We start from the raw sequence: 56,233 nt of genomic DNA, 5'->3' as shown, positions 1-56,233 counted from the left end.
GCCGCCGACGACGCCCGCGCCGAGCTATCGTCCCCGCCCCCGCGGGGGTTGTCCCCCTGGTCTCCCTGGCTGGCATCTCCGTTGAGGGGTCGTCCCGCGCCCGGCGGGTAGCACGTCCTGAAGGCCACGACCGTGACGCTGAGGCTGTCATGAGCTCCGCGTACGTTCTACGCATGGTTGATCAGAGAGCCCCTTTGTCATCGGTATGCGATTTCGCGACCTGGGAGCCCGTACTGCGGTTCATGCTGGCCAGCGACACCGAGTGGCCTGCCGGTCGGCTAGCGCGTGTGGCGGGACGCATCAGCCAGTACGGCTGGAGCCTCGCCCATCGTGGATCGATGTCGCCGTCAGCGCGAATCGCGGTGGAGGACATTCAGCGGGCGCTCGCGCGGGGTGGAGTCAAGAAGGAGGTCGCGTTTCGGGCGGAGGTCCAGCCGGCCGGAAAGGTCACGCTCGGCCTTGTCTGGCCAAGTCCGGTCGTGGAACCGGCTGTCGGCTGCCCGGACCTGGGAGTGCTCATTCTGGTTGATGAAGCCCTTCCGGAGCCTTGGCTCCGCAGTCCCGCTGCGGTGCCTGGGGCGATACCGGCACCTTCGGCGGATCTGAGGTTGCTGGAGCGGACGCTCCGCGAACGGCTGCCCGACGCCGTGGGCGCGGCTGAAGAGGAGATCGCTGCCGCCGAAGCACGCCTCGGTGTCACGTTGTCCGACGAACTCAAGGTGCTTTACCGGGTGACACGGGTGGACTACGAAGACGACTTCGAGGAGGCCGATCGCGCCGGTGAAGCGGTCGGCTGCGAGCTCTCCGGTCTGGACTACCTCTATGCCATCAACGGACCGCTCCGTCACCACGGATGGGATATGGACGCGAAGCGCGCGGTCAGTACGGCACCCGACGCCGCGGTGCAGGGCCTGGCCGGCTCAACGGGCTGGATCGGCTTCGGCAGCAACGGAGGTGACGAGTTCGCCGTCGACCTGACTCCTGGCCCGGGCGGACACTTCGGGCAGATCATCCCCTGGTCGATCACGAGAAGAGCCTCGGTGCCATCCTTGTGGCCGACTCCCTCACCGACTTCGTTCTCGGCCGACTGCGCGAGGAACGCCGTGACCTCCGCGAAGATCAGCTCTCTGCCGTAGCCAGGGTTGGCACCGGTCATCTTGAGACCATCCAGGACGCCGCTCACCCCGCCCTGGAAGTCCTGTCCCTCGACGCCTGGGACGGCCCACCGTTCAGCCTCGCGCCAGTCGCCGAACTCCCCCGCCTGCGCACTCTCACCGCCTCGCCCGGCACCCTGGCCAACCCCATGGAGATCGCCGGTCTCACCGGACTGGAATCCCTGGAACTCGGCGCCCACGAATGGCGCGTCCTCCTCGACGCCGGAGCCGTCCCGCGCACCCTGAAGGCCGCAGCCGTCACGGTTCGGGAACAGGACCACCTGCCCGTCGTTGCCATCGCCAACGAGATCCTGTCCCTCTGGGACCGGCATCAAATCGTACAAACGCGCATCGAGGGAAACCTCGACGCTCCGACACAACCGGCGTGACGCCGCCGTAGCGGTGACAATGCCACCGACTTGCCGCTGCGACCGCCCGACCCTGCCGAATGAAAGATGGCCGCACCGCCAGCATCAGTGCAGGCCAAGAGGCGTTGTCCCCGCGCCCGCGGGGGTAGTCCAAACCGGGGTCGGCCTTGGCTTTGTTCACGAGTTTCGGACAGCGGATGTACGCGGCTTTGAGCAGCACGCCGACTTGGCGGTGTTCGATGTTCACGAGTACCGACAGCACACTCCCGGGGCTGGAGGCGCGCTGAGGATCCCCTTGGCCGGCGACGTGGCCGGGCGCCATCCGCCGAGGAGAATCGCTGCATGCGGATTCTGATCATCACTGCCGGTTCACGTGGGGATGTCGCGCCTTTCACGGGCCTGGGGCGGCGCTTGCGGGACGCCGGCCATCAGGTCGCCGTGGCCGCTCACGCGTCCTTCACCGCACTCATCGACGGGTGTGGTCTCGACTACCGGCCTGTGCCGGGAGACCCGCAGGGGCTGATCCGGGACTGGTCCCTGGCGGCGTCGCGGGAGGAGGCCCAGGCGCTGACGAGGGCGTACGCGGACGGGCTCGCCGACGGGGTAGCGGAAGCCGTGGCGGGCGGGGCCGACCTGCTGCTCACGGCCTCCGGCCCGGCGCCGCTCGGCAGGACGGCCGGCGAAGCGCTCGGCATCCCTGTCATCGGCACGTACCTCGTACCGACTTTCGCCACCGGAGCATTCGCGCTGCCCAACGCACGCAGCACCGTCGGCGGCCCGGGGCCGGAGGGCAACCTCGCCGCAGGTCGGGACGTGGTGAGGCGCGCTGAAGGGGTCTTCGCGGGCGCCGTGACCCGGCTGCGCGCCCACCTCGGGCTGCCCGGCGCCGGCGCGTCATCGTCATCGTCATCGGGGGACATCCGGCCGGTCTTCCACGGCTTCAGCCCGCTGGTGGTGCCGCGCCCCGGGGACTGGCCGTCGTGGGCGGAAGTATCGGGCTACTGGTGGCCCGCGCGGCCGGACGGGTGGCAACCCCCGGCCGAACTGGTCGACTTCCTCGAGGCCGGTCCGCCGCCGGTGTTCATCGGGTTCGGCAGCATGGCGCCAGGGCAGGGGGAACGGCTCAGTGAGCTGGTGGCTGCGGCTGTACGGCGGGCGGGGGTGCGTGCGGTGGTGCAGGCGGGGTGGGCCGAACTGAGTGGCTGGGGCGACGACGTCCTGGCCATCGGCGACGTCCCGCACGACTGGCTGTTCCCTCGTACCGCCGCTGTCGTCCATCACGCCGGGGCGGGTACGACCGGAGCCGGACTGCGGGCCGGAGTGCCCGCTGTGGCCGTTCCCGTCATGGCCGACCAGCCGTTCTGGGCGTCTCGGTTGTACGAGCTGGGGGTCGCCCCCCGGCCTGTGCCGTTCCAGGACCTGTCCGCCGAAGCTCTCAGGGACGCGATCACGGTCTGCCTGTCCGAGCCGGCCCACCGACGCCGCGCGACCGAACTCGCCCACCGCATCGCAGCAGAGGACGGCGCCGCCGCGGTGCTCAGCCACATCGGCGCAGAGGGCGCCGGGTGAATCCGAGGAATGCTCCACCCCCATGCTGCGGTGCCAGACCGTCCGATGCACTCCGCCGTATCCGGTGCTGCCGAAACTCGCGAACAACTCGAACGCCACCGTCCCCCCAACGCCTCCCAAAGTCGTGAACAAACGCTGCCCGAAGTCATGAACAAAGCCACGGTCTCGAAGAACTCCTCCAAGGGTCGTCCCCGCACGCGAGGCGCGGTGGTCCCCGTGCCCACGGGGAAACGCCGCCCCACGCGTGGTCTTGGCCGACCGCCAGGCGGTGCGCCCGCAGCAGCCCCCGAAGAGGGACCACGCCAGTGAGCCGTTTCCACTGGAAACGGCACAGCGCCACGTTGACCCGGCGGCGCAGTGGCGGGTACCTCAGCCCCACAGTTTGCGGGTGAACTCCTGCGCCCACTCCACCCGCTCGTAGTGCGGATCGTGGGGCGTGCAGCCGCCATCTTCCGTACGTCCCGTGCATGGAGGCGGAGGGCCTCGGAGAGCGGCTCGTCTACCCGGCCCGCACCACCGCACCACCCCCACCCGCCCCGATGTCACACATCGCACCGCCCACCCGTCATCCCTGAGGAACGGCCACACACCCACCCTCCGGGAGAGACACCATGCCCACCCCCATCACCATCGTCGGCGGCGGCTTCGCCGGGCTCACCGCCGCCATCACCGCCGCCGAAGCCGGCGCCCGGGTCACCCTGTACGAGGCGCACCGCACCCTCGGTGGACGGGCCCGCACCGCCGAGGGCCCGTACCGCACGAACGAAGGCCCCCACGCGCTCTACCACCGCGGCCCGCACTGGTCCTGGCTGGCGCAGCGCGGCCTGCTCGGGCCCATGGCCGCCGTGCCGCCGCGCGAAAGCGCCCGGTTCCGCTTCCACCTGGACGGCGAGCTGCGCCGCACGCCGCCCCTCGGCATGCTCCGCCTGGCGCGCCGCAGGCCCGAACAGGCCCCGGTCGACGTGGACTTCGCCACCTGGTCGCAGCGCCTGGCCGGCGGCCCCGCCGGCCGCGCCGCCGCGCACTTCGCGGCCGTCGCGCTGTTCCACCACGACCCCGGCTCGCTCTCCGCCCGCTTCGTGCAGGAGCGGCTGCGCCGGGCCACCGCGCTGCCGCCCGAGGCGCACTACCCGCGAGGCGGCTGGGGTGGGGTCATCGACCGGATGGCCGCCCGCGCCCGGGACCTCGGCGTACGCGTCGAGACCTCCGCCCGTGTGGATGCGCTGCCCGACCGTGACGGCCCGGTCGTCGTCGCCACGTCCCTGGACGCCGCCCGCCGCCTCCTCGGGGACCCGGCGCTCACCTGGCCCAGCGGGCGCACCGTCCTGCTCGACCTGGCGCTCCGGTCGCACCGCGGCGACCCGTTCGTGATCTCCGACCTGGACGCACCCGGCTGGCTGGAACGGTTCACCGCCCAGGGCCCCTCCCTCGCCCCGGCCGGGCAGACCCTCCTCCAGGGCCAGTTCCCGATCGCGCCACAGCAGTCCAAGGCGGACGGTGTCGCCCACGCGGAACGGCTGCTCGACAAGGGCTTCCCCGGCTGGCGCGAGCGCACCCTCTGGCGCCGCGAGGCCGTCGCCAACGGCCGTACGGGAGCGGTCGACCTCCCGGGCACCACGTGGCGCGACCGCCCGGCGATCGACCGGGGCGACGGGGTCCTCCTCGCGGGCGACCAGGTCTCGGCGCCCGGCGTGCTGACCGAGGTGTCGTTCACCAGCGCGATCGGTGCGGCCTCCCTCGCCCTGCGGGCCGCCCGCGTCACCCCGTCCCGTACGCCCGCGCCTTGACCTCACGCGGACTTGAGACTGAAGGCTCTTTCCGTACGGCGCGGAGCCGCGACACCGCGACGCCGCCGCACGCGCCCCACTCAGCAAGGGAGAGCCACCAGGCGCGCCATCCGCCTGCACGCCTTCGGTCCCGCCGAGAACCTCGCCTACGAGGAGGTGCCGGGTACGACCGACGCCGGCGCGCGTAGCGGGCGGCGCTCTCCGGGCCCCAGCCGGTGTCCCACAGCGGTCGGCGTGCCCTGATGCCGTCGCCGCGCCGGATGTCCTGGCCCTCGTCCCGCAGCCCCTGGTTGATTCCGGGAAGCGAGGGCACCAGGCGAAGGGACGCCGGTGCACGATGCGAGCCGTCAGCGAGCGACTCGCGGGGAAACCCCGTCCGAGGGGTGTCGCGCCCGGTTGCCCAGTACCTGAGCCTGACGGAACAGACCGGCCGCGCCCGCCAAGAGCCAAGGGGTGGCCAAGGTCCGTGCGGAACGTGCGGGACGGCGCCGCGCCCCGCCCGCAGACGAGCCGGGCGCGGTCCCGGACGCAGGACGCGGTGCCCTCCAGGCCAGCGGCCAGGCACCGGTTGGTCTCCTCGAGGACCAGCTCGGCGAGCGCCCGGGCTTTGTGGTCCTCGGGGAACTGGGCGGCCGCGCGGCGTACGTCGCCGGCCACCGCCCGGGCGGCTCCGGCCAGCAGCAGGGCGAGCTGCTGATGGTCCGCCGTCTACAGGCCGGGCTCGCCTGTCCACGCGACACGGCCTTGACCAGGCGCTGGCTCTTAGGCAGCGAGCAGCGTCTCCACCGTCGAGTTCGGATTCCACTCGGGGTCCAGGCCGGTCAGCCGCTCAGCGACCCGGCGCCAGGCCGTCGGGTCCGTGCCGAGTTGGGCGCGCACGAGGTCCGCGAGGAGAGTCCGGCCCTCGGCGGCCTGGGGCGGGGCGTCCGTGCGGCGGGCGGCGGCGCCCAGGTAGGCGAGCAGGCGCGCGGCCGGGGCGGCAAGGCGCACCAGGTCTCCGCCGTCGAGCAGCCCCGCCGTGAGCTGCCCATGCAGCTGGGTGGTCGGCGCGCCGTGGAACTGGCCGCCGAGACCGTGCCGGGCCCGCTCCCGGGTGAGCTGCGCGCTGCCGGGCAGGCCGTCGGGGCCCGGTTCGGGCAGCAACGGCGCATGCCGCAGTTTCAGGTCCTCGGGGACGCCGTCCAGGTGGACGATGTCCTGCCAGTACGGGAGCGGTTCTTGGGCGTGGGCGGCTTCGAGAGCGGCCCATTCCACAGGCTCGCCCGGCGCGCGGGACTCGACAAGGTCGCGTACGTGCGCGGCGTGCCGGGCGCGCCGCAGCTTCCCAACGAGCTTCTCCGGTGCCAGTTCGCGTCCAGCCGGGCGCGCAGGACGGCGGCGGGGTCGGCGGACGCCAGGGCCTTCACGCATACGGTGGTGGCGGAGCGTCCCAGTGCGTTGCTCCCCGCGAGCCGCGCCAGCCGGTCGGCGCCGCCATGCTCGAGCAGGCGCAGGCAGCCGAGTAGTTGTTGCCCGAGGCCGAGCCGCGAGCCCTCCCTTTCGAGCAGCTCCTGCACGAGGTCGGGTTCCGCGGAGCACAGCCACATCAGACCGCCGGCCGGCCGCGCGGAATGTCCGGCACGCCAGTCGGCGAGCACTCGGGCGCCCAGGGACGGCCCTCCGGCGTCGGGCCGTGACCGGGTCACGATCCGGTGGACGACGGGCCAGGGGTTCCCGTGCCGCAGCAGGGCGAGGTCGACCTCGGGGTCGTCGAGCTCGACGAGCCGCTCCACCGCGCCGCTGCGCTCCATCCAACGCGACTGGGCGGCGAGGACGCGCAGCGCGTCGTGGTCGCGGTCGGTGAGCAGTCGGTCCAGGACGGTGCGGGGTGTGCGGTCGTGGCGCAGCAGGTACGCGGCGAGCAGCCAGGGTCCGTCGGGGCCGAGTCGGGGCAGTACGGCGTCGACCACCTCGGAGTCGGCGAGGCAGAGCAGGGTGCCCTCCGGCCAGGCCCAAAGATGGTCGCCGTGCTCCAGCAGCTTGATGGCCTCGTCGTGCGTGGCCGGCCTGGTCCTGCCGATGGATGTTCCCGGGCGGACTGCAGGGCTCGCCCCCGATTGCGCGCGCTGCAGCAACTGCGCCCAGGTCAGGTCCTCCGAGGCGGCTTCGGACGCCGTGACGGTCGCGGCCAAGCGGAGCCAAGCGTCGGGGTCGGTGCCGATTTCGGCGCGCAGCCGACGGGCGAGTGCGGCCCGCCACGCTTCGGCGAACGCGAGCCGCCGCCAGTCGTGCGGCAGCAGGAGCAGGCGCCGGGCGGGCAGCAGGGCGAGCAGCTCGTCGGCGGGCAGGACGCCCTGGACGTAGGCGCGCTCGATGTGCTGCGCGCCCGATCCGTACGTCGCGGGCAGTCGTGCACGCAGTTGCGCGAGGCTGGGCGCCTCATACGCGACGCCGTCCCGGGAGGCGGGGATGCCGCGGGCGGCGCAGGCGAGGGCGAACCAGCGAGGGGTTGCAAGGCCGGGCGCGGTCGCCGGCTCGTACAGGGTCAGTGCGCGCAGCACCTCGGGATCCTTGGGTCGGGGCGCACCGTCCGGGGCGAGGGAGTAGAGCAGGTCGAGCGCGGCCAGAGCGTCCATGCGCTCGAGCCGGTGCAGAGGCCGTCGGGATGGGGGCTCCGAGGCCGGTGGTACGGGCTCGGCCGCCGGCCGGGGCCCGGCGGCGCCCTCGGCCGTTGGTTCGTCCCGGGCCGGCGTATCAGGCTCGATCGGTGATTCGGGCGCGGCAGCCTCGTCCGCGACCTTCCCTGCCGCGGCGATCAGCTCCGCGACCGTTCCCCTGTGGTGGGGCAGCAGGACGTCGAGCCCGGCCCAGGCTCGCTGCCGCTCCGCCAGATGCGTCTGCGTCAATGCCCTCAACTGGGCGACCGCCGCCGTGCTCAGCACGTCCCGTTCCGCGAGGCGGGCAACGCGGCCAGGGCGTAGGCGGAAGGGCGCGCGGTGCCGATCAGCTCGATCGAATCGAGGTACCGCGCCACCGCCATGCCCTCCGCCCAGACGGCGGCGCTGTCGTCGAGTTCCTCCTCGGCGAGGCGCCGCTCGGGCGGGGTGGTGTTCCCGGCGCGACGGCCCGCGGCCCTCCACGGCTCGTTGAGGACGCTCAGCCGGAACGCTTCGCGCTGTGCATCGCTCGCCGCCTCGTGCCGGGCCAGCTCCTCGCAGGCCTTGGGCATGAACGGAGTCGCGGCATGCGCCTCGGCGAGGGCGTCGAGATCGTGGGCGTACGGCTCGGACAGGAGGTGACGCAGGGTGCTGGTGCCCCGGGCGGTGGCGAGCAGCGCGGGCAGTCGGGCAGGGTCCTCGTACGGCTCGCACCGCGCGCGCAGCCGGCGCGACCCGTCGCCGTCCGGGGCGGCAAGGGCCTGGGTGACCGTGTCCACGGTCGCCCGGCTGAGCCAGGCGGCTGCGGCGTGGTCGTCGAGCAGGGCGCGTACGGTGTCCGGGCCGGTGCGCTCCCAGATGGTCAGCAGGGCATACTGCTGGGCCACTGGGCGCACGCCGCACCGCAGCGCCGACACCACGAGCTGCGGGTCGCCCGAGCCGAGCAGCGGGGCGAGCCAGGTGCGCGGGACCTGGCCGTGCGGCGCCGTCAGCTCGGCGCGCAGAGCGTTGTCGAGCGAAACAGTGTCGAGCCGGTCCACGATGGCGCGGCGCAGGGACTGCGTGGTGCGCGGGTTGCGGTAGACCGCTGCGGCGACCTGGGTGTCGCCGACCGCGACCAGCCGAGCCAGGACCCGGGTGTCGAGCCGGGGATGGCGGGCCAGGGCCGCCCGGGTGCGCGTGTCGCCGTGCTCGACGACGGCGGCGACGAGGGTGGGCGCCGGGTGAGTGCCGCCGGCCAGTAGCTCCATCGTCACCGGTTCGGGCAGGGCAGCGAACGCGGACGCGGCGTGACGCGGCTCCGCGTGCTCGAGGAGCAGGCCGAGCGTGCGGTGGACACTGCGGGGCGCGGGCGGCCGGAGCGTGTCGTCGGACTTCGGCGGCACCGGCGGCGCGGCGAGCAGTTCAGGCAGGCTGCCGCGGTACGCGACGAGTGCGTCGTGCAGCCCCCGCCAGCGGCCCCCGTCCACACCGAGGTGACGCTCCGCCAACTGCTTGAGGTAGGCGGACGCCTCGTTGTCGACTCCACCCGCCAGGGCGACCCTGGCAGCCACCGAGCGTGCGGGCCGCGCCCGCTCCACCACGGGCAGCGCCGCACCCCTCCACGGACCCGCGTCCTCCGCGTCCTGACCGGCCCCGGCCATCTCGCGCAGCAGCCGCCCAGCCGCCCCCACCTGCGTCATGGTCGCCATGCTAGACACGGCCACCGAGGTGCGGACCAGGCGGGCCCCGGCGGCCCTCACCGTCGTGGCGAGCGCTGCGGTGGAGGTCCGTACCGCCAGGGCGGAGGTCCCCGCGACACGCCCTCCGTCCCGCCGAGACCAACCACACCGCTGACGGCAACGGCGCGCCGGCCGGCCAGTAGGACCGGTCAGCGACGGGCCCCGCGCTCCCCACGATCACGCCGTCGTACGCAGTGCAGCAGGCGGCTGCCCGCTGCTGGCGGCGAGCGCCTCGGCGTACTCGGTGCCGACGAGGCGGACATCGGCGCCGTAGTCGCGGAGGCGGGCCGCCTTCACGGGCGGGACGGTGGTGGGGAGGAACACGGTGGCGCGCACGCCCTGCTGCCGGGCTGCCCACGCGCAGGCCAGGCCGGCGTTGCGGCCCGAGGCGATGGTGATCCCGGCATCGGGCAGGGTGCCCGCGTCGCGGTGGGCCTGGATGAAGTTCTGGGCGCCGCGGGCCTTGAAGCTACCGGTGTGCTGCATGAACTCCAGGGCCAACCACACCTCGCAGGGTTCCTGAGGGCGGTCGTCCAAGGGGTCGCGGTGGCCGGTGCGGATCGCATCGCGGTCGAGGGGGGGCGAGGGTGACGGGGCGGATGCGCCCGGAGATCCGGTCGGCGGCGGTCGCCGTAGGTGAGCTGGTGCACGAGGTTGCTCCCGCGGTGAGGGGTTACGACCAGGCGATGAGCTGGCCGGTGGTGGTCAGGCCCAGGAAGAACGCGAATGCGACGCGGCGCCCGGTCGGGTTGGGCTCGACCGCGTGGAAGTTCGCCGGGTTGAACAGCAGCCCGTCACCGAGCTCGGGGGCGAGGCTGATGTGCTGGCTGTGCTCGACCGTCTCGGGCCGGTACCCGTACGCCTCCCGGTGCCGCTCGTCGGCCGGCTCCCAGCGGTGGCGCCACACCGTGGTCGCCCCGCCGGTGGCCGGGACGGTCACCCAGACGTTGAACGCCAGCTGCGCCACGATCTCCTGGTCGAACAGGCCGGCGGGGAATTCCCGGTTGATGTCGTCGTAGTGGACCAGGGCCCCGGCGTTGATCTCGCGGAGCGTTCCGCCGAAGACGGCCCGGCCGCCGATGGTGGCCGTGGTGACGGCGGCACCCCAGGCGGAGCCGATCCGGGCCAGGGAGACGGTGATGGGGTCCGGGCGCATTCCGGCGCGCTGCCAGGCGGCCGGGCGGCCTCGACGTCGCGCCAGTACCGCGCGGCATCCAGTCGGCCGTCGTCCTGGCGGTAGTCGTTGAGGGCCGGGCCGAAACGGACGATCGGGGTCACGCTCGGCCTGCTCCTGGGCGGCCTCGCGGCGGGCCTGCTCGCGCCGCCGCACGACATCCTCCACCTCGATGGCGGCGCCTGCTCACGCAGCCGCTCCTCGAGGACCTGGCGCCGCTCGCCGTCACTCAGGCCGGGCAGCTCCCGGTCGGCCTCGGCCGCGATCTTCGCGCGCCGGGACCGGCGGACGTGGATCACATTGCCGCAGTTCTCGCACTCAGCCCCCATGTCCAGCCGGATCCCGGCGTCGCAGCGCCGGTCCGAGCACGCCTGACGCTGCACCAGACCCCGCCGGATCAGCCACGGGTACGGCTTGTCGACCAGGGCCTCGCCGCCGGTCTCCTTCAGCCGGTCGGTGAGCCGGTCGGCCAGCAGCCGCGGCGCGCCACCCGGCAGCGCCAGCAGCCCCTCCAGGCGGGCCGGCTCCTCCTTCACGGCCGCCCAGACAGTCAAGGCCGGTCGGGTGTTCGATTATCCTCCGGGGGTTTTGGAACTATTCCTTCAGTCAGTCAGGGACGGAAGGTGCGGCGGTAGGTGTCGGGTGGAACGCCGACGCTGCGGTGGAAGTGGCGGCGCAAGGTGGTGGCGGTGCCCATGCCGGTGGCTGCGGCGATGGCGTCCACGGTGGCGTCGGTGGTCTCCAGCAGTTCCTGGGCATGACGAATGCGCTGGGTGTGGAGCCATTGCAGTGGCGTGGTGCCGGTGAGGTGCTTGAAGTGGCGGCCGAGGTGGCGTGAGCTCATGCGGGCCTGGCGGGCCAGGTCCTCCACGGTCAGCGGCTGGTCCAGCCGCTCCAGCGCCCAGGGCAAGAGCTCGCCCAGGGGGTGGCTGCCTGGGGCGGGCAGGGGGGTGGCGATGAACTGGGCCTGGCCGCCGTCACGGTGGGGTGGGATGACCAGGCGTCGGGCGATCTTGTTGGCGTTGGCCGAGCCGTGGTCGAGGCGGACCAGGTGCAGGCACAGGTCCATGGCGGCGGCCTTGCCCGCGGAGGTGAGGACGTCGCCGTCGTCGACGTAGAGGACGTCCGGATCGACGGTGGCCGCCGGGTGACGCCGGGCCAGTTCCCGCGTGTGGGCCCAGTGTGTGGTGGCGCGCCTGCCGTCGAGCAGTCCTGCCGCGCCTAGGACGAAGGCGCCCGTGCACAGTGAGGCCACGCGGGCACCGGCCGCGTGGGCCGCACGCACCGCCTCGACCAGCTCGGCGGGCGGGTCGCGGTCGGGGTCGGCCCAGCCAGGGACGATCACTGTGTCCGCGTCCGCGAGGTGGTCGAGTCCATGGTCGGGTTCCAGACTGAAGCGGTCGACGTGCACCCGACGGCTCCCACAGAGGGAGAAGTCGTACCAAGGGTCCACGATGTGGGTGAGGTCGGATCCGAAGACCTCGACGGCCACGGACAGTTCGTAGTGGAGCATGCCGTCGGTGACAGCCAGTGCAACAGCGGGCATGTCTGAAACTGTACGCCGCATGTCGTTTCCGACGCTCGCGCGGGGTGCTGCCGGACGGACAGGATGTGGGTGTCAGGCCGCAGCGGATGGACCTCGCAGCGGGCGTTCGAGTGCAGGGAGCAGTCTCATGGGGTCACGTCAGCTGGTGACGGTGTTCGGCGCATACGGTCACACCGGGCGGTTCGTGGTCGCGGAACTGGCCGCGCGTGGGTTCGTCCCGGTGCTGTCCGGGCGCAATGCGCAGGCCTTGGAGGAGCTGGCCCACGAGCACGGGCTGGAGGCCCGGGTGGCGTCGGTCGACGACCCGGCCTCGCTGGACTGGGCCCTGGCGGGAACGGCGGCGGTCATCAACTGCGCCGGCCCTTTCGCATCGACCATCGGCCCCGTGATCGAGGCCGCGCTCCGCGCGAAGATCCCCTACCTGGACGTGGCCGCCGAGCTTGAGGCCAACCTCGACACCTTCGCCCACTACCGCGAGCGGGCCCGGGACGCGGGAGCGGTGATCGTCCCGGCCATGGCCTTCTTCGGCGGCCTCGGCGACCTACTGACCACCGCGGCGATGGGCGACTGGACCGAGGCCGACGAGGCACACATCGCCTATGCGCTCAGCAACTGGCACCCCACCGCCGGTACCCGGCTCTCGGGCGCGGTCTCCCGCGAGCGACGCGGCGACCGCCGTCTGCGCTACAGCGGCGGGCAGTGGGAGCACCGCACCGACGCCGCGCCCACCCTGGAGTGGACCTTCCCGGAACCGATGGGACCCCGGCCGGTGATCGGAGAGTTCACGATGGCGGACGTCGTCACCGTCCCCCAGCACCTCTTCATCCCCAACGTGACCACCTACATGACCGTCGAGGCGGCCCGAGACGTCGCCGCACCCCACACGCCGGCCCCGACCGCCACCGACGAGGGCGGGCGCTCGAACCAGACCTTCCTCGTTGACGTCGTCGTCCGCTCCGGCGGAGCCGAACGCCGGGCTACGGCCAGCGGCCAGGACATCTACGCCGTCACCGCGCCCCTCGTCACCGAGGCCCTCGAGCGCGTCCTGACCGGCCGCACCAAGACCGTCGGCGTCGTCTCCGCCGGCGAGATCTTCGACGCCCCCGACTTCCTGCACGCGCTCGACCCGCACATCACACTCGACCTGCATCCGCAGAAGCAGAACGCCTGACCCAATCCATCCGCCCGGCCGTCGGGGCGCGCGCCCTCAGCGAGCCGTGACGACATGGGCATCGGCGTCCTCGTTCGATTCCCTCGCCTTCACGGGTGGTACCCGAAGTCCTGAACAAACGCTGCCCGAACTCGTGAACAAAGCCGGTGCCACCTTCCTGGTGCGTGGCGAGGGCGCGGCGGTAGCCGTCCGACGGATCGGGGCGCGGTGCCCGTACCGCGGGCGTAGTCGGCTGCGGGTTCGAGACCGCGGCCGCCATGGAGGGACCGGTCTTCCCGGCGGCGGGCGGCAGGACGTGCAGCGTGCACACGCTCACATCGGGCACCTCGGCGTTGGCCGCTTCGATCAGCTTGGACGCGATCCAGCACAGCTTCGTTCCGTACGCCGGGGCGTCGGGGGCGACGTCCAGGCGGCCGGTGTCTCCAGGTTGACCCGCCGGAAGGCCGGATCCAGCCGCCGGCAGACACGCTCGACCGCTTCACCAAGCTGGTCCATGTCGGACAGGAACGACAGCCGCTTCACCCTCGGCAGGTCCGACATCCGCTGTACATCCGGCTCGTCCACGAGCAGAACCGAGTAGCCAGGCAGGAACTGAACGTCCCCGATCACCGCAAACCCCGATGTCAACCGCGCGTCGTCCCCGCACACGCAGGGTAACCCTTCCCTCCCCAACGGCTTGGGCCTGACCTTCGGTTCCGGGTGGTCTCCGCGCACCCGGGGGCAGTCCCCCTCGGCATAGTGGCGATCGGCCGGCACACGTCGTTCCCCGTCCCTGCATCCGCAGGGGTAGTCCGATCGTCTGGTTGATCCGGTTTTGGAGCGGGATGTTGTCCCCGGCACCCCCGCGGGGGTTGTCCCGCTCGGAACGAGCCGCTCGATCCGCCGCTTTCGTGATCCGTGGGCACGCGGGGGTAGTCCGACAAGGTCGTCGGGGTACGGCTCGGCTTGGTGGTGGTCCCTCGTACGCCGAGGTGGTCCGTACGAGGCGATGGCGGCCGCGGGCGCGCAGCCGTCGTCCCCGCGCCCGCGGGAGTAGCCCCCCCTCGACACGCTCGCCCATGGTTTGGTGACCGTCGTCCCCGCAGTCGCTCGCACCTGCGTGCCGTTCGGGTCGACGCTGCTCGGCAAGGTCCTCGGCGGCTGCGCCGCTGCCCAGTGCCCGGACTCCTCCGCCTCGGCGAGGCCCTGCGCGACGGTCGTGGACGCGCGGACATCGACGCGCGTGCCGGGGCGGCCGCCCTCCCCAATCCGAGAACCGATGCCCTGCGTGGCCTGGTCCTGCGTCAACAACCGCTCAGGTGGGCGCGCACACTCGATCGCCACTACGCTGCCCACGCCACCCTGGGCCGGTTCCGAGCAGACCGACCGTCCCCGACGGCGTACCCCAGGGGATCAGGAACCGCACAAGCCCGTACCCGCGCAGACGGATCCGGCACCTCTGAGGCTCATCGACCGCGCTCCCGACGGCGCGCGACGGCCAGAGGGCACAACGGCACGATAGGGCCGGACAGCGGCACTCCCATGGTGGCGGCGACGAAGACCCCGGCCCCTACGACGACGTCCCGGCGTCCGCCTGCCCTGGCTTGAGGTTCCTCTTGGCAGCGCTTCCGGGCAGCAGATCCGCCGTCAGCGCGACCGGCACGACGCGGCTGCGGGCTCCTTCCGACCCGTACATCAGGGTCCTGCCGTCGAGGGTGAACGTGACGGACTCCCCCTGCCGCTGCAGCGGTACGGCGGGCCAGCCGATCTCGCTGGGCCGGCCGTCGCGCCAGCGGTAAGCGCGGGCCTCGAAGTAGCTGCGGACGACGAGCCGGGTGCCGTCGGGTGAGAAGGCGCCGTCGGTGGCCCAGACGTTGATGTCGGCGACGCGCTTGAAGGTGTTCACGCCGGAGGCCGAAAGGACGGCAGGCGACTCGTAGAGGGCGCCCTTGCCGGACCTCTTCTTGCTGATGATGTAGGCGCGCCCGCTCCTGGGGTGAACCACCAGCGATTCGGCGTCGCGGGGCCCGTCCTCGTAACGGACGGTGTAACGGGTGGCGGTGACGATGGCGTCCTTGAGCCTCTTGGGCTCGGGAAGGCGGTGGACCCACACCTCTGACCGGGCGCCGAGGTTGTCACCGATATCGCCAAGGTAGAGGTGGCCGTCGGGCCCGAGCGAGACGGCCTCGGCGTCGCGCGCGTCGACTCCGTTGAGGGTGAGGGTGGCGACCGTCCGCCCGGTCCGGCTGTCGACGGCGTACACGTGGGCACCGTCGCCGCTGTCGTTGTGTGTCCAGTAGACACCCGGATGCAACCGGCTGGCCGCGAGCCCGCTGGACTCCTTGATGCGGGGGTCCTCGATGGTGAACGCGGACGGCGCGCGTACCTCGGCGGCAGCGGGGTCGGCCGTGGCCGTGACGGCGCACACAGCGGCAGTGAACGTGGCGGTCACGTATCGGTTGATCATGCCCGGTGAACGACCGGGCGGCGGCCGTGTCACGCTGGGCCGCCGCGGCTCCGGCCGGCCTGCGGCGCCTGCAGGGAGTGGGCCAGCCGACTGGTACCGCAACCGCCGGAAGAAGTCAGGCAGACATGACAGTGCGGCGCGGTCAGGTACCCACAGCAGCCGTACGACGACCGCGCGGAGCAGCAAGTCCTCCTCCAATGAGGGCGGGCTGCCGCTCCCCCCGCGAGAGGAGCAGCTCTCGGGGCCATGTCACAAGCGGCTCGCTGGGGATGCCCGGCTCTCCCGGCTGACGGGCAGAGCGGCACGCAAACGGGGGTACCGTCCGCACGCCGTGCCGAAAACGAGGACAGGCGCCGGCGATGTCGAGGACCGCTGCTCCTCTGAGGTGGCAACGTGCCGCATGAGGCCGCCGAGCGGGTGGTGCGAACGCCCGGACGGCCGTTCGGCCCTGGCAGAGCGATTGCACTTGTCCCCAGGGTGTCAAGAGTTTCTGGCGGCGCATGCCAGTAGCCGGGGACAGAAGGAATGGACGATGTGCACGGGAAAAGCGGTGAGCAGAAGGAGGGCGGCGATCGTCGCGACGCTGCTGCTGATGGGAGGGCTGACCGGGCAGCCGGCAGGGGCGGAGGCCGCTCCCCCGCAGCCGGAGACCGCCTCATCGGTGATCACGACGTGGGCCAGAAGGGTGAGCGAGACCGTGTCCCCGGACGGGCGTGCTTCTGACACACCGGTGTGGCGCACGTATGTGTCACTGGCCATGTACAACGCAGTGGTGGGCATCGAGGGCCGCTATGCCCCGTACCGGTGGCGAGCACGCGCTCCGCACGGTGCGTCGGCCGAGGCAGCGGCCGCGACGGCGGCGTACGAGGTGCTGCGGACCGGCTTCCCGCAATCGGGGCCGGCGTTGCGGACCGCGTGGAAGGCTTCCCTGGCAAGGGTCCCGGACGGACCGGCCGAACAGGCGGGAGTAGCCTTCGGCAAGCGGGCGGCACAGCACATCATGGCGCTGCGCACAGAGGACGGGCGAGGCGCCTTCGTACCGTTCCCGCCCTCAACGGCGCCCGGTTTGTGGCGGCCGACGCCACCCGACCACGAGGGCTTCACGACGGCGTGGATCGGCCGGTTGCGCCCGTTTCTCCTGGACAAGCCCAGCCGGTTCCGCCCTGGACCTCCCCCCGAGCCGGCCTCGGCCCCGTACGCGCGGGACCTGGCGGAGGTGCAGGCGTACGGTGGGAAGGTCGGTTCACGCCGCAGCGCTCGGCAGACGGAGACAGCGCTGTTCGCGGACCGCATGGACATCCAGCAGGCGCTGGCCGACCACGCCACCCGGCACGCGTTCGACCTCGCCGAAACGGCCCGGCTGTACGCCGCTGCCAACACCGTGATGATGGACGCGAGGATTGTCGCCTGGGACGCCAAGCTGCACTACGCCTCCTGGCGGCCTATCACCGCTATTCGTGAGGCGCACACGGACGGTAACCCGGCGACCCAGCCGGATCCGGCATGGGAGCCCCTGCTCCCTACGCCGGCGCACCCCGACTACCTCAGCGGCCACGCCACTTGGGCGGGAGCCCTGATGCGGACGCTGGAAGTGCTGTTCGACTCCTCCCGCGTCGATCTCAACATCAAGTCGGTCACCACCGGTACCACCCGACACTACGCAAACTCCGCCGACTTTCTCCGCGACGTCGTCGACGCGCGTGTATGGTCCGGGATCCACACCAGGACCGCAGACGTCGTCGGCAGCACCACGGGTAAGCGGGTTGCGGAGTGGGCACTGAGGTGGAACTTCCTGGACACGCACAAGTGATAGCGGGTGAGACCGTTCCCGTACGCGCCGTCATCCCTCATCCAGGTCACCGTCAACGATAGGGCACTTGTACAACGTGCCTGCCCTGGAAGACGTCGATGACGGCCTCTTGGCGGCTCCGGGAGCCACGAGGGGTGCGCATGAAAGTGCCGTGCATCCTCCAACGGTGCGCACCTGGTGCGTCTTTGAACCGGCAGCCGCCAGCTGCAGTCCCCTTCAAACGGCCAGATTGATCATTTCACCGTTGCACTTCTGCCAGCGTTGTGAATCGACAAGGGTGGCATCCCAAGGACAATTGGTGCTGGGTGCGGGATGAGGAAATCGCTGCTCCACGTTGACGTCAGGCTCTTGGCGATTGAGCGCGCTCCGGCCACCGGGCGAACCGCATCCTCGTTCGGCATGCCTCCTGCGTGACCGGAGCGGGTGTGGGGCGCGGGACCCTCGGGTCTGCAAGTGGGTAGGCCGGGGTCGACCCGGCTCGCGGCCGTCACGCCGTACGGCCGTGCCCGTGCACCGCTTCGGCTTCGCCGTGCGGCCGGCGCAGCTCTTCTTCGCCGCCTCCGGGGGCGGCGAGCAGGGCTTGGCGCGCGCGGTCGACGCCGCTAGCTCGGCCGTCACGCGATCACCGCCCCGGCCACCTCGCCGTCCAGCGGGCGCGCGGCGAGCTCCGGCAGCCGGCCCGTCCGCGGCGCGGCGGCGGTCTGCTCGGTGCGTACCGCCTGCTGCTCGCGGCGCAGCTGCTCCAGCCACGCCGCGAGCAGGTGGTGGTGTCGTAGGCGTGGCCGGTTTTTTCGATCCTGCGGCCGGTGACCGGCTCGCCGTGCCGCTCGCGCTCCGGCGCGGTCGCCGGCACCTCCCACACCGGCCCCTTCATACGGCAGAGTGCGCCAAACCTTAAGGTGATGCATACTTGCCTATAAGCTATAGGTGAATGGCTGCTGATCATAGGCATACTGAGAGTAGGTGATGGTTGTGGTTCGGGCAGGACTGAGCCCGGAGCGGCTGACGCTCGCTGGTGCGGAACTCGCCGATGAGGCCGGTTTCGACCAGGTGACCCTGTCCGCGCTCGCCCGGCGTTTCGACGTGAAACCGGCGAGCCTGTACGCGCATGTGAAGAACTCCCACGACCTCAAGACCCGGATCGCGCTGTTCGCGCTGGAAGAACTCGCCGACCGGGTCGCCGACGCCGTGGCCGGGCGCGCGGGCAAGGACGCCCTGACGGCCTTCGCGAACGCCTACCGGGACTACGCCCGGGCGCACCCCGGCCGGTACGAAGCAGCCCGGTACCGGCTCGACCCGCAGACCGCTGCGGCCAGCGCCGGCGTCCGGCACGCGCAGATGACTCGGGCGATCCTGCGCGGCTACGGGCTGGCCGAGCCGGACCAGACGCACGCGGTCCGCATGCTGGGCAGCGTCTTCCACGGCTACACCTCCCTGGAGGCAGCCGGCGGCTTCGACCACACCGACATCCCCGCGCAGCAGTCCTGGGCCTGGACCCTGGATTGCCTCGACACCGCGTTGCGGAGCCGGTCCACCCCCTGACCGGTCGCGTCACCCGCGACGGCTTCTCCACACCCACCCGACACCCCGCCCCAGGCTTGAGGCAATGAGCACCGAACAGAACCTGATCACCACCCCCATCACCGCCGACTTCCTGCACGGGCACCTCGACGTGGAGGAGACCGCCCACGGCCTGCTGCCGCACCGGCTGCCTGCCTGGGCGCGCCGCCAGATCCCCGACGCCCTGCTGGCCGTGGCCGAGGCTCAACCCTCCGGTGTCCGGCTGGCCTTCCGTACGAGCGCCACCACCATCCGCCTGGACACCCTGCCGACCAAACGCGTCTACCGGGGCTATCCGCCCCCGCCGGACGGCGTCTACGACCTCCTGGTCGACGGCCGCCTCACCGCCCAGGCCACCGTGGACGGCGGGAACCTGCGCACCATCACCGACATGCAGACCCAGACCGCGGAATTCACCCCGGGCCCGGCCGGCACCGCCGACTTCACCGACCTCCCCTCCGGCGAGAAGGACATCGAGATCTGGCTCCCGCACACGGAGATCACCGAGGTCATCGCCCTGCGCACCGACGCCCCCGTCGAGCCGGCCCAGAAGACCGGTCGCCGGGTGTGGCTGCATCACGGCAGCTCCATCAGCCACGGATCCAACGCCGTCTTCCCCAGCACCATCTGGCCCGCGCTGGCCGCCTCCGCAGGCGATGTGGAGCTGATCAACCTCGGATTCGGCGGCAGCGCACTGGTCGACCCGTTCACCGCCCGCGCGATACGCGACACCCGTGCAGACCTGATCAGCCTCAAGCTCGGCATCAACGTCGTCAACAGCGACGCCATGCGCCTGCGCGCCTTCGCCCCCGCCATCCACGGCTTCCTCGACACCATCCGCGAGGGCCACCCCACGATCCCCTTGCTCCTGGTCTCCCCTGTCCTGTGTCCGACCCACGAGAACACCCCCGGACCTCTCATGCCGGACCTCTCCAGTGGAACCCTGAAGTTCAAGGCCACCGGTGATCCGGCCGAGACCGCCGCCGGACGGCTGACGCTCACGATCGTCCGCGACGTCCTGGCCGACATCGTCAAGCAGCGGTCCGCCGAGGATCCCAACCTCCACTACCTCGACGGACTCGACCTCTACGGCGAGAGCGACCACGACGAGTTCCCCCTGCCGGACGCGCTCCACCCCAGCCCCGAAGGACACCGCCGCATCGGCGAGAACTTCGCCAAGCTCGTCTTCGCGAACAACGGGCCCTTCGCCATCACGACTGGCTGACCCGGATACCCGTGGCCGGCGGGGAGAGCGTGATGGCCGGCTCCCCCGGACCGGACGACCCCGTAGGCGAACAGGACTCGGCCACACATTCCCAGGGCTACCAGTAGTCCGCTGGTGTACGACGGGCACCGAAGTGACGGTGCTGTCGTTCCCGCGCCTGCGGGGTTGGGTGTGTCCAGCGGATCTCACAGTCGCAGCGATGCGCCTCCGGCTTCGGGCACGAGCTTGCGGGCGACCATCATCGTTGCCAGAGGAAGGCGGCCTCGCTACAGGGGCGGCAGTGAAAGAGGTAGCCAAGGCCGCCTCCGCCGAAGTTGGCGGAGGTCTCGAAGTCGGCTCCCTCTTCGAGTTCGGCCGTGAAGGTCATGGGGGTGCTACAGGAGGGGCAGCCGGGCGTCTCGTCACCCTGGAGCCAGCCGGGTTCGCCACCCAGCCGTCCCAGCACCGGCTCGACGGTTGGGGTGTCGGCCGGGTGGGGGCGCAGGGCGGTCACGGCACCGAGCAGCGTCTCGCCCTCGGCAGGGACGGTGGCCGCCGACAGCGGACCTGTGAACACGAAGGCGCGGTTGGCACCGGCGGTGGCGTCCCAGTCGTCGCACATGCCCGGGTCGTTCTGGCAGAGGAACACCGAGATCACGCCCAGGTCGAGGGGCAGATGAGCGAAAAACAGCATGGGGCCGCCGCATTCCCGGCATTTCGGCCAGATGAACCCATCCGGGACAAGCGGCACTCCCCCCGTGCGTAGTTCGGGAGCGTCAGCGACGGCCTTCCCGCCGTGTACCAGCAGCATGGTCAAAGCCTAGGCGCAACCTTTCAGCTCCAACCGGGGGGCGTGGCACTGCCAGGCCAAGATCCGCTGGACAAGGCCGAGCGTCATTCGACCGCGCGCTGAACAGGCCCGAAGCAGGGAGTCAGACGGGCAGCGCGGAGGCGGTGCCGTGGTAGGCCTGGGCCGCGCGCAGGTACTCGGCCACACATGCCAGCGCTCGTGTGTCATCGGTCGACTTCGGGGCGAGGAACTGGGGGTAGACGAGTTCCGGTGCCAGAACCGCACCGTCGCCGAGTTGTTCGTACAGTTCCTCGACGCGCCTGCGTACCCACTGCTCCATGGGGGTGCAGTCGAGCCAGAACGGCAGGTTCATGCCCTGCTCTCCCAGGGTGTCCACGGTGTGCTCGATCGTGTCGCTGACCGCTTCGGCGGGAGTCAGGACCTGGATGGGACGCCGTTCGGGGGTGAAGGGGGCAAGGTCCGGGTCCGGGTCCGAGGCGCCGGTCAGGGTGGCGGCAATGTGACGGGCGAGCAGTGGAAGCCGTCGCGGTAGGTGCCGGTGGCGAAGACCAGGCCCGGCACGGAACAGGGGCCGATCAGGGGGAAGCAGTCCAGCGGGATCGGGCGGGAACCCGCCATCAGCCTCTGGATGCGGCCGAAGGCCAGGTCCTGGTCGAACTGCTCGCACACCCCGCGCATCAGGGAGTGGGTGGAGCCGAGTTCGGGGCCGGTGATCGGCCCGGTGGTGATCAGATTGGTGGCGCCGATGTAGCACTGCCCGGCCTGGGGCAGGGGCACCAGGTGCATGCCGCAGGTGGCGGCGCGCTTGGGGGTGCGCAGCACCTGGCGGGTGCCGGGCGGGCTGGTGGTGGTCCGGGTGATCAGCAGGGACACGCCGGTTCCGTGCAGCAGGGGTGGCACGGCTCCTGGCGGCAGGGCGGTGTCGGCCAGGCGGCTGCTGGCCGCGCCCGCGGCCAGGACGACCGTGCCGGCGGGCAGCACGCTGCCGTCCTCCAAGCGCGCCCCGGTAACCGAGGAGGCTCCGGTCACCAGCTCGCATACCGTGCCGGGCACCAGGCGCACGCCCAGCTGCCGGGCGGCTTCCTCCAGGGCGGCCAGGGCGGCCCGGGCGTCGACGCAGCCCTCCCGTTCCAGGTGCAGGACCTGCATCGGGCGGGCGTCGCAGCGGGGCGACAGACCCTCCACTGTGGCTGGGTCGACCAGTTCGTGCGGTTCGCCGTGTGCCGCGGCGGCGTTCTGCATGGCTTGGAAGTTGTCTCCGGCGACGAGCCCGGACCGCCCGCCGTAGAGCACGAAGGTGCCCTCGACGTGGGAGTCGCGCAGTGCCTTGCCCGCGCTCCCGGCGGTGTCGACGAGCATGTCCATCCAGTCCGGCCAGGCGTCCAGCGCCCGGCGGGCCAGGGCGAAGCGGGCCCGCGCGGCGGGGTGCCGCGCGGTGTAGCGGGTGACCTCACCGAAGCAGTTCAGCATCGCCCCGGCCGCGGGTGTGGCCGCCATCGGTCGCTGTGGGGGGCCACCACCGTCACTCGGGTCTCGGGTGCCTGCCGTGCCACCTCCACCGCCACGGACAGCCCCAAGGCGCCGTTTCCGACCACCACCACATCCACGCTGTGCACCGCGCCCACCTCGCTCTTTCGCTCTCTGAGCTCGCCGTACGGTGGGCACGGCGGCGTCACTGTCTGTCACGGCGGACTCGGTGCGCTGCACTGCGAGCCCGTCCCCAGTCTGGCCACCGTTGGCCCAGCGTGCAGGCGCAGTGGGGGCGAACGGGTGCCGACGGCCGTTTCCGGACCGGCGAGTGGGCCGTCCGGATGGCGGGGCGTCCTCACCGGGGGCCCCTGATCCAGTGGCGCTTCCCCATGCCGGGCGCAGCCGCTTCGGCGGCTCAGGCCGATAGGGGCGTGTCGCTGACGAGGGTCGCGGCGCAGGCCCCGGTGAGCTTGCGGAGAGCCTGGCGCTCGGCCTCTTCCGAGGCGAGGTCCCAGCGCGGCGGCGCGTCCCGTACCGAAGCCGTACTGCCGCCACCGGTGCACCACACGCTCATGCTCCCTGCGTCAGGGGCACACCAGCCGCGGTCCCGCGCGTACAGCCAGGCTCCGAAGTACCGGCGCTGCCACTGGCGCACCGTCGCCCGCGAGCCCGCGAGCCCGCGAGCCCGCGAAGCATCCCTGCGCCAGCTCTCTTCCCGCGTTCTCGTATACCGAGGCGGTCTCCTGCAGAGGCGCTGCGCCGCCTGTGGTCGCGGGAGTCCTTGGTGAGGTGGGTCTCGGTCCGTCAGCCAGGCCTCCACGGACCCGCGTACGCCGCCGCCGGCCGGAAGGTCGGCTTCCGGGCTCCGAGTACGATGCGCGCGGATCATCTTCCTCCCCTGAACGGAAAGGCGGCCGCGCCACCATGCCCGCCCCCCGGAGCCACCAGCCGCTCCCGCCCGCTGCCCCCGTACCGCGCCGCTGGTGGCAGACCGGCGTTGCCCGCGTCGGTGCGGTCGCCGCGGTGCCTGTGCTGGCGCTGCTGAACGACCGGCTGGGCGGGTTGGCGCTGCTGGTCGCCCTGGTGCTGCTGTGGTGGCGCAACCCCTGGCCCAAGGCGGGCCGGTTGGTGGCCTCGGTCGCGGCGGTGGCGCTCTTGGGGGCGGTGCTCCCGGAACAGCCGGACAAAGCCCCGGTACGGGCGGCGGACGCCGCCGACGCGAAGCCGGTTCCGCGCCCAAGCCTCATGCCGAGCACCTCGCGGACGGCGCCCGAGGCGACGATGCCCACCGTCCCCGACTTCACGGGCGACTCGCTGGACGTGGCCTTCCCCCGGTCACGGAAGAGGGGCTTCACGGTCACCTACCATGACGCCTCGGCGGAGAAGCGGGAGGTGACGGCGCGTTCGCTGTGGAAGGTGTGCTTCCAGAAAGCGGGCGGCACCGCCGAGGAGCCGACGGTCGACTTCGCCGTCGTACGCAGGAAGGAACCGTGCCCCCGGACCGAAGGCAAGCCGGTCCCGTGGCCGGTGATGCCCGAGGTGGTGTGGATGACCTGGCGCACGGCCGTACCGAAGGTGGTTGGCGTGGGCGTTCCGGACAGCCGCCTCCGTGCCGAGGCGGCGTACCGCAACGACGTACTGCCCGCCGAGGGCGAGTACGACGACTGGCGCGTCTGCCGACAGGATCCGACGGAGGGCGAACCCCTCACGGACGAGGTTTATGTGGTGACGCTCTCCCTCTCCTCTCCCGGCAACGGCTGCCCGGCCCCGGACCGGGGTCGGGACGCCTACCTGCCGGACCGCGACGACGACGGGGACCCCGACTACCTCGACCCGTATCCGGGCGACCGGAACCGTACGAAGCTGTTCCCGGACGGACGCCCGAACGGCTCAGGTGGCTCCGGGGACTCCGGGGGCGACGGCTGGAGCGCCTGCCGGCATACCCGCTGGTGTTGACGAGCCCGACCACGCCGTCGCGGGCGTCCGTTCCTTCTCCGCCTACCCGAGTCCACCGAGACGGAGGGCGTTCTCAATCTCGCTGAGTTTCGCGGAGGACAGAACGCCCGCTCGCTCGATCAGGTCGTCCCGGGACACGGTGGTCAGCCACGTGCAAGGGGTAAAGCCCGGACGCGGCAACGCGAACCGCAGCACGCCTTCAAAGGGCAGTCCTTCGACGGCGCCTACTGCCACTTCGACGCCCAGACCGGTGATGTCGACACCCGCCCGAGCGACGACCTGCATCACCGGGATCCCGGACGCGTCGTCTCCCGACAGCAGCACGACCGGCCGCCGCTCGTCGAACTCCACCCACCAGACTTCGCCACGTTGCACATGTCCTCCTGACACAGGACGGCGGGCGGACGCTGCGCGACCCCGACGCGCTGTGGAGACGGGTGCGGCCACCCGTTGATCATCGGTGTGTGAAGACAAACGGTCACGCGGTGGCCGCAGGTCACAGCGTAGACCCTGCCCGCTGGCAGGAGGCGTTCGAGGGCCTGATGAGGCGGATAGAGGGACGGTTCACACGGGTCGAACCCCGGTTCCGGGTCCGGAAGTTGATGCTCGGACTGCTGTCGGCCCTGCCGCGCAAGAACTGCTGGACCATCGCCGAATGGGCCGGGGAGAGGACCCCGGACGGCATGCAGCACCTGCTCGGCCGGGCCAAGTGGGACGCCGACCGGCGCGGGCACGCGGCAGTGGACCGGGAACTGTACGTCCCGCGTTCATGGACCTCCGACCCTGACCGCTGCCGGGATGCCGGACTCGACCAGGACACCGTCTTCACCACCAAGCCGGAACTGGCCACTCGTATGATTGCCCGGTTCCTGGACGCTGAGTCGCTGGATCAAGATGGCGGGTGGAGGAGTTCTTCCAGTCGGGCAAGGGCCTGGCCGCACTCGACGAGCACCAGGTCAGCCGCTATGCCTCCTGGTCCCGCTGGGTCACCCTCGCCATGCTCGCGCACGCCTTCCTCGCCGTCGTACGCGCAGACGAGCACACCCGCCCCGCACCCGATGCCTCATTCCGCTCACCTGCAACGAGATCCAGCGCCTGTTCATCACACTCGTTGTCCAACCCGTCCACGATGCCGCCCACCGGCTCGGTTGGTCCGACTGGCGGCGCCGCCACCAGGCCCGATCCCAGGCCAGCCCCTACCGTCGACAAGCCACTCAGGCATGAAGATCACGATCTACGGCTGGAGTATGAGGTATCAGTTTTCGGCCACTCGCGCGCTGCGGCCCCAAGCCGGTCCGGTACGTGCCGCTTTGACGCCACCGGTCCCCCTGCACGGCCGACCGGCAGCCACTCGTCCGCGCCCCGCAGCGGCGCCCCCACCTCGTCGAGGGCCCGCTGCACGGCGGCATTAGGCTGTGGATCATGCCGGACGACTCCCCTCTCATACAGAGTCTGCGTACCGCCGTCGCCGCCGCCCCCGCCGACGTCCCCCTGCGACTGCACCTTGCCGAGCTCCTGCTGGACGCGGGCCGCTCGGAGGCCGCCGTCGCCGAGGCGGCCGTGGCTTTGCAGCACGCGCCGGGCGACGCCCAGGCCCGGGACCTGATGGCCCGCGCGATGGGCATGCCGGCCTCGCCGCAGACGCAGCAGCCGCCGCCGCAGACGCCGTCGGCGCAGCAACAACCGCGCCCGAGGCCCGGGTTCGACTGGAAGGCCGCCGAGGAGCAGGTCGGGGACGTCGTGCCGCCGCGGTTCGTCGAGGCGCCACTTCGCGCGGACGGGCAGGACGATCCCGGGGACGCCGACGTGTGGGACGTCGAGGGGCCCGGCACCGTGCGGCTGGCCGACGTCGGCGGCATGCAGGACGTGAAGGACCGCCTGGAGGCCGCCTTCCTCGCCCCGCTGCGCAACCCCGAGCTGCGCAAGCTGTACGGCAAGAGCCTCCGCGGCGGGCTGCTGCTGTACGGGCCGCCCGGCTGCGGCAAGACGTTCATCGCGCGGGCCGTCGCCGGGGAACTCGGCGCCGCGTTCCTGTCGGTGTCGGTCAACGACGTGCTCGACATGTGGATCGGTAACTCCGAGCGCAACATGCACGAGGTTTTCGAGACCGCCCGCCGCCAGGCGCCCTGCGTGGTCTTCCTGGACGAGCTGGACGCCCTCGGCGCCAAGCGCAGCCGCAGCGCGCACAGCGGCATGCGCAACACGGTCAACCAACTGCTCACCGAACTCGACGGCATCGACTCGGCGGCGAACGAGGGCGTGTTCGTGCTGGCCGCCACCAACGTGCCCTGGGACGTCGACCTCGCCCTGCGCCGCCCCGGCCGGCTGGACAGGACGATCCTCGTCCTGCCGCCCGACGCCGCCGCCCGGGAGGCGATCCTCCGCTACCACCTGCGGGACCGGCCCATCGAGAACGTCGACCTGGGCAAGCTCGTCAAGGCCACCGACGGCATGTCCGGCGCGGACCTGGCGCATGTCTGCGAGGCGGCGGCCGAGCGGGCGCTGCTGGACTCGGCGCGCACCGGAACCGTCCGCATGATCGGCATGAAGGACCTGCTGGCCGCCGCGAAGGAGGTCGTCCCGTCCGCCGAGCCGTGGTTCGCCTCCGCACGGAACGTGGCGATGTTCGCCAATGAGGGCGGAACGACGACCTGGTCGCGTATCTGAAGAAGAGGCGCAAACTGTGACCACCGCCGTGCACCCCGCCGTGGAGCGGGCCGACCTGCTCATCGACCTGAAGCGGTACGAGGAGGCAAGGGAGCTGCTGGCCCGGCGGCTCGCCGAGGACCCGGAGGACGTACGGGCCTGGGTGAAGCTCGCCCGCAGCCATCTGTGCGACGAGAAGGACGGCGCCAAGGCCCTGGAGGCGACGGAGCGGGCGGTCGCGCTGGACCCCGAGGACATCGGGGCGCTCGTCATGCACGCGCACGCCCTGCGGGAAGCGCGCCGCTTCCCGGAGATCGAGGAGGTGCTGCGCGAGGTGATCCGCCTCGCCCCCGACTACTGGCACGGCTACGCGCTGCTCGCCAACTGGCTCTGGCGCATCAGGGCGCTCAGTTCCGCCCGGGCCCACGGCCATATCCGGCCCGAGGACCAGAAGGCGGGCCTGCGGGAGTCCGCGGAACTGGCCCAGGAGGCCATCCGGCTGGGACCGGAGGAGGTGTACGCCTACGAGGTGGCGTGGGTGATCGCCGACCTGGCGGGCGACCGGGCCGTCGCCGACCGGCTCGACGAGGCCATCCTCCGGCTCGACCCGCACCACGAGCAGGCCCTGGAGCGGTGGACGAAGAGGGCGGCGGCCACCCCCGGCGTCAAGGCGGCGGAGGCCGCCACGCTGTACGCCGACGCCCTGGCCTCCGCCCCCGACTCGGCCCCGATGCGGCAGGGCCTGGACGAGGCCTCCTACCGTCTGCTGCGCGGCGTCCGCTGGCTGGCCCTGCTCTGCCTGGCCCTCGCCGCTGTGGGCATCGACCTGTACGCGACCGAGGGCGAGACCCAGCGGGAGCTGCCGCTGCCGCTCGGCCAACGGCTCTGGGACCTCGTCCCGATGACCGTCGTCTGGGCGCTCGGCGCCCTGCTGAGGTACCGCCGCCTGCGCGCCGGCGTCCGCGTCAACCTGCGCTCCCTCGTACGGCGCCGCACATGGCCGCGGATCGTCCTGGGCCAGGCGGCGTGGGCCATGCTCTGCGCGCTGCTGATCACCCAGGTCCCCTGGACGGAACGTACAGTCCCGCATGTGCTGTTCTGGGCAGGCCTGGTTCCGGCGGTGGCGACGATGTGGTTCGACCGTAAGAAGACCGGCTGAGGCGGGAGCGTGCGGGCACCGCTCAGACCGCTCGCCGGCCGAGTCGGTGCCCGAATCCCTCATACGGGGTGTCTCCTCGCGGGCATGGAGAACGATGAGCAGCGCATCGCCGACCCGGGCGCGTGGTCCTGGACGCCGCCGCCAGGGCACGCGCTCGGTGTGACCGCCCCGGGCCCGCGGGGCGCCATCTCGGGGGTTGTCGAGGCGCACGGAGGCCTCCCTCTCCCCCGACCGATAGGCGAACCGGCGGCCCGCAGGACGCGGACCGCCGGTGGCTTGGAGCTTCGTGGCACGGAGCCGTCGGTGGTACGGAGGGCTACTGGTGGTGCGTGACGGCGGGCGCCGCGTGCTCCGGGGGCGCGGGACGGCCCCCGGGCGCGGGTGCTAGAAGACGCTCACGCCGTAGGCGCTCAGGGCCTCGGTGACCGGCTGGAAGAAGGTGGTGCCGCCGGAGGAGCAGTTGCCGCTGCCGCCCGAGGTCAGACCGAGCGCGGTGGTGCCCGAGAAGAGGGCGCCGCCGCTGTCGCCGGGCTCGGCGCAGACGTTGGTCTGGATGAGGCCGTAGACGACGTCGCCGTTGCCGTAGTTGACGGTGGCGTTCAGGCCGGTGACTGTGCCGCTGCGCAGGCCGGTGGTGCTGCCGCTGCGTTGCACCGACTGGCCGACGGAGGCGTTGCCCGCCCCGGTGATGTCCCGGTACGAACCGTTGTAGAGGTACACGCGTCCGTCCGCAGCCGAGGCGTTGGAGTGTCGGATGATGCCGTAGTCGTTGCCCGGGAAGCTGGAGCCGGTACGCGTACCGAGCACGGCGGTGTTGGCCGAGTTGGTGTACCAGGTGCTGCCGCTGTTGGTGCAGTGACCGGCCGTAAGGGCGTAGTACGTGGATCCGCTGCGGACGTTGAAGCCGAGGGAGCAACGGCCGCCGCCGGCGTAGATGGCCTGGCCGCCCGCGATGAGCTTGTTGAACGTGCCCGGGGTCCGCTTGACTTCCAGGGCCTCGCTCTTGTTGCCGAGAGCCTTCTTGATCTTGGCGAGCTCCGCGGCCGAGACGGTGGAGTCGGCGGTCAGGACGAGCTTGCCGGACGCGGAGTCCGTGTACCACGCGGTACCGGGGACGTCGGCTCCCAGGACCGCGTCGCTCGCCGCGGCGAGCTGCGCGGTGGTGGCGCGGGGCGCGGGGGCCGAGTCCGCCGCGGCGCTCGGAGTGGCAAGCGCGGCGGCGGCCAGCAGGGCCGAGGCCACGGCGGTCAGCCGCAGACCTCTCGCGATGCCGCCGTGGGGGGTGAAGCGCTTGATGTTCACTGCATCCTCCATGGATGTCGAGGACCCGTGGGGTGTACGGGCCCACCAGCAACCGCCGGCAGACGCACGACGGGGGCTCTCCGTCATGGGCCTGACAAGCGGTCGATACGGATCCTGTACTCCGCTTCGACGCGGCAACAGGGCGTCTTTCGGTCGTGCTACACGCGTTCAGCGGGTGCGGGACGCCGGGCACTTCGGCCGGGTGCTCGGTCAGGCGTACGTTCCGCTTTCCGTCCGCCCCGCCCCTACCGCGCGGTTGGCCGAAAGGTGACAGGCGTGGAGTTTGCCGTCGGCAAAGGCCGCGGTACCGGTCCGGAGCCACTGCGGTCGCCGCACGGTCAGTTCAGTCTTCAATAAACGGACATGTTGCTGCAGTGGCGCTGGCAACCACAGCTGACGGGTGAGGCGCCAGTCGCCCGCGCCGCCGTCGACACCATGGCCGGATCCATACGGTCCGCCGTACGCAGCGAGAGCCACGGCACGCGTCCTGCTTCGTCAGCCGCAGCGGCTCCCGTATGCCTTGATCGCTCCGATTCGCTCCCGGGCATGCCGTGGCCTGATCATGTCCCTTCCACTCCGGACGCAGATTCCGGTGGCAGGGCGGGAGCCCACACAGACCCGCCGCTGGCGACGCCGTGGACGTTCGTGGGACGTTCGCCGGGGCTTGGCCGTGGCGGCGATGAGGGTGCACCGCCCGCCTGCGTTTCGGAGGTGGGGCTCCAGTCGACGCCGTTGGCGCCGCAGATCCGGCCGTAGTCGCTCTTGTCGGCCGCCTCGCCGTCGTTCGCACCGAAGCCCTTGGCACCACCGGCCGTGGAACCGCCGTTCCCGGTGTCCTGATCGGGAGCCGGCAGGGGGCGTGGCGGCAGCGGACGCGGAGGGCGAGGAGGGCGAGGAGGCGCGGCGTGGCCGGCGCCTGGCCCGGTCAGGCGGCGCTCCTGGAGCACGCGGTGAAGTGGAACCCTGCGCATGGCGATGACGCTGTGGGTGCGCCCCACGATTGGGGGGTGCGCGCTGAAGGCGGAGGGGGTGCCGGCGGGTGTGGCGCAGCAGGTGACAAGACCGGTCAGGATTCGAGAAGCCCCGGGCGCCGAGCAGCCCCTAGCGTGATGGTCATGGCAATCACCTCTTCGACCGCAGCTCACACGTCTCTCGCGTCAGTCACCCTCGAGGTGGCCGACCTCGCAGCCGCCCGCCGCTTCTACGCCGCCTTCGGCGTGGACACGTACATAGGGTTGCGGGCGTCCGAGGCGCACTCCACCGGATTCCGCGGCTTCACCCTGGCGCTCACGGTGTCCGGCCCGGCCACCGTCGACAGCTTCGTCGCCGCCGCTGTGGAGGCAGGTGCCACGGTGCTGAAGCACGCCGCGAAGTCGCTGTGGGGCTACGGCGGCGTCGTCCAGGCCCCGGACGGGACGATCTGGAAGGTCGCGACCTCCGCGAAGAAGGACACAGGACCGGCTACCCGCCAGATCGACGAGGTCGTCCTCCTGCTCGGTGTCGAGGACGTGAAGGCCAGCAAGCAGTTCTACGTCGGCCGGGGCCTGACCGTGGCCAAGAGCTTCGGCGGCAAGTACGCCGAGTTCGGCCCCGGCGCCTCCAACTCCTCCAGCTCCGTCACGTTGGCGCTGTACAAGCGCCGCGGGCTGGCCAAGGACCTCGGCGTCCCCGCCGACGGCACCGGCTCGCACCGCATCGTCCTCGGCGGCACCGGCGACCCCTTCGCCGACCCGGACGGCTTCGCCTGGGAGGCCGCCGCGTGACTCGCCCCACCGTCCACGACGTTCGCACCGTACGAGAGGAACCCGCCATGCCGTCCACGAAGCCGTCCGCTGAGAACTCCAGCACGACCACCGAGAAGTACGACGGGTTCACCGCCGAGGAGCGGGCCGCGATGAAGGAGCACGCACGCGAGCAGAAGAAGGCGGCGGCGCGGCGCGGTTCGTCCCGGGCGGAGAAGGAGGCGGCAGCGGAGCGGGACGTGCTCGCGAAGATCGCCGAGATGCCGGAGGCGGACCGCGTGCTCGCCGAGCGGATCCACCGCATCGTCAAGACCACCGCTCCGGACCTCGCGCCCAAGCTCTGGTACGGGATGCCCGCGTACGCCAGGGACGGCAAGGTCGTCTGCCACTTCCAGAGCGCGGAGAAGTTCAAGACGAGGTACGCCACGCTTGGCTTCAGCGACCAGGCGGCACTCGACGACGGCGCCATGTGGCCGACCGCCTACGCCCTGAGAGAGCTGACCGAAGCCGATGAACAGCGCATCAGCGCACTCGTCAAGAAGGCGGCGGGCTGAGGCCGGCCGGGGCGGATCCGGCAGGCTGTGGGCAGTCGAGGATGGGACGGCAGAAGGTGCCTCACCGGCTGCTGGGGTCCGTCGGGTGGCTGGCCTCCTGGCGAGCTTGCCTGGAACGGTCCCTTCGTGGTCGGTTGGCAGCGCGGGGCTGATCGTCGCTACGGCGTTCATCATCACGATGGGATGTCGGACAACTGCCTGCTGTACAGCGCCCTGCCCATGGGAGAGCCTTCGCCGGTGACATGAGCGCGGATGGACGCGATGTAGTCGTCGCGGCCGATGCGGCCGTCGCCGTTGGCGTCCAGGGCCGTGAACGCTGCTTCGGCGTTGGTGGCGGGGTTGTTCAGTGCTGTGCGCAGGGCTGTGAACTCGCCGAGGTCGAGGGAGCCGTCGTGGTCGGTGTCGGCGAGGTCGAAGAGCGCGCCGAGGACGGGTGCGCAGACGGTGTCGAACGTCTCGGCGCCGGCCCATGCCGTGTACTGGTCGAAGGTCATCTTTCCGTCGCCGTCGGCGTCCATCGACGCCCACGCGCGCTCGCCGAGGTTGCGTGCGGTGACGACGAGCTGGTCGTCTTCCTCGAGTCCCATCGCCTGTGCCACGTTCCGGGTGCGCGCCGTGTATTCCTCCCTGGAGACGATTCCGTCTCCATCCGCGTCCAGCATGGCGAAGACGAGCTTGTGCGCGGCTGTTTGGTCCATCGCGGTTCCTCCCTCGCGGTGATCGAGCGTGAGTGCTTCGATCCGAGTGGTCTGTCCTACCCCTCGGCCTGATGATCAAGGCGCCCCTTTGGGGGGGCGTGGGGTTGTTTCCCGACGCGTACCGCGCCTCGTGCGCTCGTGTGTGACTCAAGGAGCCGGGGACGGCGCAAGCGGCCCGGGGTAGTCACAGCCCTGGCAGAGGAACGGTTTTTGGGGAGGATGAATGTTCGGCAGACACGGCACAGCAGCGGCGCTGAGTTCCCTGGCCCTGGTGGGCTCGTCGGTGGTGTGGGCTCCAGCAGGTCAGGCCCATGAACCCGTGCGTGGCGAAAGCGTCGTGTGCACAGGCTCCAGCACCAGTACGTACGACCCGCCCCTGACCTTGCTGCCCCGCCAGACCCGCGTCCAGACCCATGCCAGTTACACCTGCGGGGTCGCTCCCGGCCGGACGGTACCGGCCACCAGCTACCTGGAAGGAACCTCACCTGCGGCGTCCTGCGTCACGGTCAACAGCCCGCGCCTCGGGGAAGTCGTCCAGTACGCCGACGGCAAACGGTCGTCGATCGCGTACGACAGCAGCACCAGCGTTCGTGTCGCCGGCGTCCTCGTCGTCAGGCTGGCGGGCCGGGTCGTCGAGGGCCGCGGCGAAGGGCTCGCGGCCCGTCGGACCGTTGCCGCCCTGCCCGCTCAGCTGCCCACCGCGTGCCTCTTGTCCGGGCTCAGGGGCAGCAGCGGTGAGGCACAGCTGGAGATCAGGCCGTGAGCCAGGCCACGGTGGGCATTCCCGCGTCCGGAGGGATCTCATGCGGGGTACGGGGTATCGCAGCCGCGCGGGGCCGTGCGGCATGGCGATGGGACGCCGGACGCCTGTAACCGTCCGCGACGAGGACCGGATCCGCTACCTGGAACAGCAGGTGGCGGCCTGCGCCCGGGCCCTGCGCAGCTGGCGACCCTTCGCCACGGCAGTTCCCCATCCGCCCAGGCCGGAACAAGACCGGTCAAAGCGCCACGCCCGGCTCGCTGACCGGATAGCCCTCCACCAGTGAGTTCGCGATGATCAGCGGGGTCAGCGGGAACGGGACCGGACCAACCACCCCCAAAGCCTCACTCAGCAGACGATGCGGGACGAAGAACCGGGGGTCGGTACCCACCGTATGCACTGGCCGCCAGGCCATCAGGTGGCAGGCCGTCAGGCGGCAGGAGCGGGCTCGTGGTATTCCCGTTCGGAGCCGTAGGGGTGTGGTTTTCCGCAGGGTGAGCGGTGTGGAAAACAGCGTGAGATCGGATGGCCATCCTCATACCGGCGTTGAGCTGCGGTTCTTAGTTTGGAAGGCAGCCGGGGCGCTCGTTCCGGTCGACCGGTCCAACGGCTTGGAGAATCACATGCAGCCCATGCCCTCGGCTCTCGCGCAGGAACCCGCCGGCGGCGTCGCCGGCTGGGCCGTCGATCTCGTCGGCACCATGGGGGGTCCCGGGGCAGGCCTGGCCATCGCGTTGGAGAACCTCTTTCCGCCGCTGCCGAGCGAGGTGATCCTGCCGCTGACCGGATTCGCCGCCGGGCAGGGGGTTCTCACCCTGGCCTCGGCGCTGTTCTGGACCACGCTGGGATCGGTAGCCGGAGCCGTGGTCCTCTACTGGATCGGCGTCCTCTTCGGCCGTGAACGCGTGCACAGGATCTGGGCCAGGCTGCCCCTGGTGAAGGCTTCCGACCTCGAGCGCACGGAGAAGTGGTTCGCGAAGCACGGCACCAAGGCGGTCTTCCTGGGGCGTATGGTGCCGATCTTCCGCAGCCTCATCTCCGTCCCCGCTGGTGTCGAGCGCATGCCCATGGCCGTGTTCGCCATGCTGACCACGCTCGGCAGCCTGATATGGAACTCAGTGCTGGTGATGGCCGGTTACTGGTTGGGGGACCAGTGGGAGGTGGTGGAGACGTATGTCGGGATTCTCTCCAAGGCCGTGCTGCTCCTGGTGGTCGTCGCCTTCGCGGCCTACGTGGCCGTACGGCTGCGGGGCCGCGCCCCCGCCCGGCACCGCCGCTCTTCATGACTCCCCACGGCCGCTCCGGCACCGTGGCCTCGCCCAGCGCACGTCCTGAGCGATCTTGCTCCGGCTGGGCAGCCCCACTAGGCTCGGCCCTCGTGCAGGGGGAATCCGCGGGCAGCGCCACCCAGGGCGAGGGCCATGCCCCAGCAAGCGTGCAAGCCTCCTGGCCGCGTCGCAGCGTCGGTACGCTGCTCGGTTGCGTCACGGCGTTATGCGGCTCCCTGTATTTCCTCGTCGTCGGGACTGTGCTCGGCCCCTTCCTGCTGTGGCCGCTCACGCGTACCAATGCCCTCGGCGTCCTGGTGACCGCAGCCCGCCGGCTGGCGGGCCTGGAGCGGGTCCGCCGGGCCGTCTTCTTCGGCGACCGCTTCCCCGAGCATTACCGGGCATCCGACCAGAAGGTCCTTCGCTACGTGGCGGTCCGCGCCTACTCGGGAATGCTGTGCGGCGTCGTGATCGGGCTGCTGGGTTTCGGCACCGTCCTGGCGGTCCTGCTCGCGCGGGGAATAGTCCGGCAGAGCGTGCACTGGGACGAGTTGCCGATCCAGTTGCTCCTGGGCGGTGTGCTGCTCTTCCTCGACATCCAGGGGCTGCGCTCGCTCACCGCCCTGGACGCGCGGATCGCCCGCGAGTGTTTCGGCCCCTCCGAAGAGGAACTGCTCCAGCGGCGCATCCATGAACTGGCCACCAGCCGAGCAGCGGTCGTGCAGGCCGTGGACACCGAACGCCGGCGCATCGAGCGGGACCTCCACGACGGAATCCAGCAGCGCCTGGTGGCACTGGGCATGCTGCTCGGCCGGGCACGCAGGAAACGCAGCCCCGAGCAAGCAGACGCCCTGCTGCGCCAGGCACACCGGGAATCCCAGGACATCCTCGCGGAACTGCGCGAAGTGACCTGGCGGGTCTATCCCTCGGCGCTGGACACCCTCGGGCTCAAGGAGGCGCTGGGCGGGGTGTCCGAGCGGTGCGCCATCCCTGTCCGTACGGAGTTCAACGTCGGCGGGCCTCTGCCGCAACCGGTCGAGACCGCCGCCTACTTCGTGGTGTCGGAGTCGGTGAACAACGCGGCCAAGCACTCCCGGGCCACGGCCGTCGCGGTGCGGGTGGTGCTGCGCGGCAGGGTTCTCGCGGTGCGGGTCCAGGACAACGGCAGGGGCGGCGCGAACCCCGCGGGCAGCGGGCTGAGCGGACTGCGCAGCCGGGTGGCCGCGCTGGATGGCGTCCTGCACGTCGACAGCCCCGTAGGGGGACCCACCACCATTACCGCGGAGCTGCCATGCGCCTGATGATCGCCGAGGACTCGACCCTGCTGCGGGAGGGGCTGGTCCGGCTCCTCGTCGAGGAGGGGCACGAGGTGCTGGGCGCCTTCGGCGACGCCGGGGGCCTGCTGGAGGAGGTGGGATCGCGGCGGCCCGACGTGGTCGTCCTCGACATCCGGATGCCTCCGACGCACACCGACGAGGGTCTGCGTGCCGCGGTGGAGATCCGCGAGCGGTGGCCGGAGGTCGGCGTACTGGTGCTGTCCCAGCACATCGAGCGCAACTACGCGGTCCAGCTGCTGGCCTCCCACGCGCAGCGGGTGGGGTACCTCCTGAAAGACCGCGTCGCTCAGGTCGAGGAGTTCCTGGACGCGTTGGAACGCATCCAGGCGGGAGGCGCTGCCCTCGACCCCGAGGTGGTGCGCCAGCTCGTCATTCGTACGACGCACACAGACCCGTTGGCCCGCCTCACGCCCCGCGAAGGCAGCGTCCTCGAAGCCTTGGCCCAGGGGCACACCAATGCGGCGATCGCGCAGAAGCTGCACATCTCCGTGAGCGCGGTGGAGAAGAACCTCAACACGATCTTCGAGAAGCTGGAGCTGTCGCACACCACCGGTTACAGCCGGCGGATCCTGGCGGTCCTGAGGTACCTGGAATCGTAGGACGCCGCTCGCGCCTCACGCGTCGGGCCGCCGCCGAAGTCGCGCACCACCCGGGTCGGCCGGGGCTTTCAGAGGGTGATCGCGTTCAGGGCCGCTGGGGCCGGCGACGGCGTCGGGCTTGCTGCGGTGGCGTTCGGTGCGTACTCGCGCCAGGCCGTGGTCAGCCTCCGTACCGCCTCCGACAGCACGTCCGGGGCCAGGAGGAAGTGCAGCCGCAGACACCTGGTGCTGCCGCCCAGGGTGTCCATCGTGGCGCCGGGCAGCACTGCCACTCCGTGGCGCAGCGCGACCTGGGTGAAGGCGACACCATCGCCGTACGGAAGGTGGACCCACAGGGTCTGGCCGCCTGCGGCCGGTGGGCAGCTCCAGGACGGCAGCAGGCGGGTCAGTTCGGCCCGGAGGTGGTCGTGGGCCGAGCGCAGGGTCCGTACCCGGGAGGCCAGGATCGGTTCGTACTCCTCCAGCAGCCGACTGGCCACCAGTTGCGCCGGCACGTCGCTGCCCAGGTCGTGGATGGCCTTGAGCCGGGCCAGCCGGGAAATCAGTGCCGCAGGACCTCGTACCCAGCCGATACGCAGTCCGCCCCAGACCGCCTTGCTGAGCGATCCGACGCCTATGACCTCGCCGTAGGAGGACAGGGGTGGCTGCGCCGGTCCGGGGTCGAACGCGAGATCGGCGAGCACCTCGTCGTCGACGAGCGGCACTCCCAGACTGTTGGCCGCCTCGACGAGGCGGCGCCCGGGCAGAGGTGGCAGTACGGTGCCGGTCGGGTTGTGGAAGCGGGGGACGACGTAGGCGAGGGCGGGGCGGTGACATTCCATCACCCTGACCGCCTCCGTCACATCGATGCCGTCGGGTCCCACCGCCACCGGATGCGGCAGCGCCGCCGCCTCCCGGAGCAGGTCGAGTACGCCCGGGTACGTCGGTGATTCGATCAGCACCTCGTCGCCGGGTGCGATCAGCAGCCGGACCAGCAGCGCCAGGGCCTGTTGGGCGCCGGTGGTGACCAGGATCTGCTCCGCACCGGTGGGCACGCCTCGCCGTGCGTACCGTGCCGCGATCGCCGTCCGCAGGGCCGGCAATCCGGCCGGGTGGTAGCCCAGATCGCCGTCCGGCAGGGTCATGGTCCGGTAAGCCCGCGTCAGTTCGGGCGTCGGTCCCAGCGGTGCCGCGCAGCTCAGCAGGATCACATCGTCCGGTGCCTCCAGCAGGTGCAGGAAGAGCGGGTTGGACGTCTCGCGCACGCGGGGGCGCGGCGGAATCGCGGCGGAGGCGACGCGTGTTCCGCTGCCCTGGCGCCGCACCACCCGCCCTTCCTGGCGCAGCGTGTCGTACGCCGTCACGACCGTCGTCCGGCCGACCGCGAGCGCGGCGGCAAGCCGCCGGTCAGGCGGCAGTACGGTCCCGGCAGGCAGAAGCCCCTCGTCGATCAGCTGCCGGAGACGGGCGGCGAGGAGGAGGTACAGCGGACCACGGCCGGCCGACCAGCGGCCGAGGCGGGCGACAAGGTCGTCCAGGGGAAGAGGAATTGGCTCCATCGCCAGACCAATCTGCCGGGATTGGCCCTGTGGCCGCAAGTGGCTTTCCCCTTCACTGGGTTCCATGAGCCACGACACCGCAGCACTCCGGCCCGAGACCCTCGCCGTTCACCCTCCCCACGTCCCGATCACTGGCAGCACGCCCTTGGGCGTCCCCCTCCACCAGGGGCACGTCTTCTCCTTCGACAGCGCCGACGCGATGGCCGACGCCTTCCACTCGCCCGACGCCTTCCTCTACAGCCGTTTCGGCAATCCCACCGTCCGCGCTCTGGAGGAAGCCGTCGCCCGCCTGGAGGGCGGAGCCGCCGCCCTCTCCTACGCCTCGGGTATGGGCGCCATCAACGGTGTTCTGCTCGGGCTGCTCTCCGCCGGGGACCATGTCATCGCGCAGCGGTGCCTCTACGGCGGTACGTACGCGATGCTGACCGACCTCGCCGCGCGCTGGGGTGTGGAGGTCACGTACGTCTCCGGGACCGACGCCGAGGAGGTGCGGCGGGCGTTGCGGCCCCGGACGCGGCTGCTGTACCTGGAGACCATCGCCAACCCGACCACCCGGGTCGCCGACCTGCCCGCCCTGATCGCGGTCGCCGCCGAGGCCGGCGTCCCCAGCGCCGTCGACAACACCTTCGCGTCGCCGCTGCTGTGCCGGCCGATCGAGTACGGCGCGGACATCGTGATCCACTCGGCGACGAAGTACCTGGCCGGGCACGCGGACGTCCTCGGCGGGATCACCGTCTTCAAGGACGCCGAGCTGTACGGCCGTATCCGCCACTACGCGATCGAACAGGGCGCCATCACCGACCCGTTCGCCGCCTGGCTGACCCTGCGCGGTCTGCAGACCCTGCCGCTGCGCATCGAGCGGCAGAGCTCGAGCGCCCTTGACCTGGCCGGCCGGCTCGCCGCGCACCCGGCGGTGGGGGCCGTCCGCCACCCGGCGCACGCCGGGCACCCCGACCACGCCGTCGCGCGGCGGTTGCTGCCGAAGGGCGGCGGCGGGGTCGTCTCCTTCGACCTCGCGGGCGGGCGCGAGGCGGGCCGTACCTTCATCGAGGCGGTACGCCTGGCCGCTCTGACCGCCTCCCTCGGCGATGTGCGGACCCTGGTGATGCACCCGGCCTCCACCTCGCATCGCCAGCTGGACGCGGCCGCCCTCGACGCGGCCGGCATCGGCCCCGGGACGGTACGGATGTCCGTCGGGATCGAGCACGTCGAGGACCTGTGGGGGGATGTGGAGCAGGCGCTGGACCGCGCCACGAAGGCTGCCTGAGCAGGCTTCGGGCGGGCTGTTCCACACCTTTCCGCCGCCAGGCGGCTCGGCCCAGCCTGCCCGGCAGTCGCGGCACGGAGGGCGACGACGTCATCATGTCCCGCACCCGAAAGGCCGGCTACGACGGGCCGCTCCGCATGGGCGTGGATCGCATGACCGTCGAGATCGGAGCCACCGCCGTCGACGTCCGCCGGCCGATACCCACCGCGGGCCTGCCGGACCTTGACAGCCCCGAGACCCGCCTCTAGGGGGTGTCTGGATGCCGGACGGCCGATCAGGCCGCCAGGTCGATCCGGCTGCCGCCGGTCTGCTCCCGGAGGGCGGCTCGCAGCCGGTCCCGGACCGCGATCTGGGCGGCGATGCGCTCGTTGAGGACGGTCAGCCGGTCCAGCGCCACCTGAAGGCCCTTGTCCGATGGCGGTGCCGCGGTCACATCGCCATCCAGGCACGGCAGGAACACGCGAACGTCGTCCAGGGTCAACCCGACGGAGAGCAGGTGGCGGATGTTGCGGACCCGCACCACCGCCCGCTCGTCGTAGAGGCGGTAGCCGTTGGAGGCCCGCTCGGAGGAGATCAGCCCGGCCTGTTCGTAGTGCCGCAGCGCACGTGCGGTCGTCCCGGTTGCCCTGGCCAGATCACCGATCCGCATCCGTCCCACCTCCGCCTCCTGGGCCACCCTTGTCGCGTTGCTCACGCCACGACGGCGCCGCCGTCGACCGGGAGTACCACTCCGGTGATGAACGACGCCGCTGGTGCGGCAAGTTCGGTGATCGCCCAGGCTACCTCCTCGGGTCGTCCGAGCCGGCCCAAGGGGGTGTGCGCCAGCTGCCACTCCCGCACCGCAGCCATCCGCTCCGGCGTCAGGCCCTGGTGCTCACCGATGGGTGTGTCGATCGCGCCCGGGGCGACCGCCACGACCCGGACCCCGCGAGGCGCCACCTCGACCGCCCAACTCCGAGTCAGCAGCTCCAGAGCCGACTTCGTCGCCGCGTAGACGGAGCTGCCGGGAAACGCGCGCTGCCCCACTGACGTACTGACATTGACGATCACTCCGCGCGACTTCTCCAGGGAGGGCAGCGCGGCCTGGGCGAGCAGTATCGGAGCGACGAGGTTCGTCTGAAGCTGAGCTGTGATCATCTGCGGGGACAGCTCGCCAAGGGCGCCGCTGCGCACGATGCCGGCGTTGTTGACCAACACGTCCAGTCGGCCGTACGCCTCCAGCACGGCGTGGACGATCCGCTCGGGCTCCCCCTCAGCAGTGATGTCCACGGGCATCGGCACGATCCGCTCGTCCCCTGCCGCTGTCTCCTCGAGCGGTTCGCTCCGCCGTCCGATCGCGACCACGCGCGCCCCCTCGGCGGCGAAGGCACGGGCGGTCGCCCGGCCGATGCCGGTACCGGCCCCGGTGACGACGACGATCCTGCTGGTGTGCGGTGCGGTGATGTCCATGCCGGTCATCGTGCAACCCTGCCGCCAATGGCAAGGTCAAGCCGCTGGAGGACCTGCTGCGCGACAGCCGGACGTGGGCGTGCTCGGCCATCGGCCGCCGCACCGCCTGCTCGGCCGGGGCACCCTCGGCGTTTCGGCCACCGCCGGTCTGGGTCCGGTCCTTTGCGGGGGAAGGGTCGGTGCACCGCACATCATCCGCCGCGCGCTCTATTGCTTGGTTCGCGGTCCGACCGAAACACAGGTGTTCGAAATTCTGGTGGGGTCGTTGAGCCTCATGACCCAGCCGCGACGGACAAGGGGGCCACGTGACCTCGGCAGACACCCACGAGAAGCAGGACACCGCGCCGCCCTTTCCACCGCCGGCGGAGATCACCTACAGCGGGCAGTACTCCGTCAACCCGCTCGCCGAGGTGTCCTTCCGGCGGATGTGCGCGCAGATCCCGAACGTCCTGCGCAGGATCGCCCGGTTGTCCTGGCGGGTCGACCGCCGCGCCGTGCAGCTCCTGCTCTGCTGCCAGGTGCTCACCGGTGTTTCGGCTGCCGTCCTGCTGACCGCGACCGCCGCGGCCATGGAACCGATCCTTTCGGACAACGCCGTCGCCGACCGGCTGCGCAGCGCCCTGCCGGCCCTGGTGGTGGTGGCCCTGGCTGCCGCCCTCGGTCGCGCAGCGGGCTCCGCGGCCACGTACGCCGAGCGGCGGATCACGCCGCGGCTGACCACGGAGATGGACACCGCCCTGGTGGAAGCGGTGTGCCGGGTGGAAGCCGCCGCCTACGCGGAGGACGGGTTCTCGGACCGGCAGGAGGCCGCCGAGATGGGCGTGATCCGTACGCATGTGATGGTCGGCGACGCCCAGCGGTTCATGTCCGCCCTCATCCGCATGACCACCGCGGGCGGCGTCCTGTCGGTGCTGAACGTGCTGATGCTGCCGCTACTGCTGCTCGCCGTCCTCCCGGCCGGCATCGGGGCCGTACTGACCGCCCGGGTGGACTACGAGACCCACTACGCCAACGTGGCCGATCGCAACGTGCGCGGCATGATGCGCTGGTGGTCCACGAATGCGAAGTACGGCGACGAGGTCCGCGCCAACTCGATGACCGACTACCTGGTCTTCTGGTACCGCGCCCTGTCGGACCGGTGCGATCGCCGCACCCTCGCCGCCACGCCGCGGACCTTGCGGATCTCCCTGCTCTCGTCGCTGGCCGGCGGCTTCTTCCTCGTCGCCACCTGGGCGGCGCTGGCCTGGCTCGCCGTGACCGGGCGGATCGAACTCGCCGTCGCCGCCACCGCCGTCGTCGCGGTGCAGACGACGCTCGCCGCCCTGTCGCAGGTCGTCATCAACGGCGCCGCGGTCTTCCACACCAGCCTGTACCTCGGCGACATGCAGTCCTTCCTCGACAACGCCGCGGACCGTGCGCCGAGGCGCGGCCCCCGCACCGTGACCGCCCCGGTCGAGGAGATCAAGGTCGACGAAGCCGTCTACCAGTACCCGGGCAAGGACAAGCCCGCCGTGGACGGCGTGTCCCTCACGCTGCGGCGCGGCGAGATCCTCGCGATCGTCGGGGCCAACGGCTCGGGCAAGTCCACCCTGACCCGGCTCCTCACCGGGATCTACCTGCCCGACAAGGGCAGGGTCACCTGGAACGGCACGGACCTCGCCGACGCCGATCCCGCCACCGTGTGGGCGAACACCGGTCTCGTGCCGCAGATCTTCGCCCAGTGGCCGCTGCGCGTCCGGGAGAACGTCACCCTCGGCCAGCCCCGAACCCACGGCGACGGACCCGTGTGGGAGGCCGTCGACACCGTCGGGCTGCGCGAAGCCGTCGAGGACCTGCCCGCGGGCCTGGACACCCTCCTCGCCCGCGACGTGTTCGGCGGATCGGAGCTCTCCGGTGGCCAGTGGCAGCGCATCGCCTGCTCGAGGGCCCTGTACCGCCGTCCCGGCCTGCTGATCCTCGACGAGCCGACCTCGCAGATGGACCCGCGCGGTGACCATCAGATCTTCGAGCGGATCAAGGCCATCGCCGCCGAGCGCATCACCATCGTGGTCACCCACCGCCTGGAGAACACGAAGATCGCGGACCACATCGTCGTGATGGAACACGGGCGGATCACCGAACACGGGCGTTACGACGACCTCGTCCACGCCGGCGGGACCTTCGCCGAGCTTCTGCGTCTGTCGCAGGACCGCTGACCTGGAGGACACCGACGACCTTCTCCACGGGCGTCGTCGCCTCGCCCGCAGCGATGCCGCCGAGCCCTGCTGCGCCCTTCGCCCCTGACCGCTCCTACTCATGGGAGGACCTGTTGCCGGACGTCGAGAAGCACACCGCCGAGGTCTGGGCCGCCTACGGGGAACACCAACTGGCCCGAGGTGTCGAGTTGCCCGAGCTGGACCGGTGGAACTGGGGCATCGCGGACACCGGACCGGACATCGCGGTCTTCGGTGAGGTGAAGGGGCTTCGTGTCCTCGACCTCGGCAGCGGGCTCGGCCGGCATGCCGCCCGCCTGGCCGCCCTCGGAGCCCGGGTGACGGCCGTGGACGCCTCGCCCTCGCAGCATCGGCGGGCCCTCGCCCGGTACCCGGACACACCCGGGCTGCGCCTGGTGCGCGCCGATGCCGTCGCCCATCTGCGCGAGGCCGCCCCGTACGACCTCGTCTACTCCGTCAACGGCTTGCCGTTCCTGGATCCGAGGCGCGTCCTGCCCGCCCTCGTGAACGCCCTCAGGCCCGGCGGACGCCTGGTCTTCTCCGCTCTGCACACCAACTCCGCCGGCGAGGGACCCTCGGCCGCCCTGGCTCCCCGCCCCGAGATTCTGCGGCTGCCGGGCACCGATCGGGAGCACCTGGTGCACATGTGGGTGCTCGCACCGCAGCTGTGGGAGGACCTTCTGGTCGAGCATGGCCTCACCGTGGAGACGGTCACGGCGGTCGATGCCCCGCAGCCGGGCAACGCCGTGTCGTACCGGCTGTACGTGGCCCGGCGTCCAGAGCGGGTGCCGAGCCGGGCCCGTACGTCTGCGGCGCCTCGGCGGAACGCGGTCGTGGGCGAGGGCGTGATCGTCCACGGTCCGGACGGTGTCCTGCTGCGCCGCCACCGTCGCGGTACGTGGGAGCTCCCCGGCGGAACCGTCGAGCCCGGCGAGACGCTCGCCGAAGCCGCGGTACGCGAACTGGCCGAGGAGGCGGGCCTGGTGGCGGCTCCCGGAGACGTCCGGCTCCTGGGCACCCTTCTCGACCGCGTGGGCGACGTCGTCCGGCTGACGGTGCCTGTCGTCGCCTGCGGTTGGACGGGCACCCCGCGGCAACGGGAGGAGGCCATCGGAGGCTGGCGATTCTGGCCCTTGGACGCGCTGCCCCAGCCGTTGTTCGTGCCCAGCAGTCAGTGCCTGGCGGCCTGGGAGCCGAGCCTCCCGCTCGACCGTCCGTCCGCCGCCTTCCAGCCGTACGCCGGTCCCGCGCCGGCGTAGGCCGGCGAAGGCGCCTGCCGCCGTGCGTTCCGGCCTCCTCCGCGATTCCGGCGGCGGGAAAGGGCGCCGGTCAGGCCACGCGGCGAGCACGCTGGTTCGTTGGCATGATGAGAGCATGACGATTCACGGGGGACGAGCTGCCGGAGGGGTGGAAGCGGTACGACGAGTACCGGATGCAGCTCTCCGTGGCGGCGCCCGGGGACTGGAAGATCACCACCGAGGACGACCTGGACAACCAGACCGGCCCCTACAGCGCGACCCGCTACACCTCGCCCTCCGGTGACACATCCATCCTCGTCGACGAGTTGAAGAACGTCACCGAGGCCGCGATGGCGACCGCGGAGCGCTGGAAGCGCGAGTACACGGAGACCGTCCCGCCGCAGGGCGGCCAGCCCGCCGTGGCGGCCGCGAAGCCGGACACCCACCAGGGCCGGGACGCCGCGCTCTTCACCACCACTCACAACGTGGACACCGAGGGCACGCCCCGCCGTCTGAACAAGACGCTCGTCGTGGTCACCTCCCGCCAGGAGCGGCTCACCCCTCACGGTCTCCCTGCCCGCCGGGAAGCAGGCGGAGAAGACGGCCGACGACCTGCTGAACAAGGCGCGGTCGGCGTTCGAGATCCGCGCCCTGTGACGGACGCCCCGGGATCGCCCCGTCCGAGCCGCGGGCCGGGCGATCCGCCGGGCGCGTGACCGGCGACGCCGGAGGCACGCCCCGCCGCTCGGGGTGAAGGCGGCGCTGGTAACGTGGCGATCACCGGTTGCGTGCTGCCTGACCAGCAGCACTGCCCTGCCGGGTCGACGATCACTGAAACTGGGGGAAGTGTGCCCGAGGGAGCCGTGTCCGGTGTGGACTCCGACGACGTGCTCAGCGGGCACGTGCGCGAGTGGAACAGCGAGGAGGGGTGGGGTGTGCTGGTGACCCCGTCCCTACCGGACGACGTGTGGGCGCACTATTCGGTCATCGAGGCCGCTGAGGCCGGCGAGGCCGGGGGTTTTCGCGCGCTGACCGCGGGGCAAGCGGTCACCTTCACGGTGGAGCAGGCCGAACAGGACCGCTTCCGCTGGAGGGCCGTACGCGTCCGGCCATCCGGTCAGGGGCCGTTGGAGCCCTCGGAGCCCTTGCCGGGAGACGGCGAGGGCGCCGACAAGCCGGGCTACTCGTCCAGCCTCGACATCACCTTCGATTCCTGATCGGGCCCCGGCGAGCGAACCGGCCGGATCCACAAGACCGCGTGGCAGGCGGTTGGTTTCCCCTGCCCACGCGGTGGACGGAACAGGAAACCAACCGTTGTCTCTCATATCCGCCAAGCGTGCCGGCGTGCTCGGCTCCGCCGCTCTCGCCGCCACGCTGCTCCTGACCACGACCCCTGCCCACGCAGGTGTGCAGCAGGCGAAGCACGTCTTCAAGGTCTCCGCCCCGTACTACGAGAAGACCGACGCCAACGGCAAGTTCACCGGACAGGTGAACATGGCGGCAACCGCCGGCAAGCCGGCGACCATGGCGTGGTCGTTCCGCACCTCGCCGGCGGTGCAGGCCATCGCCACCGGCAAGATGACGTGCAAGGCCGGGCACATGCAGCTGCCGTACCACGACAGTCACAGCAACGTGGCCGTCAACTACTTCTGGCATTCGTCGGTCAAGAACAACCTCCGCAACAAGGACTACACCCTCTACGGAAACTGCACGTTCCGTGTGAAGGTCGCAGGTAAGACCGGCACCGCGAACCTCGGCTTCCGCTTCAACTACGCGTTGTTCGACGGCATCAGCAAGACGGCGGCCCGCAGCGAGGGGGCACCCGTGCCGTCCATGGGCGAGGACTTCAGCTCGGATCTGGAGATCGCGTACGACTCCTGAAGTCCCGGGCACCCCTGGACCGTCGGGCATTCCGGGGGTGCCCACCCGGCCGCGGAGCGGGAGCCCTCTCGCGCAGCCGAAACGCCGCGGTGGGCGAACACCGCGCTCGGCGAGCGGTGTTGCGTACGCGGTTCCGGTCAGGCCTTGCCCATGTGCTCCACCGTGCGATGCCCCAGCTCCCGCCCGAACGTCGCGTAGAAGTCGGCGGACAAGGGTGGCCAGCCCCAGAAGTCGAAGGCGAGGGCGCCCACCGCGAAGGCGGAGTCCCACTGCCACTCGGTGACCGGCACCGAGGCGCCGCAGGCGGGGCAGGGGGCGCTGCCCTCACCCGTTTCCTTCCAGGTGGCGATGGCGTCCTTGAACGGCTGCCAGACCTTGTCGTCCGGCTCGAACTTCTCGGGGTAGTCGGTGATCACGGTTCTGCTGTCGCACCGCGGGCAAACGGCGTACTCCGCCTCGTCCGCTCCCTGGCCCCCGACGTGGTAATCGCGACCGACGATGACGGCCACCGGGCCGGGCAGCCAGTCCGGGTCGGACGAGTCGGCGACGGCCCGCGTCCAGTCGGGGCCTGGCACGTAGCCCGCGTCCACGGTCAGGCTGTACATCCCGGTACTGGACCGTTCACGCGTGATGAGTCCCTCGCCGATCATCCAGGCGACCATCCGCTCCGCGAGCGGCCCGGCCTCCTCGCCGGTCACCTCGACGTCCACGATCCGCTCGAAGAAGTCACCCATCGTCTCCCCCTCGTATCGATCAGCCTCGGACACTGTGCCACCTCCCACTGACAGCGGCCGCCGACCTCTACGGTCGCCTTGCCGGGACCGGCTGGAGTCCGGGCCAGCGAGTGAGCATGGTGTGGCGCATGGCGGCCGTGAGGCCGCTCACGCCGCTGAGGGAGGTGTCGTGGGCGGTCATCCGGCTGACGACACCGAGCCGGTGCACGAGCCGCTGCCGGGCCGTCACCGTGCCCCACTTCCAGTCCCGGTGCGGAATCCGGGCCAGGTGGTCCTCGCTTTCGCGGCGCGCCCGCTCGACCAGCGCGTCGCCGCGGAGCAGCCAGCCGGCGCAGGCGTCGGCGAGGCCGCCTTCGACCTCGGCACCGGTGGTGGTGCGCCACGCCGTGCGGTAGGCGCGCTCCGCCCTTTCCAGCAGGGGTGCGGGCGCCGAGGTGACACACCAGCAGGTCGGGAAGCCGATGCGCAGATAGGCCAGTTCCATCAGGCCGCTGCCCAGTGAGGCCTGCTCGAAGTCGATGAATCGGACGCCCGTGGTGGTGTGGAGGTCGTTGCCGGGACAGGGGTCACCGTGGAGAAGCGCATGGCCGGGGGCGGTTGCGAGCCGGCGTAGGAGGGCGGCGAGTTCGTCGGGGACACCGGGCGTGACGGGCACTTCGAGGGCCACGGCCAGCCTGAGGAAGGCATGGGCGTCGGCCGCGTTCGGGGCCTGCCATCGGGGAAGTACCTCCGCGTCCTCCGGACGGGCGGTGGCGTGCAGTCGTGCCAACGCGGCCGCGTAGCCGACGATCCAGTCGCCGGACGGACGCCGGTGATCCAGATGCTCCAGCACCAGCACCCGCTCGTCGGGGTCGGTGGCCAGCAGTGCGGGCACCACGGGCGGTTTCGCTCGGGCGGCGAGCCGCAGGGCGGCGACCTCGCGGGCGTACCGCTCGTCGGCATCGGGGCCGTCGACGATCTGCTTCACCACCGCCGCCGTCCCCGGCAGCTCGACGCGCCACACACGCGAGCGCGGGCTACTGGCCAGTCGGCGACTGCGCCTGGGTGCTCCCAGCTCGGCCCGTAACCCGTCCCCGAACGCCGGTCGCGACCACATGGGCTCATCCTTCCACGTACGTGCGCGCCGGGGGTGGGTGGAGGAGCCGTGGGGAATTGACTGGTCGAGGCCCGGCCCGTGCGGGACGCTACGGGGGTGATCGAGCGATCAGCCGCCGTTGAGGCCGTCGAAGAACAGCTGGAGCGGGACTACCAGGAGTGGCGCGCCTCGGATGCGGACGCGATGCGCATGGCAGTCGTCCGTGTCAAGGAGCACGAATTGGCGTGGATCGTCTCCTGGGACGCGGAGGAGTTCGTACGTACGCGGAACCCGGACTTCAGGCTGGCGGGGAACGGGCCGTACCTGGTCGACCGTATCGACGGCGGGCTGCATCAGATCGGCGTCGTCTCCGCGGTCACCGGGGCGTGGGAAGCCGACTACCGGGCCCGGATACGTCGGCTGCCGATGCGCACCGCCGTGGACGACCTCCACGACGCGATCCGCGCAGTCGCCGCTACGCACGGACGCCTGCACGCGGTGCGGGCCCTGCGCCGGAGGCTGCCCGTACTGGCGCCCGCGGAGGCCATCGAGTACGTGAGCGCGTTGCTGGACGGCGATGCCCCGGCACGTCTGGTGGCCGTCGCCACCGAGGAACTCGTCGAACCTCTCGAGCCCGCTGTGCGGACCGTTCGACACGGTACGCCCCGCCGGACTCCCCACTCGGCCTGATGAGCCGCTCAATGTAGGTCCCTTCGGGCCAGAGGGCACCGGATGGCCAGGACAGCCGGCCGGCGAGACGCTGGGACATTTTCCGGAGACAGAAGGACATTCACCCGCTCATTCGATCTCCCTAGAGTCGAGGCACCGAGAAGCGGCCGGACAACCTGCCGCGAAGCCAGTCGACTTGAAGGAGCACCACCATGCGCGCTGTCGTCCAGAAGGCCTTCGGCGGACCCGAGGTCCTGGAGGTCGTGGAGACCGACCGCCCCGCTCCCCTCGGCGCCGAGGTGCTGATCCGCGTGCACGCGAGCGGCGTCAACCCGGTGGACGCGGCCGTACGCTCGGGGGCGCTGCCGCTGCTCGGTGAGCCGCCGTTCGGGGTCGGGTGGGATGTCTCCGGTGTCGTCGAGGAGGTCGGGCCGGGGGCCCGCTTCAAGCCGGGTGACGAGGTGTTCGGCATGCCGTTCTTCCCTCGGGCCGCCACCGGGTACGCCGAGTACGTCGCCGCCCCCTCCCGCCAGGTGGCGCGCAAGCCGGCCGGTCTCGACCACGTGCGGGCCGCCGCCCTCCCCCTGGCCGGACTGACCGCCTGGCAGGGCCTCGTCGATGCGGCGCGGCTGGAGGCGGGCCAGCGCGTGCTGATCCACCGGGCGGCGGGCGGCGTCGGGCACCTCGCCGTCCAGATCGCCAAGGCCCGGGGCGCGCATGTGATCGCCCTCGCGAGCGAGCCGAAGCACGCCTTCGTACGTTCCCTCGGTGCCGACGAGGTGCTCGACTACCGCACCACCGACTACACCGAGGCCGTCCAGGACGTCGACGTCGTCTTCGACTCCAGCTCGGAGGGCACCCGTTCCCTGGAGGTCCTGCGCCCCGGTGGCACGCTCGTCAGCATCATGGAGCACTGGAACCGGGAACTCGCCGCGCGGATCGAGGCGGCCGGGCGCCGCTTCGCCGGTGTCTCCGTCGAGCCGGACTACGCGTCGCTGGAGGCCATGGCCGCTCTCGTCGACTCCGGGCGGCTGCTTCCCCACATCGCCGAGACCTTCCCGCTCGAAGAGGCGGCCAAGGCCCACGAACTCGTCGGCTCGGGGCGCGTGCAGGGCAAGGTCGTCCTGACCATAGCCTGACCAGACCGTAGCCGGAACGGTTGCAGCGGCAGGAGACGCGGAGGGGGCGCCATGGACGTGCTGACGGAGGCCTTGAACTCGATGAGGACCCAGGTCCCCACCTCCGTACGGACCGAGGGCCGGGCGCCGTGGGGCCTGCGTCTGCCCCCGGCCGCGGGCGCCGGGTTCCACGTGGTCCTGCGCGGGACGTGCTGGCTGGTCCCCATGGACGACGAGGTGCACCAGGAGCCGTTCGTCCTGGGCACCGGCGACGTGGTGTTCCTGCGCAACGGCCCCGGGCACGCGCTCGCCGACCATCCCTCCACCCCCGCCCATGAGGAACGCCCCGACCAGTTCCACCCCGGCGGCCCCATCGGCACGCTCACCGTCGGCGGCGACGGCCCTCGTACGACCCTTCTGTGCGGGAACTACCACCTCGATCAGGGCCGCCCCCACCCGCTGATCCGCCAGCTCCCCGAGATCGTCCACCTCTCCACGGGGCTCGGCCGGCACCCCGAACTCGGCGCAGCGGTCGGCCTGCTCGCCGCCGAGTTGGAGAACCCGCGCATCGGCTCCGCCGGCATCGTGCCCGCGCTGATCGAATCGCTGCTGCTCTACATCCTGCGCGCCTGGTTGGAGTCCCAGCCCGCGGCGACGGCCACGGGCTGGGCGGCGGCCCTCACCGACCCGGCCGTCGCGCCGGCTCTCGCCTCGCTCCACGAAAAGCCCGACGCCCAGTGGACCGTCGAGTCCCTCGCCCGCTCCGCGGGCCTGTCCCGGGCCGCCTTCGCGCGCCGCTTCACCGCACTCGTGGGCGAGCCGCCCATGGCGTACCTCACGCGGTGGCGGATGACCACGGCCGCCCGACTCCTGCGCGAGTCGGAGGTGCCTCTGACGACCGTGGCCGCCCGGACGGGGTACGGCTCCGAGTACGCCTTCGCGAAGGCCTTCAAGCGCGAGTACGGGCAGGCCCCGGGTGGCTACCGCCGGCAGTCCCGCGCGGCGTAGGAGGTGTCTGCCCTGTCGGCGTGCTACCGCGGTGGCGGCGCGAGCGTGTGCAAGGACTCGACCCTGCGCCGCAGCAGGTGCAGGGCGCCGCGCTGCCGCCCCGGTACCCGGCCGCGCAGGGTGACCAGGGCCGGGGCCAGCGCGCGGGCGGCGTGAGCGTCGCGGAGCTGTTCCCATTGGTGGTGGGCGCGGTCGACGGCGCCTTCGACGTCCGGGTCGTCCGGGGCCTGCCGGCGCTGGAGGCGGGCGTGGGCGGCGGCCATCCACAGCTCGCAGCTTCGCCCCGCGTCACGGGCGAGGTGGGCGAGCTCGGCGCGGACCTCCAGCCAGTGGATGACCTGCGGCGAACCGGGCCCGTACGCGCGCAGGGCCTCCTGCTCGCACGCCTGAGCGGCGGCTTGCGCCTCATCGTGGCGTCCGGCCCTGGCCGCGTCGAGGATTCCGGGCAGCGGGTCCGGCGTACTGCCGGGCGCCTGCTCTGTCGGTGCTGCCGGGGGTGCCGGGGGTGGTGTGAGGGCGCCGGTTTGCCCGGGTACGGTGGCGGGGCCCTGCGGGGGCGGCGCGGCGAGCAGCACGCTGCCATCGGCACCGACCTGCACCGCGACCTGGGCGTGCAGGTCGGCGAGGGACGGGCGTGCTCCGCTGCGCCAGATCGTCGTACAGGCGCTCAGGTATTCGGGTGTCGCGAGCGTACGACGGTCCGGCGGCGGCGCGATGCGCCCGTAGACCCGTATCCCGTAGCCGAGCGCCAGCTCGGACCGCCGCGCCGCCAACCGTTCCCACACCGCCGCGTCGGCGACCAGGTCCACGACCACCGCGGTGGTACCGGGGCGGCGGAGCTTGAGTTCCCCGGCGATCCAGTGCCATGGCAGGGCGGTGTAGCGCAGGGTGGAGGGCGTCGTACGGGCGAGCGCGAAATGCGGCAGACGCTGCTTGTGGTCCAGGTGGAGCTGGCCGGTGATGTAGAGCGCCAGCGGCCCCGGCGAGGCCACGGCGGCGCGCAGACGCGTCAGCACCGCCTGCGGTTCGAGGGGGTCGGCGAGTTCGACGAGAGTCGCCACCGCCGTCCCCGTCAGTGCCGCCGGAGGTACCGCCGCGAGCGCCGGCAGTACGCTCACCGCGTCGATCAGACGTCCCTTGCCGACGGGTGACGCCGCGAGGACCAGCGCCGTCCCTGCCCCATCGTGCCCATTGATCACCACGTCAGCACCGTATCGGCTCCGCGCGCGGGGACCGCAACGTGGTCTCTGACCCGCCCCATGCCGGCTGAGGGCCCGTGTACCGTTCGGCCGCGGCCACGACAAGCACGGTGCCGGCTGCCTCGCCCCGCCACTCGCACGTGCTCGTCACGCCCCGATCGTACGTCCGCACCCGCCCCAGTCCGCCACGGATCGTATCGAGCGCACTCATCTGCCCTGCGCGGCATGGTAGTTGTGCGCATTCGGCTGACACCCGGTCGCCCGCTTCCTAGAGTACGGAGTCTCGGATCTGGCGGGGGTGGATGCCGTGGGACGCACGGGTGGCAGAGGGAGAGTCGTCTTCCTGTGCGTGCTTCTGGTGCTGGTGGGCAGCCCCTGGGCGCGTGAGGCACTCATCGCATCGTGGCCGGACGACAACCTGCTCGCGCTGCTCCACCACTCGCTGTTCGTCCCGCAGTGGGATCTGTCGCCGGGGCCCGATCCCCTCGCCCGCGAGGTGGGCTGGCCGGGCAATCTGGGCACCGTGGCCCTTGTGGCCGGGGTCGCCCTCCTGGTTCCCCGGCTGGTCGCCCGCACTCCGGCGGCGGGCGGGCGGTGGGCCGCCGCTCTGGGTGCGGGGGTGGCCGTCTCGGTCCTGAGCATGGTGGTGTCCTGGACCGTGGCCGTGAACGCCGGGCCCGGCGTCTTCCTCGCCTACGGCCGGGACGCCTCCGGCATCCTTGTCACCTTCCTCGTCGACGGTCTGGTCTTCGGCCTGCTGCTGGGCCTCCTCATCGCGGTCGTGTACGCGGGTATGCACACGGGTGCGTACACGGCTCCGCGGACCCGGACCCGGGGCCGGACGGCCTTACGTATCCGTGAACTCCGTCAACCGCGTGAACTCCGTGAACGGAGCACCGCCATGGCCCACGCCCACCCCTCCCCCGACGTCCCCGACGCCGTCGCGACCGGCACGGAACCGAGGGACGCCACCCGCTACCTCTGTGCCGCCGCGTACACCGATCCGGCCTTCGCCCGCCGCGTGGTCGATGACGTGCTGGGAGACGGGCTCGGCGCGATCGCCGTGTCGCCCGGAGTCGACCTGGTGCCGGTCGCCCGGCACAGTCTCACCGCCCGGCGGCTGCACCGTGAACGGGACCGCAGGCTGGCCGTGGCTTTCGGCGTCATCGCGCTGTTCGCTCCGCTGTGGCTGCTCTTCGCCCGGCTGGCGTTTCGGGCCCTGGGCTCCGCGGCGCGGCCCCGGGCGCGGCGGTATGCGATACGCGGACGGGAACTGCTGTCCGCGTCCGGCTCCGTGTGGCGGCTCGCAGGCACGGCGGTCTCCCTCCTCCTGGCGGGCGTGCTGGTGGGCGTGTGGCTGTCGGCGCTGCCCCTGCCGGGCCTGGTGAAGTGGCTGGTCGGCGGTTACGCGTGGGGCGTTGTGCCGCTCGTCGCCGTGATCGTGGGCGGCGCACTCGCGCTGCGTACCGTCACCGCGGAGGAGGCGGACGTCGACGCCCGGCTGCGCGGTGCGCTACGGCGTGACGCCTTCGACCCGGAGGCGCTGCCGCGGCCGGGAGCGGTGGAGCCGTGGGCGGCCGCCAGGATCGCGGCGGTGGCCGAGGCCCAGCGCTCCAACGTCACGTGCTACAGCGGCTTCTCGCCGTTCATCGGATACGGCAGGCAAGAGTCGCAGTGGACCCTGTCGCTGCCGCTGCTGCCCGCCGAACCGTCGCCCGGAGCGGGACGCGACCCCTCGGCGCCCGTCACCGACTTCGACGCCTGGGACGTCGTGGAGCGGCTGCGCCGCCGGCTGCGCGAGGCGGCGGACGGCCTGCCCGTCGTTCCCGGTCCCGCCAGAGGTCATGACGACCGGGGGCCGGTGGCCGGTGTTCAGGGGGCGCGCCTCGCGGGGCTCGTCGTGGAGGACCGGGTCTTCGTCAGCGGCAGGGAGCTCGCCGAGGACGGGCCCTTCCTGCCCGATCCGCTGCGCGCGCCCGCCACGCGGCTGCCCGTCGAGGAGCTGCGGCGCATCGCCACGCACCCCGACGGGGTGGCCCGCCACTGCCTGGCGGCCCACCTGCCCCTGTGGGGCGGTGAGGTCGTACCCAGTCATTTCCTGCACGTGGCGGTGGTGGGCAGAGCGCTCCACCTGCGGTGCGAGCGCTTCGTCCTCGGGCCCGTACGGCGCGATCTGCACGCGGTCGACGTGCTCCTGCCCGCCCCTGACGACGCTCGTCTCGCGCTGACGGTCAAGGCGCTGCCGCGTACCGGCCCGGCGCTGTGGGGTGCGCCCCGGGCCTGGCTGGCGGACGTCCTCGCGGAGCGCCGACGGCCCCGCCGCCTGCTCCACGAGATGATGGCGGCCGACGACGACCCCGCGTACGACCGGGGCGCCCGCGTGAGCGTCCGCGAGGAGGTCCAGGGTCCGGAGTACTTCCACCACTTCCAGTTCGGCGACGCGCAGCGGGTGCTGAACGCGCTCGACCGGCACGCCCTCGCGGCCGTCCGGGACTTCCTGGACGAGCACGGCGTGGACACGGCCGATTTCCGGGCCCAGACGCAGACGATCCTCAACCACGGTGTCCTGCAGACGGGCGGGGTCAGCGTGGTGGGGAACCAGGCCGTGGGCCAAGGCGCCCAGGCGACCGCCGAGTCGGCCACGGCCACCGCCGCACCCACGGCCGGGAACCCGGCGCGGTCCGGTGGCTCCGCCCAGCGATAGGAGAGGCACGTGTCCGGTCAAGCCCCCCAGTCCCCCGACGAGCCGTCCCACGTGCTCAACTTCGGTGTCCAGCAGTACGGCGGCCAGAGTCAGGTCGCCAACCAGGCGGTGGGCCCGCACGCGCGGGCCGTCGCCGGCCGCGTCTCCATCCAGCCGCCCGGCACGGACCAGCGCGCGCAGGTGGACGCCCTGCTGCTGCTCGTCGAGCGCCTGCTGGACGAGCACAGGGCCGCCCTGCCGGACCAGGAGTCGCCCCGGGCCGAGCTGCGCAGGCTGCGCGAGGAGCTCGACGAGGACGCGCCCGAGCCCGGGGTCGTACGGCGGGCGCTCGAACGGCTCACGCTCTTCGCCCAGCCGGCGGCGCCCCTGGCGGCGGCCGTCGCCGAACTCACCCGGATGATCCAGTCGTTCTGAGCCCCGTCCCGCGGCCGGTTCGACTCACGCGAAGTCGTAGACGGTCCACTCCGTGATCGGGACGAATCCGATGCGCTGGTAGAGGGCGTTGCTGGTGGTGTTGGCCGCGTTCGTGAACAGGACGACCTCCTCGGCGCCCGCGGTCAGTGCGGCCCGGCACACCTCGGCCGTCACGGCAGCCGCGTAGCCACGGCCGCGGAGGTGAGCCGGGGTGTAGACGGGGTCCACCTGGATCATGCCGGCGACCATCGGGTTGGCGCCCGCCATGGAGACGGGCGTGCCGTCCGGGGTCTCCCAGAACGTATAGCGCTTGTCGGCGAAGCGCGTGCCGGCCCAGGAGCCGGCGTCGATCGAGACGTCCTCTCCGACGTCCGTGGCGAACTCGGCGCACCAGCGCATGAGTTGCTCATGGTCCTGCTCGTCCACGAGCCGGCCCCGGCCCGCCGGGAACGGCTCCGGCGGGGTGAGCGTGCCGAGGCGGTGCAGGCGGAGCCGAACGCGCGGTGCCGGTTGAGCGCCCGTGTGCCGCCGCCAGGCTTCCGCGAAGGCCGTGGCGGTGCCGTCGTCCGCGCTGACGTAGGGCAGGGAGTGCCCGAGGGCGGCCAGGTGGGCGGCGAGGGCGTCGGCCTGCTCGGGGGTAAGGGGGGTCAGGCCGAGGCCCCGGGACGGGAGGCGGTGAAGGGTCGCGTGCACCTCGCCCGCTCGCTCCAGGCTGCCGAAGAGGGCGGCTGGGGGGCCGTAGGCGTCCGCGCCGCGTGCGCGCAGTCTCGCGGTCACGGTCAGCGGCATGATGTGCGGGGCGGGGCGCGAGCGCAGGAAGTCCCCGGCTCGGGCGAGGAAGTCGTCGACGTCTTCGGTGAGGTACCAGTGATCCGGGCGCATGCCGCATGATCTCCGCTGGACTCGGCTGAGGGAAAGGCACGTGCGCTGCGTGCGCCGCCGAGGGCCGCCCGCCGCGCGAGGAGCTCCGCACCGTAGGGCCGGTTGTCCACGGACAAAACGGGGTGTCCAGCCCGTGCGAGCCCGGTGAGCTGCGGAGCCTCCCTGGCGGCCGCGCTGCCTGGCATGTCGCGAGTATTGCCTTCACCGTCCTTCATTGCAACGCGCCGTTGCATTAATCCTCCGCGTCATTGCATCAATTTACCCGTGCTGGCCTGGCGTTATGACATCCATACGATTGACGATTCGTTGAACGCAACATAGCTTTCGGTCAACAGCAAACACGTCATATCGCGACTTGAGGAATGGCCATGGCTGACTCGCACACCATCACGACGC

Annotated in this window: 50 protein-coding genes and 5 pseudogenes (1 of these 55 running past the window's edge); 32 read left to right on the top strand and 23 right to left on the bottom strand. The window is 71.7% G+C overall.

What is annotated here, in order from left to right; translation table 11 throughout:
* Positions 1-287: 287 nt before the first annotated feature.
* From ABZX67_RS12485 to ABZX67_RS12470, 4 genes are all read left to right on the top strand, one after another.
* On the top strand, positions 288-1,136 hold the full coding sequence (locus ABZX67_RS12485; RefSeq protein ID WP_355357995.1) for an SMI1/KNR4 family protein: 849 nt from the start codon (positions 288-290) through the stop codon (positions 1,134-1,136).
* On the top strand, positions 1,052-1,543 hold the full coding sequence (locus ABZX67_RS12480) for an SMI1/KNR4 family protein (protein ID WP_355357992.1): 492 nt from the start codon (positions 1,052-1,054) through the stop codon (positions 1,541-1,543). The genes ABZX67_RS12485 and ABZX67_RS12480 overlap by 85 nt, the downstream gene beginning before the upstream one ends.
* 321 nt (positions 1,544-1,864) lie before the next feature.
* Positions 1,865-3,091, top strand: a complete 1,227-nt coding sequence (locus tag ABZX67_RS12475; protein WP_355357989.1) for a glycosyltransferase — start codon at positions 1,865-1,867, stop codon at positions 3,089-3,091.
* A gap of 611 nt (positions 3,092-3,702) precedes the next feature.
* The gene (locus ABZX67_RS12470) at positions 3,703-4,878 is read left to right on the top strand and encodes an FAD-dependent oxidoreductase (protein WP_355357986.1); all 1,176 of its coding nucleotides are present in this window, start codon (positions 3,703-3,705) and stop codon (positions 4,876-4,878) included.
* Positions 4,879-5,640: 762 nt separating this feature from the next.
* Here the strand turns inward: ABZX67_RS12470 and ABZX67_RS12465 are convergent.
* The 6 genes and pseudogenes from ABZX67_RS12465 to ABZX67_RS12440 all read right to left on the bottom strand — a co-directional run bounded on the left by ABZX67_RS12465 (position 5,641) and on the right by ABZX67_RS12440 (position 11,955).
* Positions 5,641-6,021, bottom strand: coding sequence for a hypothetical protein (locus ABZX67_RS12465; protein WP_355357983.1), 381 nt, complete (start codon positions 6,019-6,021; stop codon positions 5,641-5,643).
* 17 nt (positions 6,022-6,038) lie between these two features.
* Positions 6,039-7,799 carry a hypothetical protein gene (locus tag ABZX67_RS12460; protein WP_355357980.1) on the bottom strand — a complete coding sequence of 587 codons (1,761 nt, stop codon included), beginning with the start codon at positions 7,797-7,799 and terminating at the stop codon, positions 6,039-6,041.
* Positions 7,793-9,196, bottom strand: a complete 1,404-nt coding sequence (locus tag ABZX67_RS12455) for a hypothetical protein (RefSeq protein WP_355357977.1) — start codon at positions 9,194-9,196, stop codon at positions 7,793-7,795. The genes ABZX67_RS12460 and ABZX67_RS12455 overlap by 7 nt, the downstream gene beginning before the upstream one ends.
* Positions 9,197-9,457: 261 nt before the next feature.
* A pseudogene (locus tag ABZX67_RS12450) lies at positions 9,458-9,848 on the bottom strand (pyridoxal-phosphate dependent enzyme); the annotation flags it as partial.
* A gap of 60 nt (positions 9,849-9,908) precedes the next feature.
* Complete coding sequence (locus tag ABZX67_RS12445) at positions 9,909-10,391, bottom strand: hypothetical protein (protein WP_355357974.1); 483 nt, start codon at positions 10,389-10,391, stop codon at positions 9,909-9,911.
* Between the two features lie 628 nt (positions 10,392-11,019).
* Positions 11,020-11,955 carry a helix-turn-helix domain-containing protein gene (locus ABZX67_RS12440; protein ID WP_355357971.1) on the bottom strand — a complete coding sequence of 312 codons (936 nt, stop codon included), beginning with the start codon at positions 11,953-11,955 and terminating at the stop codon, positions 11,020-11,022.
* Between the two features lie 127 nt (positions 11,956-12,082).
* Between ABZX67_RS12440 and ABZX67_RS12435 the strand changes: the two genes are divergently transcribed.
* Positions 12,083-13,126, top strand: coding sequence for a saccharopine dehydrogenase NADP-binding domain-containing protein (locus ABZX67_RS12435; RefSeq protein ID WP_355357968.1), 1,044 nt, complete (start codon positions 12,083-12,085; stop codon positions 13,124-13,126).
* A gap of 420 nt (positions 13,127-13,546) precedes the next feature.
* Here ABZX67_RS12435 and ABZX67_RS12430 read toward each other — a convergent pair.
* Positions 13,547-13,798: pseudogene (locus tag ABZX67_RS12430) on the bottom strand (hypothetical protein); the annotation flags it as partial.
* An 877-nt stretch (positions 13,799-14,675) separates the two neighbouring features.
* On the bottom strand, positions 14,676-15,533 hold the full coding sequence (locus ABZX67_RS12425; protein ID WP_355358133.1) for a hypothetical protein: 858 nt from the start codon (positions 15,531-15,533) through the stop codon (positions 14,676-14,678).
* A gap of 589 nt (positions 15,534-16,122) precedes the next feature.
* Between ABZX67_RS12425 and ABZX67_RS12420 the strand changes: the two genes are divergently transcribed.
* The gene (locus tag ABZX67_RS12420; protein ID WP_355357965.1) at positions 16,123-17,382 is read left to right on the top strand and encodes a vanadium-dependent haloperoxidase; all 1,260 of its coding nucleotides are present in this window, start codon (positions 16,123-16,125) and stop codon (positions 17,380-17,382) included.
* A 614-nt stretch (positions 17,383-17,996) separates the two neighbouring features.
* Here ABZX67_RS12420 and ABZX67_RS12415 read toward each other — a convergent pair.
* Entirely contained in the window at positions 17,997-18,242 is a 246-nt protein-coding gene (locus ABZX67_RS12415; RefSeq protein ID WP_355357962.1) for a hypothetical protein, read from the bottom strand.
* A gap of 112 nt (positions 18,243-18,354) precedes the next feature.
* On the opposite strand from ABZX67_RS12415, the gene ABZX67_RS12410 reads away from it, so the two are divergent.
* Both ABZX67_RS12410 and ABZX67_RS12405 read left to right on the top strand, forming a co-directional pair.
* Positions 18,355-18,924 carry a TetR/AcrR family transcriptional regulator gene (locus ABZX67_RS12410; protein WP_355357959.1) on the top strand — a complete coding sequence of 190 codons (570 nt, stop codon included), beginning with the start codon at positions 18,355-18,357 and terminating at the stop codon, positions 18,922-18,924.
* Positions 18,925-18,988: 64 nt separating this feature from the next.
* Positions 18,989-20,167 (top strand): GDSL-type esterase/lipase family protein, encoded by a 1,179-nt coding sequence (locus ABZX67_RS12405; RefSeq protein WP_355357955.1) that lies wholly within the window; start codon positions 18,989-18,991, stop codon positions 20,165-20,167.
* A 238-nt stretch (positions 20,168-20,405) separates the two neighbouring features.
* Here the strand turns inward: ABZX67_RS12405 and ABZX67_RS12400 are convergent, their stop codons facing one another.
* From ABZX67_RS12400 to ABZX67_RS12385, 4 genes are all read right to left on the bottom strand, one after another.
* Positions 20,406-20,840 (bottom strand): hypothetical protein, encoded by a 435-nt coding sequence (locus ABZX67_RS12400; protein WP_355357952.1) that lies wholly within the window; start codon positions 20,838-20,840, stop codon positions 20,406-20,408.
* A gap of 238 nt (positions 20,841-21,078) precedes the next feature.
* Positions 21,079-21,333, bottom strand: coding sequence for a hypothetical protein (locus tag ABZX67_RS12395; RefSeq protein WP_355357948.1), 255 nt, complete (start codon positions 21,331-21,333; stop codon positions 21,079-21,081).
* Between the two features lie 107 nt (positions 21,334-21,440).
* Positions 21,441-22,454 carry an FAD-dependent oxidoreductase gene (locus tag ABZX67_RS12390; RefSeq protein WP_355357945.1) on the bottom strand — a complete coding sequence of 338 codons (1,014 nt, stop codon included), beginning with the start codon at positions 22,452-22,454 and terminating at the stop codon, positions 21,441-21,443.
* 388 nt (positions 22,455-22,842) lie between these two features.
* Positions 22,843-23,001 (bottom strand): hypothetical protein, encoded by a 159-nt coding sequence (locus ABZX67_RS12385; RefSeq protein WP_355357942.1) that lies wholly within the window; start codon positions 22,999-23,001, stop codon positions 22,843-22,845.
* A 350-nt stretch (positions 23,002-23,351) separates the two neighbouring features.
* Here ABZX67_RS12385 and ABZX67_RS12380 point away from each other — a divergent pair, with 350 nt between their 5' ends.
* Positions 23,352-24,383: a hypothetical protein gene (locus ABZX67_RS12380; protein WP_355357939.1), complete on the top strand. Its 1,032-nt coding sequence runs from the start codon at positions 23,352-23,354 to the stop codon at positions 24,381-24,383.
* A gap of 42 nt (positions 24,384-24,425) precedes the next feature.
* On the opposite strand, the gene ABZX67_RS12375 is transcribed toward ABZX67_RS12380, so the two are convergent.
* Entirely contained in the window at positions 24,426-24,758 is a 333-nt protein-coding gene (locus ABZX67_RS12375) for a type II toxin-antitoxin system PemK/MazF family toxin (protein ID WP_355357936.1), read from the bottom strand.
* A gap of 167 nt (positions 24,759-24,925) precedes the next feature.
* Between ABZX67_RS12375 and ABZX67_RS12370 the strand changes: the two are divergent.
* The 3 genes and pseudogenes from ABZX67_RS12370 to ABZX67_RS12360 all read left to right on the top strand — a co-directional run bounded on the left by ABZX67_RS12370 (position 24,926) and on the right by ABZX67_RS12360 (position 28,188).
* Positions 24,926-25,607 (top strand): annotated as a pseudogene (locus tag ABZX67_RS12370) (transposase).
* A gap of 198 nt (positions 25,608-25,805) precedes the next feature.
* A pseudogene (locus ABZX67_RS12365) lies at positions 25,806-27,070 on the top strand (ATP-binding protein).
* On the top strand, positions 27,067-28,188 hold the full coding sequence (locus tag ABZX67_RS12360) for a tetratricopeptide repeat protein (RefSeq protein WP_355357933.1): 1,122 nt from the start codon (positions 27,067-27,069) through the stop codon (positions 28,186-28,188). Before ABZX67_RS12365 ends, ABZX67_RS12360 begins: the two are co-directional and overlap by 4 nt.
* A gap of 384 nt (positions 28,189-28,572) precedes the next feature.
* On the opposite strand, the gene ABZX67_RS12355 is transcribed toward ABZX67_RS12360, so the two are convergent.
* Positions 28,573-29,490, bottom strand: coding sequence for a S1 family peptidase (locus ABZX67_RS12355; protein WP_355357930.1), 918 nt, complete (start codon positions 29,488-29,490; stop codon positions 28,573-28,575).
* Between the two features lie 1,002 nt (positions 29,491-30,492).
* Between ABZX67_RS12355 and ABZX67_RS12350 the strand changes: the two are divergent.
* The 3 genes and pseudogenes from ABZX67_RS12350 to ABZX67_RS12340 all read left to right on the top strand — a co-directional run.
* A pseudogene (locus tag ABZX67_RS12350) lies at positions 30,493-30,600 on the top strand (AraC family transcriptional regulator); the annotation flags it as partial.
* Positions 30,600-31,253, top strand: a complete 654-nt coding sequence (locus ABZX67_RS12345) for a glyoxalase (RefSeq protein ID WP_355358130.1) — start codon at positions 30,600-30,602, stop codon at positions 31,251-31,253. The pseudogene ABZX67_RS12350 and the gene ABZX67_RS12345, both read left to right, overlap by 1 nt.
* A gap of 47 nt (positions 31,254-31,300) precedes the next feature.
* Positions 31,301-31,786, top strand: a complete 486-nt coding sequence (locus ABZX67_RS12340; RefSeq protein ID WP_355357927.1) for a DUF1801 domain-containing protein — start codon at positions 31,301-31,303, stop codon at positions 31,784-31,786.
* A 173-nt stretch (positions 31,787-31,959) separates the two neighbouring features.
* Here the strand turns inward: ABZX67_RS12340 and ABZX67_RS12335 are convergent, their stop codons facing one another.
* Positions 31,960-32,484: an EF-hand domain-containing protein gene (locus ABZX67_RS12335; protein ID WP_355357924.1), complete on the bottom strand. Its 525-nt coding sequence runs from the start codon at positions 32,482-32,484 to the stop codon at positions 31,960-31,962.
* Between the two features lie 319 nt (positions 32,485-32,803).
* Between ABZX67_RS12335 and ABZX67_RS12330 the strand changes: the two genes are divergently transcribed.
* From ABZX67_RS12330 to ABZX67_RS12315, 4 genes are all read left to right on the top strand, one after another.
* A complete protein-coding gene (locus ABZX67_RS12330) occupies positions 32,804-33,247 on the top strand; it encodes a hypothetical protein (protein WP_355357921.1) in 444 nt (147 codons plus the stop codon).
* A gap of 629 nt (positions 33,248-33,876) precedes the next feature.
* Entirely contained in the window at positions 33,877-34,530 is a 654-nt protein-coding gene (locus ABZX67_RS12325; RefSeq protein ID WP_355358127.1) for a DedA family protein, read from the top strand.
* A gap of 242 nt (positions 34,531-34,772) precedes the next feature.
* The gene (locus tag ABZX67_RS12320; RefSeq protein ID WP_355357918.1) at positions 34,773-35,813 is read left to right on the top strand and encodes a sensor histidine kinase; all 1,041 of its coding nucleotides are present in this window, start codon (positions 34,773-34,775) and stop codon (positions 35,811-35,813) included.
* Positions 35,804-36,448 (top strand): response regulator transcription factor, encoded by a 645-nt coding sequence (locus tag ABZX67_RS12315; RefSeq protein WP_355357915.1) that lies wholly within the window; start codon positions 35,804-35,806, stop codon positions 36,446-36,448. The genes ABZX67_RS12320 and ABZX67_RS12315 overlap by 10 nt, the downstream gene beginning before the upstream one ends.
* A 68-nt stretch (positions 36,449-36,516) precedes the next feature.
* Here the strand turns inward: ABZX67_RS12315 and ABZX67_RS12310 are convergent, their stop codons facing one another.
* Positions 36,517-37,986: a PLP-dependent aminotransferase family protein gene (locus tag ABZX67_RS12310; RefSeq protein WP_355357912.1), complete on the bottom strand. Its 1,470-nt coding sequence runs from the start codon at positions 37,984-37,986 to the stop codon at positions 36,517-36,519.
* Positions 37,987-38,050: 64 nt separating this feature from the next.
* Here ABZX67_RS12310 and ABZX67_RS12305 point away from each other — a divergent pair, with 64 nt between their 5' ends.
* Complete coding sequence (locus ABZX67_RS12305; RefSeq protein ID WP_355357909.1) at positions 38,051-39,253, top strand: aminotransferase class I/II-fold pyridoxal phosphate-dependent enzyme; 1,203 nt, start codon at positions 38,051-38,053, stop codon at positions 39,251-39,253.
* A gap of 95 nt (positions 39,254-39,348) precedes the next feature.
* On the top strand, positions 39,349-39,501 hold the full coding sequence (locus tag ABZX67_RS12300) for a hypothetical protein (RefSeq protein ID WP_355357906.1): 153 nt from the start codon (positions 39,349-39,351) through the stop codon (positions 39,499-39,501).
* Between the two features lie 26 nt (positions 39,502-39,527).
* On the opposite strand, the gene ABZX67_RS12295 is transcribed toward ABZX67_RS12300, so the two are convergent.
* The gene (locus ABZX67_RS12295; protein ID WP_355358124.1) at positions 39,528-39,902 is read right to left on the bottom strand and encodes a MerR family transcriptional regulator; all 375 of its coding nucleotides are present in this window, start codon (positions 39,900-39,902) and stop codon (positions 39,528-39,530) included.
* Positions 39,903-39,943: 41 nt separating this feature from the next.
* The gene (locus ABZX67_RS12290; RefSeq protein ID WP_355357903.1) at positions 39,944-40,711 is read right to left on the bottom strand and encodes an SDR family oxidoreductase; all 768 of its coding nucleotides are present in this window, start codon (positions 40,709-40,711) and stop codon (positions 39,944-39,946) included.
* Between the two features lie 296 nt (positions 40,712-41,007).
* On the opposite strand from ABZX67_RS12290, the gene ABZX67_RS12285 reads away from it, so the two are divergent.
* The 5 genes from ABZX67_RS12285 (at position 41,008) to ABZX67_RS12265 (ending at position 46,034) form a co-directional block, all read left to right on the top strand.
* Positions 41,008-42,897 carry an ATP-binding cassette domain-containing protein gene (locus tag ABZX67_RS12285; protein ID WP_355357900.1) on the top strand — a complete coding sequence of 630 codons (1,890 nt, stop codon included), beginning with the start codon at positions 41,008-41,010 and terminating at the stop codon, positions 42,895-42,897.
* Positions 42,898-43,010: 113 nt separating this feature from the next.
* Positions 43,011-44,174, top strand: a complete 1,164-nt coding sequence (locus tag ABZX67_RS12280; RefSeq protein WP_355357897.1) for a bifunctional class I SAM-dependent methyltransferase/NUDIX hydrolase — start codon at positions 43,011-43,013, stop codon at positions 44,172-44,174.
* A 173-nt stretch (positions 44,175-44,347) separates the two neighbouring features.
* On the top strand, positions 44,348-44,869 hold the full coding sequence (locus ABZX67_RS12275; protein ID WP_355357894.1) for a hypothetical protein: 522 nt from the start codon (positions 44,348-44,350) through the stop codon (positions 44,867-44,869).
* A gap of 147 nt (positions 44,870-45,016) precedes the next feature.
* A complete protein-coding gene (locus ABZX67_RS12270; protein ID WP_355357891.1) occupies positions 45,017-45,370 on the top strand; it encodes a cold shock domain-containing protein in 354 nt (117 codons plus the stop codon).
* Between the two features lie 97 nt (positions 45,371-45,467).
* Positions 45,468-46,034, top strand: coding sequence for a hypothetical protein (locus ABZX67_RS12265; protein WP_355357888.1), 567 nt, complete (start codon positions 45,468-45,470; stop codon positions 46,032-46,034).
* A gap of 137 nt (positions 46,035-46,171) precedes the next feature.
* On the opposite strand, the gene ABZX67_RS12260 is transcribed toward ABZX67_RS12265, so the two are convergent.
* Together ABZX67_RS12260 and ABZX67_RS12255 are read right to left on the bottom strand one after the other, a co-directional pair.
* Positions 46,172-46,768, bottom strand: a complete 597-nt coding sequence (locus ABZX67_RS12260; protein ID WP_355357885.1) for a hypothetical protein — start codon at positions 46,766-46,768, stop codon at positions 46,172-46,174.
* A 67-nt stretch (positions 46,769-46,835) separates the two neighbouring features.
* Positions 46,836-47,864: an aminoglycoside phosphotransferase family protein gene (locus ABZX67_RS12255; RefSeq protein WP_355357882.1), complete on the bottom strand. Its 1,029-nt coding sequence runs from the start codon at positions 47,862-47,864 to the stop codon at positions 46,836-46,838.
* Positions 47,865-47,960: 96 nt separating this feature from the next.
* Here ABZX67_RS12255 and ABZX67_RS12250 point away from each other — a divergent pair, with 96 nt between their 5' ends.
* The 3 genes from ABZX67_RS12250 to ABZX67_RS12240 all read left to right on the top strand — a co-directional run bounded on the left by ABZX67_RS12250 (position 47,961) and on the right by ABZX67_RS12240 (position 50,638).
* Positions 47,961-48,533: a YrhB domain-containing protein gene (locus ABZX67_RS12250; protein ID WP_355357879.1), complete on the top strand. Its 573-nt coding sequence runs from the start codon at positions 47,961-47,963 to the stop codon at positions 48,531-48,533.
* Between the two features lie 191 nt (positions 48,534-48,724).
* A complete protein-coding gene (locus ABZX67_RS12245) occupies positions 48,725-49,651 on the top strand; it encodes an NADP-dependent oxidoreductase (RefSeq protein WP_355357876.1) in 927 nt (308 codons plus the stop codon).
* A gap of 51 nt (positions 49,652-49,702) precedes the next feature.
* Entirely contained in the window at positions 49,703-50,638 is a 936-nt protein-coding gene (locus ABZX67_RS12240; protein ID WP_355357873.1) for an AraC family transcriptional regulator, read from the top strand.
* 23 nt (positions 50,639-50,661) lie between these two features.
* On the opposite strand, the gene ABZX67_RS12235 is transcribed toward ABZX67_RS12240, so the two are convergent.
* On the bottom strand, positions 50,662-51,840 hold the full coding sequence (locus ABZX67_RS12235) for a hypothetical protein (protein ID WP_355357870.1): 1,179 nt from the start codon (positions 51,838-51,840) through the stop codon (positions 50,662-50,664).
* Positions 51,841-52,144: 304 nt separating this feature from the next.
* On the opposite strand from ABZX67_RS12235, the gene ABZX67_RS12230 reads away from it, so the two are divergent.
* Together ABZX67_RS12230 and ABZX67_RS12225 are read left to right on the top strand one after the other, a co-directional pair.
* Positions 52,145-54,541: a hypothetical protein gene (locus ABZX67_RS12230; protein ID WP_355357867.1), complete on the top strand. Its 2,397-nt coding sequence runs from the start codon at positions 52,145-52,147 to the stop codon at positions 54,539-54,541.
* 9 nt (positions 54,542-54,550) lie between these two features.
* Positions 54,551-54,955: a hypothetical protein gene (locus tag ABZX67_RS12225; protein WP_355357864.1), complete on the top strand. Its 405-nt coding sequence runs from the start codon at positions 54,551-54,553 to the stop codon at positions 54,953-54,955.
* 24 nt (positions 54,956-54,979) lie between these two features.
* Here the strand turns inward: ABZX67_RS12225 and ABZX67_RS12220 are convergent, their stop codons facing one another.
* Complete coding sequence (locus tag ABZX67_RS12220) at positions 54,980-55,837, bottom strand: GNAT family N-acetyltransferase (RefSeq protein ID WP_355357861.1); 858 nt, start codon at positions 55,835-55,837, stop codon at positions 54,980-54,982.
* Between the two features lie 368 nt (positions 55,838-56,205).
* Here ABZX67_RS12220 and ABZX67_RS12215 point away from each other — a divergent pair, with 368 nt between their 5' ends.
* A protein-coding gene (locus ABZX67_RS12215; RefSeq protein WP_355357858.1) for a cytochrome P450 crosses the window boundary here: on the top strand, positions 56,206-56,233 show its start. 1,169 nt of this gene lie beyond the right edge of the window; 28 of the gene's 1,197 nt are visible here — the first part of the coding sequence; the start codon lies at positions 56,206-56,208; its stop codon lies off the right edge, out of view.

Origin of the sequence: Streptomyces sp. NPDC003036, from assembly GCF_040611175.1 — a bacterium.
Classification (GTDB): Bacteria; Actinomycetota; Actinomycetes; order Streptomycetales; family Streptomycetaceae; genus Streptomyces.
This window is presented reverse-complemented; position numbering and strand designations above follow the sequence as displayed.

What these genes read in the sequence shown, in the direction of transcription:
- ABZX67_RS12335 (WP_355357924.1), bottom strand. Translation starts at nt 32,484, where the DNA reads ATGGACCAAACAGCCGCGCACAAGCTCGTCTTCGCCATGCTGGACGCG.
- ABZX67_RS12345 (WP_355358130.1), top strand. Translation starts at nt 30,600, where the DNA reads ATGGTCATGGCAATCACCTCTTCGACCGCAGCTCACACGTCTCTCGCG.
- ABZX67_RS12240 (WP_355357873.1), top strand. Translation starts at nt 49,703, where the DNA reads ATGGACGTGCTGACGGAGGCCTTGAACTCGATGAGGACCCAGGTCCCC.
- ABZX67_RS12325 (WP_355358127.1), top strand. Translation starts at nt 33,877, where the DNA reads ATGCCCTCGGCTCTCGCGCAGGAACCCGCCGGCGGCGTCGCCGGCTGG.
- ABZX67_RS12255 (WP_355357882.1), bottom strand. Translation starts at nt 47,864, where the DNA reads ATGTGGTCGCGACCGGCGTTCGGGGACGGGTTACGGGCCGAGCTGGGA.
- ABZX67_RS12435 (WP_355357968.1), top strand. Translation starts at nt 12,083, where the DNA reads ATGGGGTCACGTCAGCTGGTGACGGTGTTCGGCGCATACGGTCACACC.
- ABZX67_RS12400 (WP_355357952.1), bottom strand. Translation starts at nt 20,840, where the DNA reads ATGCTGTTTTTCGCTCATCTGCCCCTCGACCTGGGCGTGATCTCGGTG.
- ABZX67_RS12380 (WP_355357939.1), top strand. Translation starts at nt 23,352, where the DNA reads ATGCCCGCCCCCCGGAGCCACCAGCCGCTCCCGCCCGCTGCCCCCGTA.
- ABZX67_RS12315 (WP_355357915.1), top strand. Translation starts at nt 35,804, where the DNA reads ATGCGCCTGATGATCGCCGAGGACTCGACCCTGCTGCGGGAGGGGCTG.
- ABZX67_RS12300 (WP_355357906.1), top strand. Translation starts at nt 39,349, where the DNA reads ATGTCCCGCACCCGAAAGGCCGGCTACGACGGGCCGCTCCGCATGGGC.
- ABZX67_RS12405 (WP_355357955.1), top strand. Translation starts at nt 18,989, where the DNA reads ATGAGCACCGAACAGAACCTGATCACCACCCCCATCACCGCCGACTTC.
- ABZX67_RS12275 (WP_355357894.1), top strand. Translation starts at nt 44,348, where the DNA reads ATGCAGCTCTCCGTGGCGGCGCCCGGGGACTGGAAGATCACCACCGAG.
- ABZX67_RS12295 (WP_355358124.1), bottom strand. Translation starts at nt 39,902, where the DNA reads ATGCGGATCGGTGATCTGGCCAGGGCAACCGGGACGACCGCACGTGCG.
- ABZX67_RS12340 (WP_355357927.1), top strand. Translation starts at nt 31,301, where the DNA reads ATGCCGTCCACGAAGCCGTCCGCTGAGAACTCCAGCACGACCACCGAG.
- ABZX67_RS12310 (WP_355357912.1), bottom strand. Translation starts at nt 37,986, where the DNA reads ATGGAGCCAATTCCTCTTCCCCTGGACGACCTTGTCGCCCGCCTCGGC.
- ABZX67_RS12475 (WP_355357989.1), top strand. Translation starts at nt 1,865, where the DNA reads ATGCGGATTCTGATCATCACTGCCGGTTCACGTGGGGATGTCGCGCCT.
- ABZX67_RS12390 (WP_355357945.1), bottom strand. Translation starts at nt 22,454, where the DNA reads ATGGCGGCCACACCCGCGGCCGGGGCGATGCTGAACTGCTTCGGTGAG.
- ABZX67_RS12245 (WP_355357876.1), top strand. Translation starts at nt 48,725, where the DNA reads ATGCGCGCTGTCGTCCAGAAGGCCTTCGGCGGACCCGAGGTCCTGGAG.
- ABZX67_RS12220 (WP_355357861.1), bottom strand. Translation starts at nt 55,837, where the DNA reads ATGCGCCCGGATCACTGGTACCTCACCGAAGACGTCGACGACTTCCTC.
- ABZX67_RS12445 (WP_355357974.1), bottom strand. Translation starts at nt 10,391, where the DNA reads ATGCGCCCGGACCCCATCACCGTCTCCCTGGCCCGGATCGGCTCCGCC.
- ABZX67_RS12385 (WP_355357942.1), bottom strand. Translation starts at nt 23,001, where the DNA reads ATGAGCGTGTGGTGCACCGGTGGCGGCAGTACGGCTTCGGTACGGGAC.
- ABZX67_RS12440 (WP_355357971.1), bottom strand. Translation starts at nt 11,955, where the DNA reads ATGCCCGCTGTTGCACTGGCTGTCACCGACGGCATGCTCCACTACGAA.
- ABZX67_RS12470 (WP_355357986.1), top strand. Translation starts at nt 3,703, where the DNA reads ATGCCCACCCCCATCACCATCGTCGGCGGCGGCTTCGCCGGGCTCACC.
- ABZX67_RS12305 (WP_355357909.1), top strand. Translation starts at nt 38,051, where the DNA reads ATGAGCCACGACACCGCAGCACTCCGGCCCGAGACCCTCGCCGTTCAC.
- ABZX67_RS12290 (WP_355357903.1), bottom strand. Translation starts at nt 40,711, where the DNA reads ATGACCGGCATGGACATCACCGCACCGCACACCAGCAGGATCGTCGTC.
- ABZX67_RS12260 (WP_355357885.1), bottom strand. Translation starts at nt 46,768, where the DNA reads ATGGGTGACTTCTTCGAGCGGATCGTGGACGTCGAGGTGACCGGCGAG.
- ABZX67_RS12455 (WP_355357977.1), bottom strand. Translation starts at nt 9,196, where the DNA reads ATGACGCAGGTGGGGGCGGCTGGGCGGCTGCTGCGCGAGATGGCCGGG.